This window comes from Saccharothrix sp. (assembly GCF_031180885.1).
GTDB lineage: Bacteria > Actinomycetota > Actinomycetes > Mycobacteriales > Pseudonocardiaceae > Actinosynnema.
Map to the genome: position 1 here is coordinate 1 of NZ_JAPSLK010000048.1, position 57,671 is coordinate 57,671.

The window sequence follows — 57,671 nt, forward strand, 5'->3', positions numbered from 1 at the left end:
GAGTTGCGGCGCGCGCCGGAGCTGCCGTCCTCGAAGGCCTCGTTCACCACGTCCCAGGCGTAGATCTTGCCCCGGTAGTAGCTCGCCACCTTCGTGACGTGGTTCAGCATCGCCTGGCGCAGCGCGGTGCCTTCCATGTTCTGCATCCAGCCCGGCTGCTGCGAGTGCCACGCCAGGGTGTGGCCGCGGACGCGCTTGCCCTGGGCGATGGCGTGGTTGACGATCCGGTCGGCGTTGCCGTAGGTGAACTGGTTCTGGTTCGGCTCGGTCGCGTCGATCTTCATCTCGTTCTCGGGCGTGACCATGTCGAACTCGCGGTTCAGGATGCCCACGTACGTCGAGTCGCTCAACTTGTGCGCGGCCACGGCCGTGCCGAAGTAGCGACCCGACTGGGCCGCCGACGCGCCGAGCGTGGTCGCGGCGTTCGCGGAGGTCGCCACGAGCATGCCGGCGCTCAACGTGACGGCGGCGAGCACCGCCGACATGAGCGCGGCGCGCGACACTGACCTCGATGTCAGCTTCATGTTTGGCACCTTCTGGGAGCACTGGGGACGTCGTCGTGTTCCAGGCCTGAAACTTTTAGCAGTATTGACCGAAACAGATAGTGCCGGCAAGCGCGTACTGAGACGTGCTTCGGGGTGCTGTGTTGCTTCAGAAGGTGGTCAGAACGGTTCAGTGGGCGCTTGAAGCAGTCGAAACGTTTCGAAACTGTTCGTCGATTGACGATGGTGAGAGGGCGGAGGTCGATGCTTGGAGGGCGGTGGCCACGGCGTTGCGGACCTCTGCGCCTGAAGGTGCCTCGCCGGCCCACTCGCGGAGGGAGGTGGTCGGGTCGTCCAGTCCGCAGGCCAAGAAGCGTTGGCCCATTCCTCCATGGCTTCGGCTGCTTCGGGGTAGGGGACTTCGCCGAGGTCGATTCTCTTGAGTGCCGGGAATCCGCGCATGGCTTCGACGCTACCCTTCGGGCGCTTCGGTGCGCTTCGTGCTCTTGAGCGGGCGCGCTTCGTGCTCTTGAGCGGGCGCGCTTCGCGCTCTTCAAGACGCGCTTCGCGCTCTCAAGATCAAAAGCGGGCCTGGAGAACCACCAATGGGGGAGGAAGGGCGTCGGTTCCCCCACCGCATGGCCTGGCAAAGCCAACCACAGATTTCCCGGGTGCAGCCAAAAGTTTTGCGAGGAACGAGCAAAACTTTTGGCTGCACCCGGGAAATCTGTGGTAGCCCTTCGGGCAGGCCATACGGTGGGGAACCGAGGCCCCGCTGTGGCTGATAGCCGGCCCGCCGCGCCGAGCGCGGCGAAAAGCCGCGATTGGTCGGGCGGGGAGTGGGGGCGGCGTGGCGCGCGGCGAAGGGTCGCTGTTGGTGGGGTGGGGAGTGGGGGCGGTGTGGCGCGCGGCGAAGGATCGCGGTTGGTGGGGCGCAGTGGTGTGGGGCTCGTGGTTGCCCTTGGCTTGGTTGGTGGGTGGGGTGGATCTTTGGGTGGGTGGGTGGTGGGAGAAGATCCTCCTGGGGTGGCGTGGGGCCGGATGGCGTAGGAACCCGCGGAGGGGTCGGGGGATCTCAGTAGGGTGGACCGATCGCGAGATGGGGGAGTGGCGGTGACCGACGAGGCCGACTTCGGGCCCTACCGGATTCTCGGCATGCTCGGCCAAGGTGGCATGGGCGTGGTGTACCGGGCGCACGACACGGTGCACGACCGGGTTGTGGCGTTGAAGAAACTCCCCGCCTCGGTGGTCGACCCCGAGTTCCGGGCCCGCTTCCAGCGCGAAGCTCGGCTGGCGGCCTCCCTGAGCCACCCGAACATCGTGCCGGTGCACGACTTCGGGGAGATCGACGGCCAGCTCTTCCTGGACATGATGCTGGTCGACGGGACCGACCTGCGCCGCATGATGGGGCAGGGCCAGGTCGACCAGGACCGGGCCTTGGCGGTGTTGCGGCAGGTTGCTCGGGCGCTTGATGCGGCGCATGGAGCGGGGCTGGTGCATCGGGATGTGAAGCCGTCGAACATCCTGGTGGACGGGGCCGGCCGGGCCTACCTCGCGGACTTCGGTATTGCGCGGGAGACCTCGGCGGATGCCACGGTGTTGACGCAGTCCGGCGATCTCATCGGGTCGTGGGACTACATGGCGCCCGAACGGCTGTCGCGCAGTGATGTCGACGGGCGGTCCGACCAGTACTCGCTGGCCTGTGTGTTGTTCGAGTGCCTGACCGGTCGGCTGCCGTATCCGGCTGTGGACATGGCGGCGAAGGTGGCGGGGCATCTGTTGCAGCCGCCGCCGGCGCCGTCGGTGTTCATCCCGACTATCACCCCGGCGTTGGACGGGGTGGTGCTGCGGGGGCTGGCGAAGGATCCTGCGCGGCGGTTCGAGTCGGCTACGGCGCTGATCACGGCGGCTGAGGCGGCCTCGTATTCCGGGGGCACGGTTCGGTCCGCCCAGCCCACGTTGCCGGGGCCGTCGAAGGAGCGTGACCAGGGGCGGTTGGTTCGGGCGATCATGCGGGCGCAGGAGCGGAAGCCGGGGACTCGGCGGATGCCCTACAGCAGCAAGCCCGTCTGCCCCTATCCCGGTCTGTCGGGGTTCGACAAGGCCGACGCGGCGCTGTTCCACGGGCGCGACCACGTGGTCACCGATTTGTTGGTGCGGTTGGCCGAGCAGCTCGACGGTGGCGAGCCCGTTGTGGTGGTCGGCGCGTCGGGGTCCGGTAAGTCGTCGGTGCTGCGAGCCGGGTTGCTGCCGGCGTTGGCGGGTGGGGACGGGCCGGATCTGGCGGACTGGCCCCAGATCGTGCTGACGCCTGGGCCGGACCCGATCCGGGGGCTGGCTACGGCGATGGCCGCGCATTCGGCACTCGACGCCGATGAGTGGGCGCGGGTGATTCGGCAGACGCCGGCGAAGTTCGGGGAGACGTGTGCGCGGTCGGTGGGTGAGACCGCCACGCGGCCGGTGATTCTCGTCGACCAGTTCGAGGAGCTTTTCACGTATGGCGCGCCGGAGGCTGATCGGATCGCTTATGCCACCGCGTTGACGTCGGCCAGTCCGGCGATCGTGGTGTTGGCGGTGCGGGCGGACCTGGTGGATCGGTGTATTGAGTTGGCGCCGTTGAGACCGGCCTTGCAGGCTCCCGTGGTGTTGGGGCCGATGGATGCGACCGAGTTGCGGCAGGCCATTGTCGTGCCGGCTCGGGATGCGGGGTTGGAGGTTGAGACCGGGCTGCCTGAGAGGCTGATCGCGGATCTGGGTGTGCGCGGGGAGATCGGGTATGACCCGGGTGCGTTGCCACGGCTTGCGCACGCGCTGCGGGAGACGTGGAACCACCGTGAGGGCAACATGCTTACCCTCGCCGCCTATCGGCGGGCTGGTGGCATCGACGGCGCGGTTGCGCGCACTGCCGACGAGATCCACGACCGGCTTGACCCGTTGGGGCGCCACTTGTTGCGGACAACGTTGCTGCGGATGGTGACGGTGTTCGACGACGGCACCGTGGTGCGCCGCCGGGTGGATCCGCGTGAACTGCCCGCCCCGGTCATCCTGGACCAGCTGATCAGCGCCCGCCTGGTCACCGTGGACGGCACCGGCGCCCGGCTCAGCCACGAAGCGCTGCTGTCCGCGTGGCCCCGGCTGCGCGGCTGGATCGACGAGGACCGCGCCGGCCTGATCCAGCACCACCGGTTCACCGACGCGGTCCGGGTGTGGCTGGAGTCCGGGCAGCACGCCGACGACCTGTACCGGGGCGTGCGGCTGGCGTCGCTGACCGCGTGGCTGGAGTCCGCCCGCGACCGGGTCCGCCTGCAACCGGCCGAGCAGGAGTTCCTGGCCCGCTCCACCGCCGCCGAACAGGCCGGGCAGCTCGCCGAGCGCAAGCGGACCCGGCGGCTGCGGACCCTGGTCGCCGCGCTGAGCGTGCTGCTGCTGGTCGCGTCCGGCGCGATCGTCGTGGCCACGAACCTCCAGCAGGACGCCAAGAACCAGCGCGACCGGGCAGAGTCCTCCGGTCAGCTCAACCTGTCCCGCCAACTGGCCGCCGAGTCCTCCCTGGCCCGGGGCGTCGATCCGCGGCGCAGCGCGCTGTCCGCGCTGGGCGCGTGGCAGGCCGGGCAGACCGTGGAGAGCCGCAGCGCCCTGCTGGCCAACGCCGTGGACGCCTACCGGGGCCGGATGACCGGCCACGAAGGTGTGGTGTCGTCGATCTCGGTGTCCGGGGACGGCAAGGTCGCGGCCAGCGGCGGCACGGACGGGTCGCTGCGGCTGTGGGACGTCGCCAACCGCAAGCAGATCACCGTCCTGGACGACGGCGACGGCTGGTACCGCACGGTCTCCATGAGCGAGGACGGCAAGCTGCTGGCCTCCGCCAACCCCGACACCAAGACCGTCGCGCTGTGGGACGTGGAGAAGCGGGAGAAGATCCGCGACCTGCCGGGCACCGGCATCGACACCGCGCTCTCCCGCGACGGCACCGAGATCGCGTCGTTCACCGAACGCGGCCTGGTCGTCTGGAACACCTCGACCTTCGCCGAGCGGGCGGTGCTCCCGATCGACCACGCGTCGATCTTCATGGCGATGAGCCCGGACAAGAACCACATCGCCACCACCGACGTCAACGACGTGCGGGTCCGCCGGATCTCCGACGGCGTGGAGGTCGCGAAGCTCACCGGCCACACCGACAAGGTCCAGGCTATCGCGTTCGACCCGGCCGGCCCCACCATGGCCAGCGCCGGCACCGACGGCACGATCCGGTTGTGGGACACCAACACCTGGACCACCCGCGACGTCCTGGACTCGCCCGAGGGCAGCCTGACGTCGGTGGGCTTCAGCGGCAAGGGCAACGCGATCGTCGCCAGCGGCAACGGCACCAGCGTGTACTCGTGGGACCCGACCAGCCTGGTGCTGGTGGCCCGGCTCGCGACCCGCTCCGTGACCACGTTCGGCATCACCGTCTCCGCCGACGGGCACACCATGATCGGCGCGGACTCGGCGGGCGAGATCACCGTGTGGCAGCTCGGCCAGACCGTCATGGGCGACCGGCACGGCTCGGCGATCTCGGTGTCCTTCCACCCCGACGACAAGCTGTTCGCGCTGGTGGACGGCGCCGGGTTCCTGGAGCTGTGGGACAGCACCACCGGCGACCTGGTCAAGCGGATCAAGGCGCACCAAGGCCCCGCCTACGACGTCGACTTCTCGCTGGACGGCGCGGAAGTCGCCACGTCCGGTGAAGACGGCGCGGTCGTGGTGTGGCGGACCTCGGACCTGGCGGAGCGGCGGCGGTTCAGCCGGCCCGGCACGGTGATGGCCACCATGCGCTACAGCCCCGACGGCAAGCAGATCGCCGTCGCCGGCCGCTCGCCGGCCACCTCCGAGGAGAACCGCGACGAGATCCTCCTGCTGCGCGCCGACGACCTGTCGGTGTCGCCGCAGCGCCGGACCACCCGCGGCGAGCCGCGCAACGACGACAAGGGCATCGAGCTGAACTACCCCACCGGCATCGCGTTCAGCCCGGACGGCAAGACGCTGGCCGTGCCGCTGTCCGCGGGCAAGGTGGGCCTGTGGAACCTGGTGGACCCCGGCGCGGAGCTGACCATCCTGCCCGGCCACGCGGGCATCGCGATCGACGCCGACTTCAGCCCGGACGGCGCGCTGCTGGCCACCGGCGGCTCGGACCGGGTCGTCAAGCTGTGGCGGGTGCGCGACGGGCAGCAGGTGGGCGAGCTGACCGGCAGCGACTCGACCATCCGGCGGGTGGCGTTCAGCCCGGACGGCAAGTCGCTGGCCTCGGCCGGCCAGGACACCGTGGTGCGGCTGTGGAACGTCGAGGACCGGCGGTTCGTGGCGCGGCTGGACCGGCACGAGGACCAGTTGAACGACCTGGAGTTCGACAGCAGGGGTGAGCGGATGGTGAGCGTCGGCGCGGACGGCGTGGCGCGGTTGTGGCACTTGGACCCCGGGCACGCCGGGAAGGTGTTGTGCGGGTTGTTGGACCGGGACTCGCTGGCCGACGAGTGGAACGCGCTGGGTCCGGACCGGGGGAGTGCGCCGACGTGCCCGGAGTGACCGGTGTGCCGGTGGGGGTGGAAGGGGTCGCCATGCCGACGGTGGTCGTGCGGGCGGCCGGGGTCGGCGCGGTCGTGCTGCGGCCCGGGGAGTCGCTGGTGTTCGGCCGCGCGCCGCACGTCGGCGAGCCGGTGCCCGGCCGGGTAGCGCTGACCCTGCCCGACTGCGCGCCGCACGTGTCGCGGCTGGTCGGGGAACTGGTCGTGGGGACCGACACGGTGGCGCTGCACTGGCTCGGCGCGGGCGAGGCCCAGCTGTCGAGCCTGTTCGACGCTCCCGGCGGCGCGCGGCGGGTGATCCTGGCGCGGTCGATGTCGGCGCTGCTGGACCGGGGCGAGAACCAGCTGGTCCTGCTGCTGGGCCGGCAGGGACCGCTCGGCTTCACCGACCTGGTGCTCAACATCGACGTGTCGGCGTCGGAGGGCGCGTCGGCGGTGGCCCTGCCGGAGGGCGAGGCGACCGGCAAGGGGCCGAGCCTGCCGCGCGGCAGCCGCGACTGGTACGTGGCGCTGGCGCTGTGCGAGCCGTGGCTGGCGGGCAAGGACGACTACCCGCGCCCGCCGTCGAACAAGGAGATCTACGAGCGGGTCCTGCACTGGCACGGCTACGCCTGGAACCTGCACCGCCCGCAGCGGGTCGACGACGCCATCCGGGCCATCTCGGCGGTCGCGTTCGGGGTGAACGACGACCCCTACTCGGCGCCGCACGTGGGCCGGTTGCAGAACATCCGCTTCGCGGTGGCGCGCCGCGCGGCGGAGACCCGCCTGGTGACCGCGGCCGACCTGGCGGAGGTCGAACGAGCGGCCCGGAACCGGAAACTTCCACCCCCGCCGGCGGGAACGGCTGATTCGTAGTCCTTGTCTGACAGGGAGAACGTGGTTCTCCACTGTCGAGAAAGGACTGTCATGTCGCAACCGGTCGAGCGGGCCAGGAAGTCCGGCGCCACCGTGGCGCTGCTGGTGCTGTTGACGCTGTCGAACGCGTTCGTGCTCGTGGTCGGCCTCGTCGGGTGGGTGGACGAGGCCGACCACGGCGCGGACTGGGACGACGGCGCGTTACGGGCCTTTGTGTTCGCCACCTTCATGAGCCTGGTCGCCGTCGTGGGGCTGGTCGGGGCGTGGCTGACCCGGAAGTGGGGTCCCCGGCTGTACCTCGGTGCGGCCGTCGTCGGGCTGCTCGTCGGGCTGGTCCTGGCGGAGGGGGTCGTGTCGCCGTTCGGTCTGCTCGGGATCGGGCTCGCCGTGGTGCTGTGGCTGACCGCCGAGAACAACTGGTAGGACGTCGTGGGCGGTGACCTTGTCGGTGATCGCCTCGGAGGCCGGGACGCCGGCGGGTGCGAACCCGCCGGCCGGCGTCGCCGGGTGCGGCGGGGTGGCCGGCGTGGCGGGGTGCGGCGGGGTGGCCGGTGCCGGCGGGGCGGACAGGCCGGGGCCGGACGCGAACCCGCTGGACGGGGTGGCCGGCTGCGGCGCGACGAACCCGCCGCCGGGGGTGGGGGTGGCGAATCCGCCGCCGGGGGTGGCCGGGCCGGGGGTGGCGAAGCCGCCGCCTGGGGTGGCTGGGCTCGGGGTCGCGAAGCCGCCGCCGGGGGTGGCCGGGTTCGGCGTGGCCGGGTTGGGCGTCGCGAATCCGCCGCCGGGGGTGGCGAGGCTGGGCGTGGCTGCTGCGGCGAGCCGCTTGCGGCGGGTGAGGAGGACCGCGGTGCCGGCCGTGGCGGTGGCGATCGCGATGCCCGCGCACAGCACGGCGAACACGATGAGCATCGTCGGCGGGCCGCTCGGCTTGCCGCCCCGGTCCGCCGCCAGCTTCCGGTACTCGCTCGCCTGCTGGTGCCCCGGCGACCCGGCGAGGACCGCGTCGAAGTATTCCACCGCCGAGTCGTAGTCGCCCTCGAAGTACCGGTCCAGACCGGTCCGGTAGTCCCGGTCGTGGTCGCCGATGTCGGCCGTGATCTCCTTGCCCTTCAACACGTCCGTCAACGTCTGGGACGACGCGGCGAAGTTGAACGACTGCGTCTCGCCCGGCGAGCCCTGGCTGACCAGGCCGACGATCCCGCCGTCCATGTCCACCACCGGCCCGCCGCTCATGCCGTGCGTCGCGGCGGCGCTGAACTCGTAGAACGGGCGGCCCTGCTGGGTGCGCCGCGCGGAGATCTGGCCGTTCTTGCTGCTGGGCTCCAGGCTCGGGTCCACGGCGGCGCTGGCCGAGCCGGGGTAGCCGATGGCCAGGATCGGCGTGCCGACCGGGGTCTGGTCGTCGCGGATCTCCATGCTGGGCAGGTGGTCCCGGGGGATCTTGAGCACGGCGACGTCACCGTCCTCGGGCGCGACGAGGTCCACGACGGTGGCCGGCGCGATGTCGCGCACCTGCTCGGAACCCTTGGCCTCCATGCGTTCCACCTGGATCGCGCGGTGGATCGGGCTGTCCGGCACCGCGCCCTCGGCCTGGCCGTGCTCGGCGAAGTCCCGGCGCGCCTTGGCCTCGTCGCGCACCCGGCCGACCTTGGCCAGTTCCGCGACCGCCGCCGCGAACAGCGCGCCGCCGCCGCCCAGTGGTCCGGTGTGGACGCAGTGGCTGGCGGTGGCGACGTGCCCGTCCGGCGTGACGACCGCGCCGCTGCAGGATGTCTTGACCTCGAAGCCCTCGGTGCCGCCGAAGACTTCGCCGGTGCGCTTGTCGCGCACCCAGCCGTGCCAGGTGACCGAGACGAAGACGATCGCGGGCCGTGCGAGCGCCGCCGCGCGTTCCTCGGGACTCGACGGCGCGGCCACGGCGGCTGCGGCGTTGGTGGGGGCGGCTGCGGCGGCGTCCGGTGGTGTGGCGGCGGTGGCTGGGGTGGCGGCAGTGGCGGTGGGGGCGAGGGCTAGAACAGCGGCGCCCAGGAGGGTTGCGGTTCGGCGGATCACCCGTACACCCCCGCGCCCTCGACGCGCACCCACACCGACCGGTAGCCGTTGGCGGCGTTCTGCTCGACGAACTGGTTGCCCTGGCACGTGTAGTCGTCGACCTCGTTCAGGTCCGCCTTGACCTCCTGCGGCGTGGTGCCGATGAGGCCGCGCTGGTCGTAGGAGTCGTACTTCACCGTGGTCTTGGTGCGGGCCTTGTAGGTGATCTGCTTGTCGTTCGCCGTCCACGTGAACTCGGTGTTGCCGTTGCCCACCAGCCGCAGTTCGTTGCCCTGGTAGTTCCCGGTCAGCGTCCAGTTCTCCTGGAACTCCGTCGCGGTCCCGTCGGGGCGGAACTCGTAGCGGCGGCCCCCGCCGGAGAACGGGATGGGGTCGGCGTCGGTGTAGAACTTGAGCGTCAGGCTGTCCTCGACCGTCCGCCACGTGCCGACGATGCACATCGGCAGTCCGGCGGCCCGGGAGGTCGGCGTGCGCGGTGTGGGGGACGGGCGGTCGCCGACCGCGACCGGATCACCCCCGGCGGGTCCGCCGTCGGCGATGGCCACGGCCGTCAACGCGGACGCGCCCAGCAGCGCGGCGGCGGCGACGGAGAACAGGACGACGACGGCGGGTCTTCCCGGCGGCCGGGGGGAGTCGCTCACGCGCTCATCGTATTGATCAGGCCGGCCCACGGGACGCCGAACCCACCGGAAGTTTCCGCCGGCCGCAGGCCCGCTGACCCGTACGGCGCAACGGTTTTGCGTCCGTCAGGTCAGGTTCTGGAACCGTTCCGACGCGACGGTCAGCGCGTCCACGCACGCCCGGATCGCGCCGCGCTCCTCGTCCTCGGACCGGGTCACCGCGTAGATCGTCCGGTTGAGCGCCGGACGGGTGGCCAGCACCCGGACGCCGTCGGGCACGGTGTCCCGCCCGAGCCGGGGCACGACGGCCGCGCCCACGTTGCCCGCGACCAGGGCGAGCTGGGTCGGGTAGTTGCCGATGGTGCAGCTGATCCGCGCGTTCACGCCGTGCCGGCGCAGCACGTGCGCGAGCCAGTCGTAGCAGCCTGACCCCGCGCTCCACCCGATCCACGGCACGTCGTCCACCTCGGCCAGGTCCACGGTCTTGCGGTGCGCCAACCGGTGTGACGCGGGCAGCACCAGGTCCGCCACGTCGTGCAGCAGGGTCGTGCGGGACACCGTCGCCGGCACCGCCACCGGCCGGTGCTCCCAGCTCTCCAGCACGGCCACGTCCAACGCGCCGTCGACCACGCGTGGCAGCGTCTCCTCGGCCTCGCCCTCCTCCAGGGTCACCTCCAGGCCGGGGTGCCGGTCGCGCAGCAACGCCAGCGCGGGCGGCAGGAGGGCGTGGACGGTCGTGGGGATCGCGCCGACCCGGACCGTGCCCGTGACGTCGTCGCGCAGCAGGTCGAGGTCGGTCCGCGCCTGCTCGACCTGCGCCAGGATGCGCTCGGCGTGCCGCGCCAGCACGTGCCCGGCGGTGGTGAGCCGGACGCTGCGCCCGTGCGGCTCCAGCAGCCGCTGCCCGGCCTCCCGCTCCAGCTTCGCCAGCTGCTGCGACACCCCCGACGGAGTCACGTGCAACGCCACGGCCGCCGCCGCGACCGTCCCGTGCGTGGCCACGGCGTGCAGAGCCCGCATCCGCTCCAGTCCGAACACGGAAGCAATGCTACCGAGTTCCGCTCAAGAACATTCGCTTGTCCTTGATGGTCGGGTCGACGAGCCTGGGACCTGTGACGACGACCGACGTTCGCCCCGCCGTGCGGGGGCTCGCGCCGACCAGGGTGAGCCCGGCCCTGCTGGCGGCGGCTGGAAGCGTGTGCATCGCCTTGTCGTCGGTGTTCATCAAGGTGTCCGGGACGACGGGGAGCACGAGCGCGTTCTGGCGGTGCCTGATCTCGTTGCCGGTGCTGGTGGTGCTGGTGTGGTTCGAACGGCGGCGCGGCGCGGGTCGTCGTCGGGTCGTCCTGCCGTTGCTCGCCGGGGTCGGGCTGGGCGTGGACTTCGTGCTGTGGGGCGACGCCATCGCGCTGGTGGGGGCGGGGGTGGCGACGGTCATCCTGTCCGTGCAGGTGGTGATCGTGCCCGCGGTGGCGTTCCTGGTGTACGGGGAGCGCCCGTCGGGGCGGTTCCTGGTGGCCGTGCCGGTGCTGTTGGGCGGGATCGTGCTGGCGGGCGGTCTGGCCGGGACCCCGGCGTTCGGGCCGGATCCGGTGTTGGGGGCGGTCCTGGCGTTGGGCGCCGGTGTCGGCTATGCCGCTTACCTCTTGTTGATCCGGCACAGCACCGGTCCGGGGGCTCGGGAGCACACGTTGATGTTGGCCACGGTGTCGGCCGGTGTGGTGGCCGCGGTGATCGGCCTGCCGACCGACCGGTTGGACTTCAGCCCGGGGTGGCCGGCGTTGGGGTGGCTGGTGGCGCTCGCGCTGGTGGGGCAGATCGTGGGGTGGATGCTGATCTCGACCGCGCTGCCCCGGATGTCCAGTTCGAAGGGAGCCACGTTGATGCTGGTCCAGCCGGTGGCGGCGATCTTGCTCGGCATCGTGCTGCTGTCGGAACGGCCCAGCGCGCTGCAGTTGGTGGGGTGCGCGGTGGTGCTCGGGTCGGTCGCCTTCGTCGGCAAGGCCCGGCGCGGGTAGAGGTGTGGCGGGGGTCACAACATGTGGGTGTCGATCCTTTGCGGGACAGTTCGTCGCACTGACGAGAGCAACCGGGACCGACCAGGAGGAGCAACCCCATGCGCACGCTCATCACCACCGCGTTCGTCTCCCTCGACGGCGTCGTCGAGGCGCCCGGCGGCGAGCCCGGTTACCGCAACTCGGGCTGGACGTTCAAAGACGTCGAGTTCGACCCCGCCGCCTACGAGCTGAAGAGCCGCGAGCAGGACGAGGCCGCCGCGATGATGATGGGGCGGGTGAGCTACCAGGCGTTTTCGCCCGTGTGGCCGACGATGACCGACGAGTTCCCGCGCTACAACGCCATGCCCAAGTACGTCGTCTCCACCACCCTCACCGAGGACGACCTCGTCGCCAACTGGGGTGAGACGACCATCCTGCGCTCCCTCGACGACGTCGCCGCGCTCAAGGAGGGCGACGGCGGGTCGATCATCGTGCACGGCAGCGCGACCCTCAACCGCGCGCTGTCCGACGCCGGCCTGATCGACCGCTACCACCTGCTGGTCTTCCCGGTCCTCCTCGGCGCGGGCAAGCGGCTGTTCAGCGCCGCTGACAAGGACAAGCAGAGCCTCAAGCTCCTCGAGTCGGAGTCCTACGGCAACGGCATCCAGAAGCTGGTCTACGACGTCGTCCGCTGAGGTCGCAGGGAAGAAATCCGCCTCAACGCGCCACTTACGGCGGCGGTCGGCCAATGATGGGTGTCCGGTAGTGGACTTTTGATTGACCGGGTTCAAAAGTGCGCCCTACCTTGCTGTGACCTGGGCAACACCCCTGCCGGCTCGCTCGAGGAGGCGCGACACCGCCATGCCCTACCGCACCGCGACCATCGGCGGCACCCTGCTGCTCGCCGCCGGACTGCTGTCAGCAGGGCCACCGGCCCGAGCGCACCACGACCCCGCCGACTTCCAGCAGGTCGAACTGGCCCGCGGGGTGGCCGAGATGGGCGAGCCGATGTCCCTGGCGGTCCTGCCCGACACGTCCGTCCTGCACACGGCGCGGGACGGCGTGCTCCGCCGCACGGACGCGGCCGGCACCACCAAGGTCATCGGCACCCTGTCCGTCTACAACCACGACGAGGAAGGCCTGCAAGGCGTCGGCGTCGACCCGGGTTTCGCCACCAACCGGGCGATCTACCTCTTCTACGCGCCCAAGCTGTCCACGCCGACCGGGGACGCGCCCGCGACCGGCCCCGCGAGCACGTGGGAGACCTGGCGCGGGGTCAACCGCCTGTCCCGGTTCACGCTCAACGCCGACTGGACCCTGAACACGGCGAGCGAACGCATCGTCCTGGACGTCCCCGCCGACCGCGGCATGTGCTGCCACATCGGCGGCGACATCGACTTCGACGCCGCCGGCAACCTCTACCTGTCCACCGGCGACGACACGAACCCGTTCCAGTCCAGCGGGTACAGCCCGATCGACGAGCGCACCGAGCGCAACCCCGCGTTCGACGCCCAGCGCACCTCGGCCGACACCAACGACCTGCGCGGCAAGGTGTTGCGCATCAAGGTGAACGCGGACGGCACCTACACCGTCCCGAGCGGCAACCTCTTCGCGCCCGGCACGCCGAACACCCGCCCCGAGATCTACGCGATGGGCTTCCGCAACCCGTTCCGGATGACCGTCGACAAGGCGACCGGCGCGGTCTACCTGGGCGACTACGGCCCCGACGCGGCGATCTCGGACGCCAACCGCGGCCCGTCCGGCCAGGTGGAGTTCAACCGGATCACCTCGCCCGGCAACTACGGCTGGCCCTACTGCACCGGCACGAACACCAGCACCGAGACCTACAACGAGTGGAACTTCGCCACCAACGCCACCGGCCCCAAGTACAACTGCGCGGGCGGTCCGACCAACAACTCCTTCCGCAACACCGGCCGGTCCACCCTCCCGGCCGCGCGCCCGAGCTGGATCCGCTACGGCGGCGACGCGGGCAGCCCGCCGGAGTTCGGCTCGGGCTCGGAGTCGCCCATGGGCGGCCCGGTCTACCGCTACGACCCGAACTCGACCTCGGCGGTCAAGTTCCCGCCGTCCTTCGACGGGCACTTCATGGCCGCCGAGTACGGGCGCCGCTGGATCAAGGACATCGCGGTCGACGCCGACGGGTCGGCGGGCACGATCGAGGCGATGCCGTGGTCGGGCACGCAGGTCATGGACCTGGCGTTCGGGCCGGACGGCGCGCTGTACGTGCTGGACTACGGCACCGGCTACTTCAACGGCGACCACAACTCCGCGCTGTACCGCATCGAGCACATCGGGGGCACCAACCGCGGCCCGACCGCCCGCGCCACGGCGAACGTCACCTCGGGGCACGCGCCGCTGGCGGTGGCGTTCTCCTCCGCCGGGTCCACCGACCCGGAGGGCTCGCCGCTGACCTACCGCTGGGACTTCGGTGACGGCACGTCCAGCACCGCGCCCAACCCGTCGCACACCTACTCCGCCAACGGTTCCTACACCGCGACCCTGACCGTCACCGACGCCGGCGGCGCGACCGGGTCGGCGAGCGTCTACATCACGGTCGGCAACACCGCGCCCAAGGTGACCATCGACCTGCCCGTCGACGGGACCCCGTTCTCCTACGGCGACACGATCCCCTTCCGGATCACCGTCACCGACCCCGAAGACGGCGCGATCGACTGCAACCGCGTGAAGATGACCTACGGCATCGGGCACGACAACCACGGCCACGTCATCACCACCCGGACCGGCTGCACCGGCTCCATCACGGTGGCCGCCGACGGCGAGCACGACGAGGCCGCGAACGTGTTCGGCGTGTGGGACGCCGAGTACACCGACCTGGGCGCCAACGGCCAGCCCGCGCTGACCACGCACGCCAAGAGCGTCACCCAGCCCCGCCACCGCCAGGCCGAGCACTTCACCACGTCCTCGGGCATCAGCAAGATCGCCAAGTCGCAGGCCGAAGGCGGGTACACGGTCGGCGACGTCCACAACGGCGACTGGGTTTCCTTCACCCCGTACGCGCTGAGTGACGTCCACGGGTTCGCGGCGCGGGTGTCCTCCGGCGGGATCGGTGGCACCCTCCAAGTCCGCGCCGGTTCGCCCACGGGCACGGTCCTCGGGTCCGCGGCGGTCCCGGTGACCGGCGGGTGGGAGTCGTTCACGACGGTCAGCGGCAGCCTGTCCGGCGCGCCGAGCGGCACCACCGCGCTGTACCTGACGTTCAGCGGCGGCGTGGGGGCGTTGTTCGACGTGGACTCCTTCACGCTCGACGGCCCCACCGGCCCGATCGTCGGCATCGGCGGCAAGTGCGTGGACGTGTCCGGCGCGGCCACGGCGGACGGGACGAAGATCCAGCTGTGGACGTGCAACGGCACCGGCGCGCAGCGCTGGCAGCGGGCCGGGCAGACGTGGCAGGCGCTGGGCAAGTGCCTGGACGTCTCCGGCGCGGGCACGGCCGACGGGACCAGGGTCCACCTGTGGACGTGCAACGGGACCGTGGCCCAGAACTGGGTGGCGGGCGCGAACGGGTCCCTGGTGAACCCGAACTCCGGCAAGTGCCTGGACGCGGCCGGCGGCGGCACCGCGGACGGAACCCAACTGATCATCTGGACCTGCCACGGCGGCACCAACCAGAAGTGGACGACCCCGTGAAAACACTCGCCCTCGCAGCTTCCGCGCTCCTGGCGCTGACCTTGCCCGTGCCCGCCTCCGCCGCGACCTACGACGTCCTGGTGTTCAGCAAGACGGCCGGGTTCCGGCACGACTCCATCCCCGCCGGCGTCCAGGCGATCAAGGACCTGGGCGCGGCCAACGGGTTCACCGTCACCGCGACCGAGGACGCCGCGGTGTTCACCAACGGGACGCTGGGCCAGTACGAGGCCGTGGTGTTCCTCAACACGACCGGGGACGTGCTCAACGCCTCCCAACAGACCGGTTTCGAGAACCACGTCAAGGCAGGCAAGGGTTTCGTCGGCGTGCACGCGGCGGCGGACACCGAGTACGAGTGGCCGTTCTACGGGGAGCTGGTCGGCGCGTACTTCCACTCGCACCCGGCGATCCAGCAGGCCCCGGTGAAGGTGGAGAGCCGCGCCACCGCCGCCACCGCCCACCTGCCGGCGACCTGGACGCGCACCGACGAGTGGTACAACTACCGCACCAACCCCAGGTCGAGCGCGCGCGTGCTGGCCACGCTCGACGAAAGCGGTTACACGGGCGGCAACATGGGCGCCGACCACCCGCACGTCTGGTGCAAGACCCACCAGGGCGGGCGCAGTTTCTACGTGGGCGGCGGGCACACGGCGTCGTCGTACTCGGAGGCCGGGTTCCGGGGCTTGCTGCTGGGCGGAATCCGTTACGCCGCAGGGCAGACGCGGATGGACTGCCGTCCGGAGAGCGGGTACGGCCGGCTGTTCGCGGGCTCGGTCGACGGGTGGTCGCAGGCCGGTCCGGGCGGGTTCACCAACTCGGACGCGACGCTGACCAGCTTCGGCGGGATGGGGCTGTTCTGGTACGGCGGCAGGCAGTTCACGTCGTACTCGCTGAAGCTGGACTGGCGGATGGCCGGCGACGACAACTCGGGCGTGTTCATCGGCTTCCCGCCGTCGAGCGACCCGTGGTCGGCGGTGGACAACGGCTACGAGATCCAGATCGACGCCACCGACGCCCCGGACCGCACCACGGGCGCGGTGTACGGGTTCAAGTCACCCGATGTGGCGGCTCGGGACGCGGCCCTGAACCCGCCGGGGGAGTGGAACGCCTTCGAGTTGCTGGTGGAGGGCGAACGGCTCCGCGTGTACCTGAACGGGGTGCTGGTCAACGACTTCACCAACACCGACGCGAAACGCTCACTGGCCGGTCACATCGGCCTGCAGAACCACGGTGACGGCGACGAGGTGTCGTTCCGGGACGTGCGGGTGCGGGAGTTGGACCGGACGGTGCAGGCCGAGTCGTTCGCGGCGGCGAGCGGCGTGCAGCCGTTCACCAAGGCCGGCGCGCACAACGGCCAGACGCTGGGCTTCATCGACCCCGGTGACTGGGCCGCTTACGACGACGTCGACCTGACCGGGGCGACCACGTTCCAGGCCCGTGTGGTGTCCGGTGGGCCTGGCGGGACGATCGAGGTGCGCACCGGCTCGACGACCGGGCCGGTGTTGGGTCGGGTGGCCGTGCCCAACACCGGGAGTTGGACGACCTTCGCGGACGTTCGCACCGCGTTGACCGGTGTGCCTTCCGGACGGCAACGGGTGTACCTCACCTTCACCGGGACGGGCACGGGCCTGTTCGACGTGGACGACTTCTCGGTGGTGCCGGGGACGGTGTCGGGGCCGATCGTGGGCGCCGGCGGCAAGTGCGTTGACGTCGCGGGCGGGGCCAGTGCGGACGGCACCAAGGTGCAGTTGTGGACGTGCAACGGCTCGCCGGCGCAGACGTGGACCCGGTCCGGCCAGACGTGGCAGGCGTTGGGCAAGTGCCTGGACGTGGCCGGAGCCGGGACGGCGGACGGGACGAAAGTGCAACTGTGGTCCTGCAACGCGACGGGAGCGCAGAACTGGACGGCCGGCGCGAACGGGTCGTTGGTCAACCCGAACTCGGGGAAGTGCCTGGACGCGGCCAGTGGCAGCACCGCGGACGGGACGCAGCTGATCATCTGGACCTGCCACGGCGGCACCAACCAGCGGTGGACCACCTAGTGCTGCCGTGGCGGGTCAGACCAGCCACCGACCGTCGACCATCAGGTCGCGACCGGCCATCTCGTTGACCTCGCGCCAGGCTTGGACGAGGTGCGGCCGGACCCGGAAGTAGGGGAAGTCGCGCTGCTCGCGGGGGTCGAAGCCGGTCTTCGCGGCGAACGCGTCGGCGACCTCGGTGTCCACCTCGACCACTTCGGCGGTGCCTTCGACCAGCACCACGTCCCGGGTGGGACCGATGGTGAGGCGGACCCGCCCGACGGCCCGGAGGTTCCGGGCCGTCGGGTTGCCGGCTGCCGTGGAGAGCAGCAGGGTCTCGCCGTCCCACAGGTACGACAGCGGGACCAGGTGCGGGGTGCCGGCCGGGTCGGCGGTGGCGACCCACGCGTCCACGTCGTTCTCCAGCCGGTGGAGCGTGTCCGCGCGGCGTTGCCGCGGGGACCTGGGCGGAGCGACGGCGGTCATGCCACGGCTCGGGTGAGCAGGGCGGCGATGCGGGACTCGTCGGCGCGGGTCAGCTTGGTCAGGGCGAAGGACGCGGGCCACATCGAGCCGTCGTCCAGGGTGGCGGCGTCGGTGAAGCCGAGGGTGGCGTAGCGGGACTTGAACTTGCCGGCGTTCTGGAAGAAGCAGACGACCTTGCCGTCCCGGGCGTAGGCGGGCATCCCGTAGTACAGCTTCGGGGTCAGGGCGGGGGCGTTGGCCTTGACCAGGGCGTGGACGCGTTCGGCCAGCACCCGGTCCGCCTCGGGCATCGCGGCGATCTTGGCCAGCACGTCGGCCTCGGCGTCGGCGGCGGTGGCGCGGGAGCCGCGGCGGGCGGTCTTCTTCATGTCGCGGGCGTGCTCCTGCATCGCGGCGCGCTCTTCGGCGGTGAAGGTGGTGTTCGACATGGCGGTTTCTCCTGTGTGAAGTAGAAGGGGGTCAGCGGTCCTGGAGGATGCCGAGCACGTTGCCGTCGGGGTCGGTGAACGTGGCGACCAGGCGACCGCCGCCGACGTCGCTCACCGGGTCCTTCACGGTCGCCCCGGCGGCGGTGACCTCGGCGAGCTTCGCCTCGATGTCGGCGACGTGCCAGTAGGCCACCGGCGAGGTCATGCCCTGCGGGCCGCCGCCCGGGACCAGCCCGATGTGCTGGCCGTCCACGTCGAACCCGACGTAGTAGGCCTCGTCGACCTGCGGCGCGGCGCCCAGCAGGGCGGTGTAGACGGCCTTGGCGGCGGCCAGGTCGGAGACGGGGTGCAGGACGGTGCGGACGCTCACGATCACTCCTCGTAGGTGGTGTCTGTCTGGCCGGTGATGGCCACACGAGAACCTTCTCCCGGATCGCCGCCGCGGACATCCGTGGTGACCACGGAGACCACCACGGAGATGGGGCAGGATGTCCTCCGTGGTGGCTCAAGCAGGGATTTCGACCCGGGAGGCGGAGGTGCTGGCCCTGCTCGGGGAGCACCTGAGCAACGCGGAGATCGGCGCGCGCCTGTTCATCTCGGTCCGCACGGTGGAGACCCACGTGTCCTCCCTGTTGCGCAAGCTCGGCGCGCCGGACCGGCGCGGGCTGGCCCGGGTGGCCGTCGAGTGGGGCCGGGTCGCGCGGGGCGGTCGGGTCGCGCCGGCGTTGCCGTCGCCGGTGACCTCGTTCGTCGGCCGGGCGCGGGAGCGTGCGTTGCTGGCCGAGGCGGTCATCTCGCAGCGGCAGGTCAGCGCGGTCGGTCCGGGCGGGGTGGGCAAGACGCGGCTCGCGCTGGCGGTCGCTGCGGACACGGCCGGGGAGTTCGCGGACGGGGTGTGGTTCGCCGATCTGGTCCCGGTGACCGACCCGAGGATGGTCGGGGCGGCGGTCGCGGCGGCGGTCGGCGTCGGCGAGCAGCCGGGGCGCAGCCTGGACGACTCGGTGATCGCCACCCTGGCCGACCGGCGGGCGCTGCTCGTGCTGGACAACTGCGAGCACGTGCGTGACGGGGTGGCCCCGTTCCTGGAGCGGATGCTCGGGTCGTGCCCGAAGGTGACCGTGCTGGCGACCAGCCGTGCGCGGCTGATGGTGCCGTTCGAACGGGTCCAGCCGATCCCACCGCTGTCGCTGAGCGGTGACGACGAGTCCGACGCGGTCGCGCTGTTCCTGGAGCGCGCGGCGGCGGTGGGGTGGCCGGTGCCGCCGGAGCAGCGCGGCCGTGCGGCGGAGATCTGTCGGGGCTTGGACGGGGTGGCCCTGGCCATCGAACTGGCCGCTGCCCGGTTGCCCACGCTGGGTCTGGACGGGCTGACTGACACGTTGTCCGACCAGTTGCGGCTGCTCAGCGGTGGTGCGCGGGCTGATGACCGGCACCAGTCGGTGCGGGCGATGCTGGAGTGGAGCCACGCCCTGCTGGACCCTGACGACCGGACGTTGCTGCGGCGGATCTCGGTGTTCGTGGCGCCGTTCACGGCGGGTGCGGCCGGGCTGGTGGCCGGGTTCGCGCCGCTGGAGGTTGCGGCGGTGACCGATGGGCTGGCTCGGCTGACCGAGCACAGCTTGCTGTCCGTGGTCCCGTCGGCGAGCGGGACGAGGTATCGCACGCTGGAGACGATTCGCCAGTTCGGCGCGGAGCAGTTGGCGGTGACGGGCGAAGTCGACGAGGTCCGGTCGCGGCACTTGGCGTGGTGCTCGACGACCGCGGCCGACCTGGCAGCCGACACCACCGCGGACAGTTCGGCGGGCTCTGCGGCGGGTGTCGGGGCGTGGCGGGCGCGGTTCGATGCTGTGGCTGACGACCTGCGTGCTGCGCTGGGTTGGGCCGCCGGCGAACCCGCGCATCGTGCTGAGGCACACGAGCTGGCGTTGTCGCTGGCCGCCTCGGCGTTCCGCCGGACCCTGCTCGGTGAGGCCCAGCAGCGCTACGAGCAGGCGGCGGGATTGGCCGACGACCCGGCCCCGGCACTGCGTCAAGCGGCCTCCGTGGCCGGGTGCCGGGTGCGGGGCGAGGACATGTACCGGTTGCTGCGCGCCGCCGCGACCGCCGCCCGAAGCTCCGGCGACACCGCCGGCGCGGCCCACGACCTGGCCACCGCCGCCGTCACCACCTACCGGTTCGCCCGCGCGTTCACCCACCCGCCGCAGGACGAGGCGCCCGTGCTGCTCGCCGAGGCCCGTGAACTGGCCGGTTCCGACCCCGCCGCATCAGCCGCCATCGCCCTCGCGGAGTGCGGTGTCCTGGGCGCGGGATCGGCCCTGCCGGAGGCGATGACCCGAGCCGAACGTGCGGTAGAACTCGCCCGCGAGACCGGAGACCCCTTGGCCGAGAGTGCCGCGCTGGACGCGCTCACGGCAACGCTGTGCTGGGCCGGCGACACCGTCACCACCGCCGCCACGACTCGTCGGCGCGTCGAACTCCTCGCCACCGTCCCGACCACCCCCGCCGGCGCCCTGGAACGGGTCAACGCGCTGGCCGAGGCCGCCGAGACCTGCGTGGGCGTGGGCGACCTGGCCGGGGCGCGGCGCTGGGGCCGGCAACTCCGCGACCTGCCGCTGCTGGCCGAACGGGGTGACTTCGCCACCTCCCGCCTGCTGGTGGCCGACGCCCTGGTGGGTGACGCCGAGGCCGTGCTCGACGGCAGCACCCGCTTCCTCGACGCGTGGGAACGCGCCGGACGTCCGCACGCGCCGGACCTGGCCACGGCGGCGGCCGCGGTGGCGATGGTCCACGGACTGCGCGGGGACGACGAGTCGCGGGCGAGGTGGCAGGCCGTCGGCGCGGAACTCGGGGTCAGCGCGCAGGACAGCGCCGGCTACCGGGCGGTGTTCGACACCGTCGTGCTGCTGCACCAAGGCCGCGCGGCCGAGGCGGCGGAGCGGACGGCGGCCGACCCGGGCGAGTTCGACGAGCAGGTCTTGTGGGTGTGGCGCGACTGGTACCTGGCCTTGCGTGCCGAAGCGGCGGCACTGACCGGTGGCGGCGATGCTCGCGCCCTGGTCGCTGCCGCGCGCCCGATCGTGGCCGGGAACCCGGTCGCCACGGCCTTCCTGGACCGCGCGGAGGCCCTGATGGACGGCGACGAACCCCGGCTGCTCGCCACCGCCGAGGCCTTCCGCGCCGCCGGTAGCCCTTACCAGGCGGCGCGAACCCTCGTCCTGCTCGGCGGCGACCACACGGCGGCGGGCGTCCGGGCCATGACCGCACTGGCCTTCGCGCCGCCCGCGAACGGGCGGTGACCGGCGCCGCTTTTCGCCGCGCTCCGCGCGGCGGGCCGGCTATCAGCCACGGCGGGGCTTCGGTTCCCCACCGTATGGCCTGCCCGAAGGGCGACCAAAGCGCGGTTGGCTTTGCCAGGCCATGCGGTGGGGGAACCGACGCCCTTCCTCCCCCATCGGTGGACTGCCCGCACGGCAAGGCGGACGGGCTGGTCGGCGAGGCGGGCGCCGGTTGGTTCCGCTGGTCAGCGGAGGCCGGTGAGTTTGTCCGGGTTGACCTGGGCGGACGTTCTGGGTGAGGCCGTCGACCAGGTCGAAGGTCAGCGCGCCGATGGGCGTCGACCCGACCGAGCACAGCATGCCGGCTCCCCGTTGATCGTCGTCGGCTCCAGCACCACGCCCGCCGACTGCGGCTTCCGGTACGCGCGGGCCTTGTCGCCCATCATCGCGCCGGGCTCGGTCCCGCTGATCAGCGTGACGTGCAGGTCATGCCGGGCTTCCGCGACCTCGGTGGCCGCTTCGATCCCGGTGAGGCCCCGCCGCGGATGGTGACCGTGTCGCCGGAGGTGAGTTCAGTCAGCCGGGTGTGGAAGCGGCGGACACCGGTGCGCTTGGTGCGGCCAGGCGGATGGCGGCGAACATGCGGGTGTAGCCGGCACCCAGGACGACGACGTGGTGGTTCTGCATGGCTCGTCACCTCTCGTTGCTCACGTCACCGGACCTCGATGACGCCGATGTGACAAGCGGCCGGGCCCGGACGTGACACCTTCTGATGTGACCCGAGACACAGTCCGTAGGGCGGCCAGTCGGGTGGCGGCGACGGCGAGACCGCCGAGGGTCGTCGTCGCGAGCAACACCATGAAGGTCGGGTACAGGTAGGGAACCTGGAGCCACGCGACGTCCCGGCCCCGGTAGAGGAAGCCGACGACGCGGTGGATGGTGAGCAGGAGCAGGAGTGGGGTTAGGAGGGGGAGTAGGCGGGCGATCGGGTGGGAGCGGGTGGTGGCCCAGCGGCGGGCGCGGGTGATGCCGCGGATCGCTGCGGCGAGGACGAGCAGTGTGAGGGCGAGGAGTACGGCGTCCACGGCGAACAGGTCGGTGATCGGGGACGGTTGCCGGCCTTCGAGGAGGGCGATGATGCGGGCGCCCAAGGCTTGGGCGTCGCCGTGGAGCATGCCCGTGTTCGCCATGACCGCGATTCCGTAGCGGGACGCGGGCAGGAGGGCTTGGTAGGCGGTGGAGGTGAACAGGTCGCCGCCGTGGTCGAGGAGGGGTGCGCCGTTCGGGGTGGTTCCGGTGAACCAGCCGAGGGCGTAGTCCTTGGACGCGGGCGACGGGGTGTGGGTGGTGGCGATGGTTTCGGGGGTGGCGATCGTCCCTTGTGGACCCTTGCCCTGGTTGTTCTGGGCGATGAGCCACGCCGCCATGTCGTGGGCGGAGCTGAGGACGCCGCCGGAGCCGTTGCCGAAGGCCGGTGGTTCGGGTAGGGCGAGGGGGATGCCGAGGACCTTCAGGTGGCCTCGGCCGGTCGGCGGGAGGTCGCGCTCGGTGTCGGCGGTGCGGCTGTCGGCCATGCCGAGCGGGCGAAAGACGTTGGCCTGCAAGTACTCCTGGAACGAGCGGCCGTCGACGACCTCGACCAGGCGGGCGGCGACCTGGAAGTTCGGGTTGTGGTACTCCCACTTCGTGCCGGGGTCGGCCGCGAGGGTGGCGTCCCGCATGGACTCGACCGCCTCCCGCAGCGTGTGCACGGTCGGGCCGCTGAACGAGCGGAACGTGGTGTCCGACATGCCCGAGGTCTGGTCGAGCAGGCTGCGCACGGTGATCCGGTCGGCGCGCGGGTCGGCCATGGCGAACTCGGGCAGGTGCGTCCGGACCGGGTCGTCGAGGCGGATCTTCCCGCGCTCCACCAGTTGCATGACGGCCAGCGCGGTGAACGACTTGCTCACCGACGCGACCGGCATGACGGTGTGCTCGGAAATGGCTTCACCGCCGGGGGTGTGGCCATAGCCGGCCGCGTGCACGACCTGGTCGCCACGGGTGACGGCCACCGCCGCGCCGGGCAGGTCGGCTTCCTCCTGGTACTGCCTGACGACCGCGTCGATGGCGGTGTCTACCGGGGTGGTGGGGGCGGTGAGGGTGGCGGTCGACACGGCTAGTGCGGTGATGATCGTCGAGAACACGTGTCGATTTTTGGGCGGGATGGCCGGGTTCGGCATCAGACTGTGGTCTGAGGTTCGGTCGCGATGTTCCGCATACGGTGTCGGGCATGAGGTTGGGGCACAAGGGCTGGGTGGCGGTCGACGCGGTGGCGGAGGAGCGGCTGCTCATCGCCCGGGACGTCCACGGCGTGGTCGGGGACAACCTCAGCCTGATCGCGATGCGCGCCGCCGTCGCCAACCACCTCCGCTACGAGGCTGGGCTAGCTGACGTCTGAGGCGATGTTTCGTGCTGCGTCCGAGACCCCTTGACGTCCGTGCCGACCGCGGCTGCGGAGAGGAGGGTTGCGGTGGCGAGGGTGCCCCACAACGCGGTCGGGGCGTGGGGGGCCAGGGCGGTGATCGCGGCCGGGGAGACGGCTAGGCCGAAGCCGGTGGAGAGTTCGAAGCGGGGCAGGGTGCGGCCCAGGGCACCCGGGGGGGCGAGGTGGGTGACCAGGGCGGTGGCGCTGCCGGCGTAGACGATTTCGCCGAGCGTGCACACCACGGACACCACGGCGACGGCCGGGGCGGCCCAGCCGGCGGCCAGTGCGGTGGCAGCCAGGAAGCCCAGGTAGGACGCGGTGAGGACGACGCCGGCCAGGACCAGGGCGGTGCGGCGGGAGAAGCGGGACATCAGGACGGTGATCGGGACCTGGAGGCTGACCACCAGGACCGTGGCAGCCGGTAATCCAGTACCCGGTGGCGGAGCGGGCGGAACCGGTGTCGCTGGACACCGTCACCCGCCGACTGGAAGCACTCGCCCACCCCCTGCGCCTGCGCTTGCCGCGCACCCTGGCCCGCGGCCCCCACACCACCGGCGAACTCGCCCACACGTGGGAACTCTCGCCTCCCGAGGTCTCCCGCCACCTGGCCGTCCTGCGCCGCGCCGGCCTCCTCACGTCCCGCCGCGAGGGCCGCCACGTCCGCTACACCCTCAACCTCCCGGACCTCACGACCCTGGGCACCGACCTCCTGGCCGCCGTCCTCCGCTGAAGCCGTCAGGCGCCGTACAGGCTGAACGCCGCCCAGTGGTAGGTCTGGGCGTGGGGGCGGGCCGTGCGGGGTTGTAGGAGGAGTTCGGGGGCGTCGCCGAGCACGGCGAGCTTTTCCTCCACGGTGTTGTCGCGGACCTTGCGTTGGGCGTCGCGCAGGGCGTCGGCGAAGGGTTGGCCGGCGTGGATTCCCCGGTACAGGTGGACGACCAGTTCGGCGGTCGCCGCCTGCGGGACTGACCACAGTGTGCCGATCACCGCGGGAACGCCGGTTTGGAGCAGGGCGGCCGGGAAGGCCAGGGTTTCGTCCGGTAGCTGCTCGCCGATCCGCGCCGTTTCGCACGCGGACAGGACTGCCAGGCGGGCCTTGGTGGTGCGGTGTGTCAGCAGGTCGCCGATGGTGAGTTCGGTGTCGGCGGCCAGCAGTAGGGCGCTGCGCAACGGGTCTTGGGCGTCGGCGTAGGCGTGGCACGACCAGTGGGTGAAAGCGTGGTGCAGCAACGCGTTCATCCCCGCTTCCCGGGTCGCCTCGGTGCCGCGCAACGTGATCGCGCCCGGTGTTGCGGCCAGTGCGGCCTGGCATTCCAGGCTTGAGTACGGCAGGGGAGAGGCGCTGACGGGCAGCGGTTCGTCTACGGCGCAGGCGGTTCGGTCGGTGCGGGTGGTTGCGGTTCGGGTTGCGGTGTGGAGGGTTTCCGCGTTGGGGGTGTAGGTCAGCAGGAGGTGGTCCAGGGCGTAGCGCCGGCCTGTTGGGGTGTCAGGGTCGGGGGTCCACGCCGCGTGGAGGGGGAGCAGGCCGAGCAAACCCGTGGGGACCAAGACGGCGTGGGAGACGTCGGTGAGGTGGTCGAGGATCGGGGACATCACGGCGTGCCACAGCCAGCGGGTGCACTCGTCCAAGGCCGACCGGGGATCGGTGGCCAAGCGGCGGACGTACGGGGTCAGGGCGGCGTCGGTCAGGTCGCGCAGGGGGACCGGCACGATGTCCTCGGGCGAGCGCACGACCAGTGCCAGACCACCGGACGGGGTGTGGGCCAGGTACACCAAAGGCTGGGTCAGGGCACCGAACAGGGTGTCCAGGGCCGGTGTGGTGAGGAAGTCGGCCAGGCCGGGCAGGGCGCGGATCCGGGCGATCACGTCGGCCAGTTCGTCCTGCTTGCGCCGCGCGGTGGCCAGGCTCCGGAACGCCGGGGTGACCGCGGTGCGGCGGCCGATCTCCAGCTTTTCGTTGTCCCGCAACCACTGGCGCAACTCGGTGAACTCACGGACCAAGTCTTCGTCGGTCGCCGCGCGGGTCAGGTCGGCGGTGTCCAGTCGGAGCGCGGCGGAGATCTGCACCGCCCGACCCCGTTCCAGCACCTCCGCGGCCTCCGCCGGACTGCCCGCCGCCACGAACGCGAGTGCCGCGCGGGCCGCGACACCCGTGGTGCGCCGCAGTTCCGCCTCGGTGTGGGCGCGCAGCAACTGGCCGCCGCTGGTCGCCCAACTGCCCGCCAACAGCCGCCGGTACATCGCCGCGGCCTCGGGCCAGTCCCGCTCCCGCTCCGCCACCTCGGCCAGCAGCGCGGCGGACCGGCGACCCAATTCCGTCGACCACGTCAGGCCCGCCGTCCGGTCGTCGAGGCACTGCCGCAGCAGGGACCGGGCCTCGTCGACCTCGTCCAGCGCCAGCAGGGTGACGGCGAGGTTGAACCGCGCCGGCTCCGCCTCGACACCCCGCAGGAACTCCACCGACCGGCGCAGGTCGTCGCGGTCACCCTCGGCGACACCCCGGGTCGACAACGCCAAGCCCATGCCGATGCGCACCGCCGGGTCGTCGGGGCGCAACGCGAGCGCTTCGTCCAGCACCTCCACGCACCGGTCGAGGTCCGCCGGGCTGTCGCGCACGACGGCCAGGTCGAACAGCGCGTGCGCGAACGACACGCGGTGGTGCACGTGGTCGGGATGGTCGTCGTGGCGCACGGTCTCGCCCAGCAACAGCGCCGCCCGCCCGAGGTCGGCCACCGCGCCACCGGCCTCGTAGCGCTGGACCAGCGTGTCGCCGAGGTTCGCGGTGAGCCCCACGTCGTCGGGCAGGCAGGCGAGCGCGTCCTCCAGGTCGGCGACCGCCGCGTCGAGGTCCGCGATCGCCCCGGTGCGGCCGAACCGCATCCGCCACACGTACGCGCGGTCGTTGAGCAGACCGGCCCGCACCTCGCCGCCGGGACGCGTGCGCGCCACCGCGAACGCCAGCGACTCCAGCACGCCGTCCAGGTCCCCAGCGCCCCGTTCGGAAAGCTCCCTGACCGCGCGCCGGGCCGGTTCGGCGACCATCACGTCGTGCGACGCCATGGCTTCCTCGCCGGCGAACGCCTCGAACGCGCCCGGCGGGACGACGAGAGCGTCCCCGGTCCCGAAGTGCTCGCGCGCCCGGCGCTCGGCGTAGGCCACGCTCAGGTTGAGGGTCGCGGCCTCCACCCCGATCTCGCGGCACTCCCGCAGCAGCCGGATCCGGCTCTGGACCAGGAACTCGTACTCCCCGGCCGGCTCCAACTGCTCGGCCTGCTCGGCCAGCAGCCGCGTCGCGAGCGGGGACAGCAGGGCGGGGTGGTCGAGGACGAGGGTGCGGGCGTCCGGGGCGGTCTGGGCGTCCAGCAGCGCGTCGAGGACGTCGGCCAGGTATTCGAGGCGGCGACCGCGGGTGTCCTCGACGAGGTCGACGGCGGCGGCCAGCCGGTCCTCGTCCGCGTGCGCCACGACCCGGACCGGGCCGGGGTCGTCGAGCCCGAACACGTCCACGTACTCGACCGCGCGGTGCCGGGCCTGCGCCTCGGTAGGGGCGGTGACGACGAAGCCCGCCGCCACCGAGCGCACGACGTCCTCCGCCGCCTCCGCCGGGTCCTGGCCGTCCTCGACCGCCTCGGCGTAGTCGGCCAGCACCCACAGGCCCAGTTCGAGCGCGTCCCGGACCTCCGGCGGCTGGTCGAAACCGAGCATGGCTTCCAGGAACTGCCGCGCGTCCGAGCCGCCCAGTTCGGGACGGGTGGTCAGCAGGTCGAGGCGTTCGGCCAGCGGGGTCTCCGGGGAGCAGAAGTCGCCGACCACGTCGAGCAGCGCTTCCAGGCCCTCCCGGTCGGTGACGCTCTCCAGCTCCTGCCAGGCGGCGGGGGTGGCGAGCATGCGTTGGGCGAACTCGGCCTGGGCCAGTCCCAGCGGCACACCGGAGCGGATCACGGTGTGGACGAGGTGGCGGCGGCTGTCCATCAGACGGGCGTCGTGCGGGTTGTCGGCGGCGCGCGCCCACTCGGCGTACTGCTCTTCGACGGTCGTCGTGGCCAGGCCGGGGTGGGCTTCCAGCACTTCGCGGAGTCGTTCGGTGCTGTTGGCGGTGATCAGCGCGTCGTGGGCCAGGTCGGCGCCTTCTTCGTGGAGGTAGCTCTCGAACGCGGTCCCGATCCCGTGGCGCCGTGCGGCGATCAGGACCAGTCGGCGGTAGCGCTCCAGCGGTGTCGCCGGTTCCGGGCCGGTGGGGGCGGTGAGCAGCGCCGGGTAGGCCTCCAGCAGTTGCCGGGCGCGGCGGGGTGAGCGCAGGGTGCGGAACCGCGCCATCGCCTCGGTGACGTCGAGGCTGTCGACCTGCGTGTAGGTCACTCCAGTATCTCGACCTCACCGTCCACGTTGTTACCGTTCGCCCGGCAGCGGACCACTGTGGTGCCCTTGGGGTTGTCCTTCGTGTCGTCCACGGCCTTGCGCGCGAACTCGTGCGCCTGCGCCAGCAGCCGGCCCAGGTCGCCTTCGTCCAACGCCCCGACCGGCGCTTCCAGCTCCACGACGACCTGGTCGACCCCGTACACCGTGCGCAACACGACCCGGGCGTCCGGCGCGGCCGCCTTGTGCCTGCGCAGCCGGGAGAACAACCGACCCAGGGCCGGGGAAACCTTGTCCCACACCGTGTTCGCCGACCGTGCCACTGCCCAGCTGCCCAGTTCGGTGCCGATGAACACCGACACCACCAGCGCGACGGTCAGCACCCCACCGCTCTTGTCCGCTTCCCGCTGGTCCACGGCGTACCGGCCGGCGGCCCCGAACGGCGCCAGGTCCGCGTCGAACGGGTCCGACTGGGTCGACACCCCCAACTCGGCGACCGCCGCGTAGAAGCCTTCGGCGAACTCCCGGGCCGCATCCGGGTCGAGGCCGGAACCACCCGACAACCGCACGGCCACCTGCGCACCCAAGTCCGCCATCGGCGGGCCACCTCCCGATCGTCGCCGCGATCACCTTAAAGCGCCGAAGGCCCCACATGCCGACTCCACGCCGAACCTCGTGCTCAGAGGTCGACCGGGTCGGGGGAGAAGTCGTCCCGCAGCCGGGCGATCCTGCCGTCCCGCACGCGGAAGATCTGCACCAGCGACATGGTCACCGCGACCCCGTCCACCAGCAGGACCGGGTCGATCTCGGCGATGAACACCTCCGGATCAGTGGTGTCGTGCAGCACGAAACCCGACTTCTCCGCGTCGACCACCGCCGGATCTCGCCCCACAGACGTAGTTCCCAAACAGCCACTAACTTAAGTATTAACCTGTTCGGCGGGATCGCCTCGACTTTGGTTGCCCTGCCGCTGCGTGATTTCCGCGTGTCGGGCTTGCGGTCTCTCCCAATGAATGCGCAGGTCAGCGGTGGGATCGCGGGCAAGGTGGAGTGGGTGGGCGGCCAGGATCAGCCAGTTCACCGGTCGCCCTGCTCGAGTCCGCGCAGCTTCGGGCCATTTATCGGAGAATGCGCTACTCGGCACTGTCCGTGACCACTTGCGGTGCCACTTGGTAATGTGCCGGTAACGGCAAATGCCAATGGGTGGGGGCTACCAATGGGTATTCTGCAGTTCTACCAGCGCGTGCAGGACGATTTCGAGCGCGTGCTCACGGCCGTACCGGACGATGCGTGGTCACGGCCGTCGATGTGTCCGGGGTGGACGGCGCGGGACATCGCCGGCCACATCGTCTGGGGCCTGAGGCAGACGCGGCACATCGCGCTCGGCACGGAGTTCGAGTACGAGACCGGTGCGCCGGGGTCCACCGGTCCGCGGCGCAGGTTGGTGACGACCCGGTCGGCAGTTGGCGGCGCGCCAGGGCCGAGGTGCTCGACGCGCTGACCCCGGACGCGATGCCGCGCACGATCGACTGGGGGCCGTTCGGCGTGATCGCGCTGCCGGAATTCCTGGAGATCCAGGTGAACGACCTGTTGGTGCACGCATGGGACCTCGGCCAACCACTCGGGCTGGACCGCGAGCTCATGCGCTGGTCGTGGGACTGGGTGCGGGAGCGGCCGGAACTGCCGCCCGGCCCGATCGGCCTCGGGCCGGCGCTGGAGCCACCCGCCGGCGCCGACGAGCAGGACCGCTACCTCGCGTACCTGGGCCGCGCGGCGTAGCACGGACGCGCGACGGCGTCTCCCATCGGTCGGTGGGAGGCGCTTGGCGCTCGTCGGAAGCGGATCACCGCGCGGAAGCGGACGTGTTGTCGCGCAACGCTTCGACATCGGACTCCATGCAACGAGATGCCCTGCACGGGGGACGGGGATCTCCACGATGCCGGCTCGCGCAGTTCGCGCTGCCGGTCGTCGACCACCGCCGGCCGCACGGGTTACAAGCCGTCCTCGACCACCTTGTAGTAGCGCAGGGGTGCGTAGCCGGCGGCGGTGCCGGCCGTCCACTTCCGCTCCACCGGGGGATGGCCGTCGGGGCCGGTCTGCTCGCGCACGACCGGTTCGGTCCTGGCCTCGTCCGCCCAGCGCACGAAGATCGCCGCGTGGTTGCTGTTGACTAGGGCGTCGCCCGGGCGCAGGTCGGCGTGGGCGACCTCGGTGGCGACCTCGCGGAGGGTGACCGTGGTGCGGGAGTGGGTCAGGCCCCAGGCCATCGAGACGTAGCCGGAGCAGTCGGTGCGGTAGTCGCCGAAAGCGTTGCTGTGGCAGGCGTTCTGGTTGTACGGGACCTGTTCGTCCAACCAGGACTGCGACCTGGTCTGCGTCTCGCCGCGCGTGGTCGACCGGTCTTCCGGCGTGGTGCCGCAGCTGATCGTGCCGCTGGGTCCGCCGGCCGCCAGTGCGACGGGTGCGTGGAACGCCGCCGTGCAGGCCAGCGCGGTGACCAGGGTGCGCGTGTTCATCACAAAACCCCTCGGTGTGGTGTGCCACGGGCGTGGCCCGTGGACCGGACTGGGGAGGGGTTCCCGCGAACTGTCGGGTCGGTGTCTAAACCACCCACCTGAGCGGACCACGGTGCGTAGTGCGCCGTGGGGAGTCCGCGTCAGCGCACCGGGGTGGACCAGCGGGGGTCCTCGTGGCGGGCCCAGTAGCGGTTGCGGAGGTGCTGGGTTTGCGGGCCGGGGTGGCCGGAGTTCACCGGGGTGCCGTTGACGGTCGTCACCGGCATGATGCCGCCGGCGGTGGACGTCACCATGACCTCGGAGGCGCGCAGCAGTGCCTCCTCGGCGAGGTGGCCTTCCTCCAGCGGGATGCCGTCCTCGGCCAGGATTTCGATGACCGTCTGACGGGTGACCCCCTTGAGGACACCGTGCGCGGGAGTGATCCAGCGGTCGTCCACGTACGCGAAGACGTTGTAGCCCGCGCCTTCGGTGATGCCGCCGGACATGTCCCGCAGCACGACCAGTTGCGCGTCGTGGTCGTAGGCCTCGAACTGGGCCATCTGGATGTCGAGCCAGTGGTAGTTCTTGACGGCCGGGTCGACGCTCTCCGGAGCGATCCGGGGCCGTCCGCTGATCCACAGGGACGCACCCAGTTCTTGCTGCTCAAGCGTGTTGATCCACACGAACGGGACCGCGTACGCGTAGAAGCCGTTGCGGGCGGTGCGGATGTCTCGGCTGCCCGGGATCGCGGTGCGGCCACGGGTGCAGGTCATCGACACGTACGCGTCCTGGAGGCCGGCGCGGCGCACGCACCCGTGGAGGACGTCCTCGATCTGCGCGCGGTCCAGTCCGGGGTCGAGGCGCAGCGCTTTCATGCTCGCCTCGAACCGGTCGAGGTGGTCGTCCAGGCGGAAGAACCTGCCGCGCCAGACGTGCACGACGTCGTACGTGCTGTCGCCCTTGGTGACAGCCATGTCCAGCACGGGGATGCGGGCTTCCTCGACCGGGCAGTACCGCCCGTCGACGAAGGCGACGCCCGAGGGGTTCATCGCCCTTCCTTCACGGGTAGGAGGCGGAATCGAGGAGCCGGGACAGGAAGAACATCGTCCACAGGGCGCCGATGACGATCGCGGTGATGGAGATGGCGCGGTCGTTGGGGCGCTTGGGGTTGGCCAGGCCGGCCAGACCGAGCACCAGGCCGACCGGGCCGCACCAGCACAGGATGGAGAACACCAGCGCCACGATCGGCAGGGCGGAGACGGATTTCTGGGGTGGCGGCGGTGGTTGCCACGGTGGCGGCTGCCAGGGCGGCGGCTGCTGCCAGTGCGTGGCCGGCGGGTCCTCCCAGCGCGGCTGGGTGGTGTCCCAGCGCGGTGGGGCGTCGTCCCAGCGGTGCGGCTCGTCGTCCCATGTCGGCGGGTCGTCCTGCCGGCGGGGCGGGGCGACGCCGGTGGTGACTTCCTCGCTCTCCCACAGGGACGAGGGCGGGTCGTCCGGCGCGTCGAGGTCGGGCTCTTCGCGGTCCCACTCGCTGACCGGGTCGTCGGCGCGGCGCGCCTTCGCGCGGTCGTACTCCGCGCGGCGCTGCGGGTCCAGCAGCACGGCCTTGGCGATGTGCAGCAGTTTCGTCTCGTACTCGCTGCCGCCGGGGCGGTCCGGGTGCACGAGTTGGACCTGCTGCCGATGCGCGGCGACGATCTCGGCGCGGGTCGCGGTCGGGGGGATGCCGAGCAGTTCGTACGGGTCGTGGCCGTCGAGGTCGCGCAGGGAGGGACCGGTCATCGGGTGTTCCCCAGCACCTCGGCCCGCCAGCAGGTGAGTTCCCACGAGCGGGGGCCGGTGTCCTCGCGGTAGCCGTGGCCGGTGCCGTGGGCGAACGTGACGAAGCGCCGGTCGGCCAGGTAGCACCAGACCTGCAGCGTCGCCCCGCCCATGGAGCGGCTGGAGCCGGTGCGGAAGTAGTAGAAGTCGTGCCACAGCTCGCCGCGGTCCTCCAGGAACGGTTCCTGGAGCAGTTGCTGGGCGCGGGCCGGGAGGTTGCCCAGGAAGCCGGTCATGCCGGTGTCGAGGCGCCTGGCCAGCGGGCCGGTCGGCGTGCCGGGGCCGCTGCCGGGGCCGACCCGCTCGGGTGCCCGGGCGGCGGGCCTGGCGGGCGCCGCGGCGGCGTTCACCGTGGCCCGGCGGAACGTCGACTCGTCCAGCTTGAGGGCCCGGATCTCGTGCGCGGGGTTGCCGGACGCGTTGACCGTGGGTTCGACCGTGACGAACGCCTGCGTGCCCAGGACGACGGCGGCGTTGCGGCCGCTGTAGTCGGTCGCCCACCACTCGACGACCTGGCCGATGCGCGCGTTCACCCGCTCCTGGATCTTGGGGCCGAGCCGCTCCCAGACCTCTTCGCGGGTGCCGACGGACTCGGTGAAGTTCAGGTTCCCCGCCGCGTGCACCGTGCCGCCGGACTCGGCGGACCGGGCCGGCAGCCGCCGACCGGGCCGGTCCGGCGTCGCGGGGCGTTCGGGGCGCATGGGTAAGCGGTCGTCCACCACCGGGGTCCTCCAACGGTATTTCATGATCAGCGGCTCATCGTAGTGCGATGGTCATGGGCCCACACCCGCCCTTGACGGACCACGCGCCGTGCAGCTTCCCACAGGGTTTCCACATGGTCGGCCCGTCACGGTGAACGCGTTGTTCCGCAACCAGCAAGGGGGATGTGGTGAAGACGTTCTTCCGGAAACTGGCCCTGACCGCCACGGCGGTCGTCGGGGCGGGGGCCATGCTCGCGGCGCCGGCGTGGGCGGGTGAACCGGCGGCGCCCGCCGGGGAGCCCTCGATCGAGGAGACCATGCTCGAGGAGCACACCCTGACCGAGGCCGAGATCGCGGCGGCGCCCAAGTTCCAGGCCCCGTTCAAGTGCGGCCAGAAGTGGAAGGGCACGACCTACAACGGCCACTGGCCGAACACGCACAGCCGCGACTTCTGGCGCGTCGGCGGCAAGACCGAGGGCCAGCCGGTGCTGGCCGCGGCCGCCGGCAAGGTGATCGAGGCCAAGTACGGCAGCCGGCAGGGCTGGGGCGTCTCCATGGACATGGGCGGCGGCTACAAGACCTACTACTTCCACCTGACGAGCAAGCCCAAGGTCAAGAACGGCCAGAAGGTCAAGCAGGGCCAGCTGCTGGGCTACGTCGGGGACACCGGCCAGGCCAAGGGCAACCCGCACCTGCACTACACCGTCACCAAGGGCGGCAAGGGCGTCAAGCCGTACTTCAACGGCAAGGCCCACAACCCCGGTGACGTGATCGTCAGCAAGAACGCCTGCTGACCGGGGGAGGAACCGGCGGGGGTCGCGCCCCCGCCGGTTTCTGCACATGCAAGTACATTCTTTGCCCGGCACGGTGGACGCCATGGCACTGGACCAGTACTTCCTGCTTGGCCGCTCGGGCCTGCGCGTCAGCCGCCTCGCGCGGGGCACCATGAACTTCGGCACCGGCGGCTTCCACGCCGCGTACGGGCGCACCGAGGACGAGGCCCGGCCGATCTTGCGGCGCTACCTCGACGCCGGCGGCAACTTCGTCGACACCGCGGACTTCTACACCGCGGGCGAGAGCGAGACCGTGCTCGGCGAGCTGATCGCCGAGGCCGGTGTGCGCGACCGGGTGGTGCTCACCACCAAGTTCACCAACAGCGTCGACCCCGGCGACCCGAACGCCGGCGGCAACGGCCGCAAGCACATGGTCCGGGCCTTGGAGGCGTCCCTGCGCCGCCTGGTGCGCAACTGGTCGTAGGTGCGCAGGTGGTCGAGGCAGAGGTCCAGGGCGGCCTCCAGGTGGCCCGCGGAACCCGTGGACAGCAGGATGGTCACCCCGCCCTGGATCGCCGCGATCAGCGCGCCGGACGCCCGGTGCGGGTCGATGCCGCGGCTGACCTCGCCGGACTCCTGCATCCGCTCGATCCCGACCCGGACGTGGTGCTGCCACTGGCCCAGCAGTTCCCGGGTGTTGCTGGTCCTCGATCACCCGGTCGGCCTTGATCGCATGGACAGGCGCGCGGAGTTGGGGGAGTTCCTGCGGTCCCGGAGGGCGCGGCTGCGGCCGGAGGAACTGGGGCTGGTCGACCACGGCGGTCGGCGGCGCGTGCCCGGCCCGCGCCGGGAGGAACCGGCCAGGTTGGCCGGGGTGAGCGTGGACCACTACGTCCGGCTGGAACAGGGCCGCACGCTGCACTTCTCCGCGACCGTGCTGGACGCGGTGGCCCGCGCCCTGCGCCTGGACCAGGCCCGCCACCCCGGCGACCCGCGCACCGCGGCGCTGGTGGCGGAGTTGTCGGCGGAGAGCCCGGAGTTCCGCGAGGTGTGGGCCGAGCACGGGCTCAAGGACAAGACCCACGGGCGCTACCGGTACCTGCACCCGGTGGTCGGCGAACTGGACCTGGGCCTCGAGAGCCTGCGCCTGCCCGACGAGCCCGACCAGGCCCTGATCGCGCACACCGTGGAGGACGGGTCTCCGTCCGAGACGAACCTGCGGCTGCCGGCCGCGTGGGCCCGGGAGGCGCTGCCGGTGACCTAGGGTCGGCCGCATGGACATGGTCGTCCCCCGGTACGGGGTGGGCACGCTGGCCGAGGTCGTTCCGTCGTTGCTGGCGGGGCTCGGTGTTCCGGGGATGACGGACGCGCTGGGGTTGGCGGGTCCGTCACGGGTGTGCTTGTTGCTGGTCGACGGGCTGGGCTGGGAGTTGCTGCGCGACCACGCCGACGATGCGCCGTTCCTGGCGTCGCTCGGTGACCGGAACCCCATCGAGGCCGGGTTCCCCGCGACGACCGCGACCAGCATCGCGTCCCTGGCGACGGCGATGGCCGGCGGGGACCACGGGGTCGTCGGGTACACGTTCGCGGTTCCGGGGCCGGACGGCGAGGAGTTGCTGAACGCCCTGCGCCGGCAGCGGCACGGGTCGGTCGACCCGGTGGACCTGCGGCCGGTGCTGGTGCCCGAGGAGGTGCAGCCGAGTCCGACGGCGCTGGAGCGGGCGGCGGCGGCCGGGGTGGACGTGCGGTTCGTGGTGCCGAGGGAGCAGGCGGGGAGCGGGTTGTCCCGCGCGGTGCTGCGCGGTGGGGCGTTCCAGCCGGTGCTCGGGTTGGGGGACCTGGTCAGCCAGGCGGTGCGGGCGTTGGCCGAGCGAGACCGGGCGTTCTGCTACGCCTACCACGCCGATCTGGACACGTTGGGGCACGTGTACGGGCCGGGCAGCGATCCGTGGCGGCGGTGGTGCGGACGGCGGTCGAGCCGTGGTTGAGCGGGTTGCCCGGGCACCACGGGTCGCTGACCCGGGCCGAACAACTCGTGCCGCTGCTGGTGTACCCTCGCTTTTGAACACGTTCAAAAGCTGGAGGAACCGTGAAGATCGTCATTCCGGGCGGTTCGGGGCACGTCGGGCGGTTCCTCGGGCGGGCGCTGGTCGAGGCCGGGCACGAGGTGGTGGTGCTCGGGCGGAGCAGTGGCGTGCGGTGGGACGGGCGGACGCTGGGGGCGTGGGCGGCGGAGGTGGACGGCGCGGATGCCGTGATCAACCTCGCCGGGCGGAGCGTGAGCTGTCGGTACACGCCGGAGAACCTGCGGGAGATGATGGCGTCCCGGGTCGACTCGGCGAGGGTCGTGGGCGAGGCCATCGCCGCTGCTGCCCGGCCGCCGAAGGTGTGGCTCCAGATGAGCACCGCGACCATCTACGCGCACCGGTTCGACGCGCCGAACGACGAGGCGACGGGCCTGATCGGCGGTGACGAGCCGGGAGTGCCCGATTACTGGGGCTACAGCGTGCAGATCGCGCGCAACTGGGAGGCCGAGCAGGAGCGGGCGGAGACGCCGGCGACGCGGAAGGTCGCTTTGCGGACGGCGATCGTGATGAGCACGGAACCGGGTGGTGCGTTCACCGTGTTGCGCGGGATGGCGCGGCTGGGGCTGGGTGGTCCGGTGGCTGGTGGGGCGCAGTACGTGTCGTGGATGCACGAGGAGGACTTCGTGCGGGCGGTGGAGTTCCTGCTGGAGAGCGACCTGGCGGGGGCGGTGAACCTGGCCGCGCCGGAGCCGTTGCCGCAGCGGGAGTTCATGCGGGAGTTGCGTGCGGCTTGCGGGGTGCCGTTCGGGCTGCCGGCGACCCGGTGGATGGCCGAGGTGGGGGCGTGGGCGATCCGGTCGGACACGGAGCTGCTGTTGAAGAGTCGTCGGGTCGTGCCCGGTCGGCTGCTGGAGGCGGGCTTCGAGTTCCGGTTCCGGACGTGGGCGGAGGCGGCGCGGGATCTCGTCAAGCGAGCAGGCCGTTGACGAAGGCGCGGAGGCCTTCGGTGTAGGTGTCCCGGGACGCCCGTAGCGGCCAACGGTCGCCGATCGCGGCCATGTGGGGGAGTTTCCGGGCGTCGAAGGTGAAGTCGATGTCCTGGTCCGGTGGGCGTACGCCGTGCGCGTGGCGGCGTGCCCGCGCCGGGGAGAACGGCGGGGCGGATCTCCAGGCAGACAAGAAAAAGCAGTGTCCGAGACGACATACACCGCGATCGCCACGTCCACCGCCGAAGGCCGCAACGGCGGGCGCGCCGTGTCCGACGACGCCCCGCTCGCCGATCCCGTCGAGCAGTTCGGCGAGCCGCTTGCGTTCACCCTCCCGACCGACCGACGCCACGCGGTCCATCCTCTCAGGACGGCCGCGCGGCGTCGGGTGAACGCGGTGCAGGTCACCGTGGCACGCGCGACCAGTCGGTGTCCGAAGCGAGGTGGAAACCGGGGTAGGAGGGTTGGTTGTAGCCGGTCTGCTGGCGGGCCACCTCGGCCCGGTACTGGCGGTCGTGCATCAACGTGTACAGCTTGTGGTGGGTGACCTCCGTGCTCGTGTAGAACCGCAGCGCGGAGCTGTCCGCCGTGCGCACGACCAGTTCTTCCCGCCAGTCGCCGAACACGTCCGCGATCAGTGACGCGTTGCCCTTGGTCCCGTTGTTCGCCCGGGTGCCCTCGGCGGTCAGGAGCCGACCCCGGCGCCAGTCGTCGATGGTCGGCGTCGCGTTCTGGGCGCCGTTGAGCACCTGGGTCGTCAGGTCCGCCGACCAGCGGATGCTCTGGTTGGTCCCCGGGATCTCCGTGGAGAGCTTCACCCCGGCCGCCGACCACAGACCCACCGCGCCCGCACCGCCCGGGACCGACGCCCACGTCTCCAGGCCCGGCACGTCCGGCCGGACATCGCCCACCATGCCCCGACCGGTGTCCACGCCCGTGTAAGCCCCGTAGCGCACGTCACCGGTCGCGGCGTCGCGCAGCGCGTAGCCGTAGGGCGCGAACCGGGCACCCTCGTGGACCATGTAGATCTCCAGCCCCGGACGTGCCGGGTCGATGTCGGTCACGTGGAGCGCGTCGCCGTGGCCCAGGCGTTCGCGCACGCCGGGGTTCCCGCTGCCGGGTGGCAAGATGGCGGACGAGCTGTAGCGGAGACTGCCGTCGTCGTCGATGGTGGCCGAGCCGTAGACGATCTCCTGCTTGCCGTCACCGTCCACATCGGACGCGCTGAGCGAGTGCGCGCCCTGGGTCGCCAGCGACCCGTAGACCGGGTCGGTGCCGTCGCGGTTGTGGACGTTGTCGTTGAACGGGTTGCTCATCGGCACCCACCCGCTGTCCACGAACCACTCCTCGCGCAGCCGGCGACCGTCCCACCGGTAGGCCACCAGGGTGGAACGCGTGTAGTAGCCCCGGGCGAACACGGCGGCCGGGTTGCGGCCGTCCAGGTAGGCGACGCCGGCGAGGAAGCGGTCGACGCGGTTGCCGGGCTCGATCCGGGGCAGCGCGTAGTCACCCCACATCAGCCCGTCGTCGTGCCGACCAGGCTTGTAGCGCACCGTTTCCAGCTCACGGCCGGTGAGTCCGTCGAACACGGTCAGGTACTCCGGGCCGTCCAGGACGAACCCGGCGAACGCGCGGAGGTTGTTGCGGGCGCTGCGACTCGGCGCGTACACGTCGAGGAAGTGGTCCGCCAGCGCCTCGGCGTCCGATGTGGACAGAGGGTAGGCGTACCTTGGCGGGATGCCGAAGGTCTGCTCCAAGGTCGCGGGCCACCGGCCGGACACCACTTCGGGATGCTCGTGCCAGCCGAGGAACATCTCCACGACGTGCCGGCGGTAGTCCGCCGCGCTCATCCGGTAGTCGTCCTGGTGGGAGTAACCGGCTTCGACGTCCTCGCGCGGCATCGTGACGTACCGCTCGGAGCCGTCCGGTGCCACGACCTTGCTGCCGGGTGCGGTCTTGAGCATCAGTTCGGCCCGGCCGTCGCGGTCGAAGTCGTAGACCAGGAACTGGGTGTAGTGCGCGCCGGCGCGGATGTTCACGCCCAAGTCGATGCGGTGCAACAACGTTCCGTCGAACCGGTAGGTGTCGAGGTGGACCGGGCCGGTGTAGCCGACCTGGCTGACGTCCTTGGAGTTGGACGGGTCCCACTTCACCACGTACTCGTAGCGCCCGTCGCCGTCCATGTCGCCGACGCTCACGTCGTTGGCGGAGTACGTGTAGGCCTCACCGGTCGGGGTCACGCCGTCCGGTGGCTTGCGCAGCGGCAGGTCATGAAAAGTGTTGTCCCACGGCGACACCCACCGGCTCGGCGCGCCCCGGCCCAGCGGCACGACCCGGTACCGGTCGCCGGGATCGGGATCGAGGTGGTTGGTGCTGCCGGTGACGGTCGCGATCCGCGTCCCGTCGCGGAAAACGGCGAACGCGGGGCCGGTCAAGCCGGTGGAGGTGTGCCCGGTGACCTCCTCGCGGAGCAGCCGCCAACTGAGGAAGACGCCGCCGGCCGTGCGTACCGCGACCAGGCCCCGGTCGAGCCGTTCGAGGTCCCGGGGGTGGGCGGTCGCCGGCGGGGTGCCGGCCAGGAGCAGTGCGATCACGAGGGTGAACACGCGGGTGGAGGACATGGCCGAAGAGAATGAACCGTTTCAAAGCGCAAGGCAAGACCAAGACCCATGCAAGTCAGCCAAACGGAACACGCACCTTGACGGCGTGACCTGGCCCACATACGGTGCTTGAACCGATTCAAAACGGAGGTGAGGTCATGGGGCGAGTGGCTCGCCGCGCGACGAGCGGTGTGCTGGTCGCGGTGTCCATGGGCGTCGCGGCGCTGGCCGGGTGTGGCGGCGACTCGGCCGACGGGCCGGTGACCCTGCGCTTCGTGTGGTGGGGCAACGAGGAACGCGCCAAGGTCACCCGGGCGGCGGTGGACGAGTTCCAGCGGCGCAACCCCGACGTGAAGGTGGAGACCGAGTACAGCGGCTACGACCCGTACTTCCAGAAGCTGTCCACCCAGGTCGCCGGCGGCGCGAGCCCCGACCTGCTCCAGCTCGACCGGCCCACGCTCGGCGAGTACGCCCGCCGCAACGTGCTGGCCGACCTCGACCAGTACGCGGGCAAGTCGTTGCGGCTGGACCGGATCAGCCCGAACCTGCTGGCGGGCGGCAAGGTCGACGGCAAGCAGTACGCCGTCGCGGCCGGCCAGACCACTCAGGCGCTGGTGCTGGACCCGGCGCTGTTCCAGGCCGCGGGCGTGAACGCGCCGACCGAGCCCGGCCAGAGCTGGACGTGGACCGAGTTCGCCGACGCCATGAACAAGATCGGCGCCGCGGGCGCGGTCGCGGGCACCACCGACTTCGGCTGGGCCATCGACTGGTTCGAGGTGTGGCTGCGCCAGCACGGCAAGCAGCTCTACACCGCCGACGGCAAGCTCGGCTTCGACGCCGCCGACCTCGAACGCTACTGGACCATGGTCGGCAAGCTGCGGCCCACCAAGGGCGTCACCGCGCCCGAGGTCACCACCAAGCAGGACGGCGGCCTGCAGAACTCGGGCCTGATCACCAAGCAGGCCGCCTCCGACGTCGGCTACGACTCCGCGCTCACCGGCTACTTCGCCACCTACGGCCAGAGCCTGAAGACCGCGCCCCTGCCCAGCGACAACGCCGCCGAGCCCGGCATGGCCGCCCTGCCGCCGGTGTCCTTCGCGGTCGGGCAGCGCTCCAAGCACAAGGACGCCGCGGTGAAGTTGCTGGACTTCCTGCTCAACGACCCCGAGGCGGGCAAGATCCTGGGCGCGGCCCGGGGCGTGCCGCCGAACGAGGACATCCGCGCCCAGGTCTGCGGCGCCGCGACCGGCGGCAACAAGCTGGTGTGCGACCACCAGGCCGCGCAGAAGGACAAGATGGGACCCGCGTTCGGCGCGTGGCCCACCGGTTCGTCGGCGATCAAGCGGGACTTCCAGCGCACCTACGACGACGTGATCTTCGACCGGGTCTCCGTGGGTGACGCGGCGCGGCGCGTGGTCCAGGACGCCCAGCAGTCCCTGGGGTCCTGACGCATGACCCAGTCAGTGCTCACCCGTCCACCACGCGCCGAAACCGTGCCCGCGCCACCGACCCCACGGCGGCGGCGCGGGCAAGGGGTGGCCTACCTGTTCCTGTCGCCGTGGATCCTCGGCGCGACGCTGCTGACCATCGGCCCGATGGTGGCCTCGCTGTACCTGTCGTTCACCGACTACGACCTGTTCAGCGCGCCCACCTGGGTCGGCTTCGACAACTACGCCACCCTGTTCACCGGGGACGAGCGGTTCTGGCACGCCGCCGGCGTCACGGCCCGGTACGTGCTGATCTCGGTGCCGCTCAAGCTCGGTGTCGCGCTGGCCGTGGCGATGCTGCTCAACCGGCCCCGCAAGGGCGTCGGGCTGTACCGGTCGGCGTTCTACGCGCCGTCGCTGCTGGGCGCGAGCGTGAGCGTCGCCCTGGTGTGGCGGGCGATGTTCTCCACCGACGGCACGGTGGACCGGGTTCTCGCCGCGGTCGGGCTGGACGTCGGCGGCTGGGTCGACCGGCCGGAACTGGCCCTGCTGACCCTGGTCGCGCTGGCGGTGTGGCAGTTCGGCGCGCCGATGGTGATCTTCCTGGCCGGGCTCAAGCAGGTGCCCCGCGAGCTGCACGAGGCGGCGGCGATCGACGGGGCGGGGCCGGTCCGGCGGTTCGCCGGCGTGACGCTGCCGCTGCTGACGCCGGTGATCCTGTTCAACCTGGTGCTGGAGACCATCCACGCGTTCCAGGCGTTCACCGGGGCGTTCGTGGTCAGCAGCGGGCGCGGCGGGCCGAGCGACTCGACCTTGCTCTACACGCTCTACCTGTACCAGCGCGGGTTCACCGACTTCCGCATGGGCTACGCGTCGGCGATGGCGTGGGTGCTGCTGGTGGTCGTGGCGGTGCTGACGGCTTTGGTGTTCCGCAGCGCGCGGCGGTGGGTCTTCTACGCGGGGGAGGACCGATGAGGCGCGTGGTGTGGCACGGCGGGGTCCTGGTCGTGCTGCTGGTGCTGCTGTACCCGTTGGTGTGGCTGGTGTCGACGTCGTTCAAGCCGGCGGCCGAGGTGGTCTCCACGCTGGCCCTGCTGCCGTCGAAACCCACGGTGGGCAACTACGCCGAGGTGGTCGACGGGGTCGGCGGGTACGGCGTGCTGCACTACTTCGGCAACTCGCTGCTCATCGCGGTCGGCGCGGTGGTGGGCAACGTCGTGTCGTGCTCGCTGGCCGCGTACGCGTTCGGGCGCCTGCACTTCCGGGGCCGGGGGCCGCTGTTCGGGTTCATGATGATCACGATCATGCTGCCGCACCACGTGGTGCTGATCCCGCAGTACGTGATCTTCCAGCAGCTCGGGATGGTGAACACGTTCTGGCCGTTGGTGCTGCCGAAGTTCCTGGCCACGGACGCGTTCTTCGTGTTCCTGATGGTGCAGTTCATCCGCACGCTACCCCGCGAACTCGACGAGGCCGCGACGCTGGACGGGTGCGGCCCGGTGGGGACGTTCCGGCACGTGATCCTGCCGTTGCTGCGTCCGGCGCTGATCACCACCGCGATCTTCACGTTCATCTGGACCTGGAACGACTTCTTCAGCCAGTTGATCTACTTGAACGACCCGGAGAAGTTCACCTTGCCGCTGGCGTTGCAGCTGTTCGTGGACCAGGCGACCGAGTCGGCGTTCGGGCCGATGTTCGCCATGTCGGTGCTCGCGCTGCTGCCGATCGGGCTGTTCTTCCTGGCGTTCCAGCGGTTCCTGGTGGACGGCGTGGCGACCTCGGGGTTGAAGGGATGACCGCGCGGACGCTGAGCCTGGCGGCCGAGGTGCTGCTGGTGGGAGTGCTGGTGTGTCTCGCCGCGCTGCCGGTGGTGACGTCGTTGGCGGCGGCGGGTGCGGGTTCCGTGCTGTTGCGGGAGCTGGTTCGGGAGGGGCGGACGCCGACGGTTCGACGGTTCCTGTCTTTGGTGGGCAAGGCTTTGCGTGATCCGGTGGCCGTGGTGGTGCCGGTGGTGGTGCTCGCGGTGGGCGTGCTGGACGTCTTGGCGGTGGTCGGTGGACTGCCCGGCGGGCGGGTGATCGGGCCGGTCATCGGGCTGGCGCTCGCCGCCGTCGTGATCGTGCTGCTGCGGGCGGCGGCGCGGTGGCGGCCCGGGGACCGGTGGGCGGCGCGGCTCGCCGAGCCCGTGCTGGACCCGGTGGGCAACCTGGCGTTGCTGGCCGCGCTCGTGGTGGCGGTGCTGGTGTGCGCGCAGGCGCCCGCGTTCGTGGTCGTGCTGCCGGGCCTGCTGGTGTTCGCGGCGGTGGCGGTGGAGGGCCGGTGAGGGTCGTGCTGGCGGGCGCGTCCGGGTACGGGCGCGGGTACCTGCGGGAGTTGGCCGGGCTGGAGGCGGCGGGGCGGGTCCGGCTCGTCGGGGTGTGCGAGGTGAACCCGGTCGACGCGGAGGGGCGGGAGCTGATCGGTGACCGGCCGATTCGCAGCGATCTCGGGGACCTGGTGGACGACGCGGACCTGGTGATCGTGTCCGTGCCGATGCACGCTCACCTCCCGATGGCGTTGCAGGCCCTGGATGCCGGCGCGTGTCTGCTCTTGGAGAAGCCGCCCACGACGACGTTGGACGACTGGCACCGGCTGGTCGCCCACGCGCGCGGGAAGGTGTGCCAGGTCGGGTTCCAGAGCCTGGGGTCCGGGGCGGTTCGCCGGGCGGCCGAGCTGGTCCGGTCCGGGGCGCTGGGGGAGGTGCGCGGGATCGGCGTGCGCGGGACCTGGTTGCGTGACGACGCCTACTACACGCGGGCGTCCTGGGCGGGTCGGCGGACGCTCGACGGGGTCCCGGTGGTCGACGGGGCGTTGACCAACCCGTTCGCGCACGCCATCGCCACCGCGTTGGCGCTGGACGGCAGCCAGGGCGTGGACGACGTCACCGACATCGAGCTGGAACTCTTGCGGGCCAGGGAGATCGAGGCAGATGACACGTCCTGCGTGCGGCTGGTGACGGCGCGCGGCACGCCCGTGGTGGTGGCGGCGACGCTGTGCGCGGAGGAGCCGGCGGAGCCCGTGCTGGTGGTGCACGGGAGTCGGGCGCGGGCGGAGGTGCACTACACCGAGCACCGGCTGGTGGTGGACGGGGTCGAGGAGCGGCACGGGTTCGTGACACCGCTGGAGAACCTGCTGGACCACGTGGAGCACGGGGTTCCGCTGTTCGCGCCGCTGGAGGCCAGTGGCGGGTTCACGCGCGTGCTGGAGGAGGTGCGGGTCGGCCCCGATCCGTTGCCGATCGACCCGGAGTGGTTGTGCCGCAAGGACGACGTGGTCCACGTCGTCGGGGTGGACGCGGCGGTGCGGCGGGCGGCGGAGGAACTGCGGACGTTCGCGGAGTTGGAGGTGCCCTGGTCGAGGTTGGGGCAGGTGGTGCGGCACAGCGTGGACGACGTGGAGCTGCCGTTGGTGGTTCGGCGGCCCGCGCTGCACCCCGTGCGGACCCTGGGCGGTGTGCTGGTCACGGGTGAGCACCCGGCGGACCACCCGTGGCACCGGGGGATCGGGTTGGCGTTGCCCGACGTGAACGGGGTCAACCTGTGGGGCGGGCGCAACTACGTGGCCGGCCAGGGGTATGTGCCCGGTGAGTTGGGGCTGGTCAGGGAGGTCGGGCCGGGCTCGCTGGAGTGGTGTGACGCCGGCGGCGGGGTGCTGCTGCGGGAACGGCGGTCGATCCGGGTCAAGGCGGTCGAAGGGGGCGTGGAGCTGGAGTGGTCCAGCGTGCTGACGGCCGTCGTCGATGTGGAGATCAACAGTCCGGGGAGCAAAGGGCGTGCGGGGGCGGGGTACGGGGGGTGGTTCTGGCGGCTGCCGGAGCTGGACCCGGGGCAGGTCGAGGTGTTCACCCGGTACGGCAGCGGGGAGGAAGAGGTCAACGGGACCCGGGCCGAGTGGCTGGCGGTGGTGGTCGACGGAGCCAGGCCGTGGACGGCGGTGGTGTCCGGCCCGGACGAGCCGTGGTTCGTGCGGGTGGGGCAGTACCAGGGGGTCGGGTCGGCGCTGGCCTGGGAGCGAGCCCGGGTCGTGGGCGCGGGACAGGACTTGCGGGTCGAGGTGCGGTTGGCGCTCTACGACGGGGTTCGGGCGCCCTGAGCTTTGGGGAGGTGGCGGGTGCGGAGGGTGTGCTTCGTGCTCCGGGTGCGGCCGGAGCGGGTCGAGGAGTACCGGGAGCGGCACCGGGAGGTGTGGCCGGAGATGCGGGAGGCGCTGCGGGAGTGCGGGTGGGGCAACTACAGCCTGTTCCTCGCCGATGACGGGCTCCTCGTCGGCTACCTGGAGACGCCCGATTGGGCGGCGGCGGTGGCGGGGATGGCCGAGCGCGAGGTCAATGGGCGGTGGCAGGCCGTGATGGCCGAGTTCTTCACCGACCTCGACGGCCGGGCGCCGGACGAGGCGATGCGGCCGCTGGCCGAAGTCTTCCACCTCGACTGAAGGAGACCAGAGTGGATGTCAAGACCGCGTTGGCGGGGCAGCGGATCGAGTTGCCGTCGTGGGCGTTCGGCAACTCCGGGACCCGGTTCAAGGTGTTCGCGCAACGGGGGGTGCCGCGCACCCCGCACGAGAAGATCGCGGACGCGGCCACCGTGCACCGGTTCACCGGGGTGGCCCCGACGGTGGCGTTGCACATCCCGTGGGACCGGGTGGCCGACTACGCGGAACTGACCAAGCACGCCGCCGACCTCGGCGTCGGCATCGGCGCGATCAACGCCAACGTCTTCCAGGACGACGACTACGTGTTGGGCAGCGTGTGCGCGCCCGACCCGCGCGTGCGCCGCAAGGCCGTCGACCACCTGCTGGAGTGCGTCGACATCATGGACGCCACCGGGTCGCGCGACCTGAAGCTGTGGTTCGCCGACGGCACCAACTACCCCGGCCAGGACTCCATCCGCGAACGTCAGGACCGGCTGGCGGAGGCGTTGGCCGAGGTGTACCGGCGGCTCGGCGACCACCAGCGGATCTTGTTGGAGTACAAGCTCTTCGAGCCGGCGTTCTACACCATGGACGTGCCGGACTGGGGCACGGCGTTCGCGCACTGCCTGGAGCTGGGGCCGCGGGCGCAGGTGGTCGTGGACACCGGGCACCACGCGCCGGGCACCAACATCGAGTTCATCGTGGCGGTGCTGCTGCGGGCGGGCCGGCTCGGCGGGTTCGACCTCAACTCGCGCTTCTACGCCGACGACGACCTGATGGCGGGCGCGGCGGACCCGTTCCAGCTGTTCCGGATCGTGCACGAGGTCGTCTCGGCGGGCGCGTTGGCCTCGGACGTGGCGCTGATGCTCGACCAGTGCCACAACGTCGAGCCGAAGATCCCCGGCCAGATCCGGTCGGTGATGAACGTCCAGGAGGCCACCGCGAAGGCGTTGCTGGTGGACTCGGAGGCCTTGGCCGCCGCCCAGCGGGCGGGTGACGTGTTGGGGGCGAACGCGGTGCTGATGGACGCCTACAACACCGATGTGCGGCCGTTGCTGGCCGAGGTGCGGGAGGAGATGGGGTTGCACCCCGATCCGATGCGGGCCTACGCGGCCTCGGGGTACGGCGAGCGGATCGCGGCCGAGCGGGTCGGCGGTCGGCAGGCGGGGTGGGGCGCGTGAACGACGTGGTCCGCGCCCTGCTGGCGCGCTCGCACTCCCACGGCGCCGATCCGTCGACCACGAACTACGCGGGCGGCAACACCTCGGCGAAGGGCGTCGACACCGACCCGGTGACCGGGCGGCCGGTGGAGTTGTTGTGGGTCAAGGGTTCCGGTGGCGACCTGGGGACGTTGACCGAGGACGGGCTGGCGGTGCTGCGGCTGGACCGGCTGCGCGACCTGGTGTCGACCTACCCCGGTGTGGACCGCGAGGACGAGATGGTCGCCGCGTTCGACTTCTGCCTGCACGGCCGGGGCGGGGCGGCACCGTCCATCGACACCGCGATGCACGGCCTGGTGGACGCCCCGCACGTCGACCACCTCCACCCGGACGCCGGCATCGCATTGGCCACCGCCGCCAACGGGGAAGCGCTGACCAAGGAGGTGTTCGGCGACCGGGTGTTGTGGGTGCCGTGGCGGCGTCCCGGGTTCCAGTTGGGGCTGGACATCGCTGCGTTGGCGCGGGAGAACCCGCAGGCGATCGGTGTGGTGCTGGGTGGGCACGGCATCACGGCGTGGGGCTCTACGTCGGACGAGTGCCGTGAGCGGTCGTTGGAGATCATCCGGCGGGCCGCGGAGTTCCTGGCGGCACGGGGGCGGCCGGAGCCGTTCGGCCCGGTGGTCCACCCTCCGTTGCCGGAGGCCTTGCGCAGGGAGCGGGCGGCGGCGCTGGCACCGGTGCTGCGGGGGCTGGTGTCGACGGATCAGCCGCAGGTCGGGCACTTCAACGACAGTGAGGTGGTGCTGGACTTCGTGTCCCGGGCCGAGCATCCCCGGCTGGCCGCGTTGGGGACGTCGTGCCCGGACCACTTCCTGCGCACCAAGGTTCGGCCGATGGTGGTCGACCTGCCTCCGGACGCGCCGCTTGAGGCGGTCGTGGGCCGCTTGAGGGAGTTGCACGCGGCTTACCGGGAGGAGTACCGGGCTTACTACGAGCGGCACACCGTTGTCGATTCGCCGCCGATGCGCGGGGCGGACCCGGCGGTGGTGTTGGTGCCGGGGGTCGGGATGTTCAGCTATGGCAAGGACAAGCAGACCGCGCGGGTGGCGGGGGAGTTCTACGTCAACGCGATCAACGTGATGCGCGGGGCGGAGTCGGTGTCGCGGTACGCACCCATCTCGGAGGCCGAGAAGTTCCGCATCGAGTACTGGGCGCTGGAAGAGGCCAAGCTGCGGCGGATGCCGAAGCCGGGCGCGTTGGCGACGCGGGTGGCGCTGGTGACCGGGGCCGGGTCGGGGATCGGGCGGGCGATCGCTGTGCGGTTGGCCGCCGAGGGTGCGTGTGTGGTGGTCGCGGACGTCAACGGGGAGGCGGCGGAGTCGGTCGCGGCGTCGTTGGGGCGGGACAAGGCGGCGGCGGTGGTGGTCGACGTGACCGACGAGGACGCGGTGGCGCGGGCGGTGGGGGAGGCGTGCCTGGCGTTCGGGGGTGTCGACCTGGTGGTGAACAACGCCGGTCTGTCGATCTCCAAGCCGTTGCTGGAGACGACCGCGCGTGACTGGGACCTCCAGCACGACGTGATGGCGCGGGGGTCGTTCCTGGTGGCCAAGCACGCCGCTCGCGCGATGGTGGCGCAGGGGATGGGCGGGGACATCGTGTACGTCGCATCCAAGAACTCGGTGTTCGCGGGGCCGAACAACGTGGCTTACGGGGCGGCGAAGGCTGATCAGGCGCACCAGGTGCGGTTGCTGGCGGCGGAGTTGGGTGAGCACGGGATCCGGGTCAACGGGATCAATCCGGACGGGGTGGTGCGCGGGTCCAAGATCTTCGCGGGTGGTTGGGGCGCGCAACGGGCCGCCGTGTACGGGGTGGCTGAGGAGGACTTGGGGACGTTCTACGCGCAGCGGACCTTGTTGAAGCAGGAGGTGTTGCCGGAGCACGTGGCCGGTGCGGTGGTGGCGTTGATGTCGTTGCGGCACACCACGGGCGCGCACGTTCCGGTGGACGGGGGCGTGCCAGGGGCGTTCTTGCGCTAGGAGGGTTCGTAGCGGTGGAGGGGTTGGGTGGCTCGGAGGAGCGCGCGCAGGTCGGCGAGGTCGCCTTCGATCGCGCCGATCGCGCGTGCCTGCACGAGGACGTTGCCCAGGGCTGCCGCCTCGACCGGGCCGGCCACGACCGGGAGGCCGCACACGTCGGCGGTGAGCTGGCACAGCAACGCGTTGCGCGCGCCGCCGCCGACCAGGTGGATGGTGGTGATTTCCTTGCCGGACAGGCGTTGCGCGTCGTGGAGGGCGTCGCGGTAGGCCAGTGCGAGGCTGTCCAGGACGCACCTGGTCACCTGGGCCGGGGTCGTGGGGACGCGCGTGCCCCGGCGGCGGCACTGCTCGGCGATGCGGTCGGGCATCGGGCCGCGGCGGCCGTCGTCGGGGGCCAGGAGTTCCGGGGCGTCCGGGTCGATGACCGAGGCGAACGGGGGTTGTTTCTCCGCTTCGGCCAGGAGGTCGGGCAGGGACGCGCCGCGCCACGCGCGCATGGACTCCTGCAACAGCCACAGGCCCATCACGTTGCGCAGGTAGCGGACCTTGCCGTCCACCCCGCCCTCGTTGGTGAACCCGGCCTCCCGGCTGCCTTCGGTGAGGACGGGTGCCGGTAGTTCCACGCCCACCAGGGACCAGGTGCCGCAGGAGATGTAGCCGAAGTTCTCGTCTGCCGCGGGCACACCGACGACGGCGGAGGCGGTGTCGTGCGAGCCCACGGCGGTGACCTGGACGGCGTTGAGGCCGGTTTCGGCTTGGACGGAAGGGAGGAGGGTGCCCCGGGGATCGCCCGGCTCGCACAGGGGTGGGAACAGGGTCGGGTCGATGTTCACAGCGGTCATGAGGTCGGTTGCCCAGTGGCCGGTGACGTGGAGGAGTTGGGTGGTGGTGGCGTTGGTGCGTTCGGCGGCGACGTGGCCGGTGAGCCACGCGGTGAGGAGGTCGGGGATGAGCAGGAGGCGGTGGGCGGCGGCCAGTTGCGGGGTGTCGCGGGCGGCGACGAGTTGGAAGAGGGTGTTGAACGGGAGCGGCTGGATGCCGGTGGCGGCGTAGAGGTCGGCGTGGTCGAACCGGTCGGAGATGCCGTTGGTGCGGGCGTCGCGGTAGTGGACGGGGTTGCCCAGGAGGGCGCCGGTGCGGTCGAGGAGTCCGAAGTCGACGGCCCACGAGTCGATCCCCACGCTGCGCAACGGTTCTCCGGCCTTGGCCAAGCCGTCGAGGACGCCCCGGTGGAGCGCGAGCACGTCCCAGTGGAGGGTCGGACCGAGCCGGACCGGCGTGTTGGGGAAGCGGTGCACCTCGGTGAGGTGCAGGTGGTCGGGGTCGACGTCGCCCACGACGACTCGTCCGCTCGATGCTCCCAGGTCGACTGCGGCGATTCTGGCCACGGGCACGCTCCGGGTCGTGAAACGTTTTAAGGCCTTCAGGGTGACAGGTGGCGCGGTGGTGGTCAATCACGCTGTGGGAGCGGTACCGGCAGGTAGAGTGGGTGGCCTTGGCACGATTCAGGTTGGAGGCGCGGTGGCATCGCCGGTCAGCATCAAGGACGTGGCGACGCGGGCGAAGGTCTCGGTGGGGACGGTCTCCAACGTGCTCAACCGCCCCGAGGTCGTCACTCCGGCCACCCGGGACCGCGTGCTCAGCGCCATCCGGGAACTCGGCTTCGTCCGCAACGACGCCGCCCGACAACTGCGCTCGGGCACGCCGCGCGCCATCGGCCTGGTGGTGCTGGACGTGGCGAACCCGTTCTTCACCGACGTGGCCCGGGGTGTGGAGGACACCGCCAGCGAGGCCGGGCACGCGGTGATCCTGTGCAACACCGACGAGTCGGCCCAACGCGAGGCCCGGCACGTGGAGCTGCTGGCCGAACAACGCGTCCACGGCGTGCTCATCACTCCCGTGGACCCCGGGGTGGTGGGGCGGCTGCGCGAACGCGGCCTTTCCGTGGTGCTGCTGGACCACCCGACCGACGAGCCCGACCTGTGCTCGGTCGCGGTCGACGACCGCGCGGGTGGGGAGTTGGCGGTGACCCACCTGTTGGCCGAGGGGTACGAGCGGATCGTGATGGTCAACGGGCCGTCGCACATCCACCAGCCCCGGCAACGGCACCGGGGGGCGTTGGACGCGGTGCGCAAGGCCGGTCGTCCGGCGGGGGTGCTGGAGGAGTTGAAGGTGCCCGGGCTCAACGTGGCTTGCGGGCAGCGGGCGGCGGAGCAGCTGCTGGCCCGGGCGGAGCGGCCGGACGCCGTCTTCTGCGCCAACGACCTGCTGGCGCTGGGGGTGTTGCAGGTGTTCGTGCGCGGGGGTGTGCGGGTGCCGGAGGACATCGCGATCGTGGGGTACGACGACATCGATTTCGCGGCGGCTGCGGCGGTTCCGTTGACGTCGGTGCGGCAGCCGCGCCAGCAGATCGGGCGGACGGCGGCGGAACTGGTGATCGCGGAGACCATGGAACCGGAGTCCCACGAACACCGCCACGTCCTCTTCACGCCGGAGTTGGTCGTCCGCGACTCCAGCCGCCGTCCCCGCCGCCGCCGCTCCCGCTGACCCCGCCGCTGCCGCCGCCGCTGCCCCCGCCGCCGCCCCCGCCGCCACCGCCGCCGCTGCCGCCGCTGCTGCCCCCGCCGCTGCCGCTGCCGCTGCCGCCGCCGCTGCCGCTGCCGCCGCCGCTGCCGCCGCTGCCGCCCCGCCGCCGCTCGCGCTGACCCCGCCGCCCCACCCTGCTCGCGCCGAACCCGCCGGCCCCCGTCGAGATCAGTGTGCGGCGGGTCGCGGAAAGCGCTTGCCTGGCTGACCTCGATGAATCGATTCAACCCTTGACCGCTCCTGGTGGGCGGTGCTGTCATGGTCGGCACCCGGGCATGTCCCGGTGCAGTTCTGGGAGCGCTCCCAGAAGTCGGACGGCTAAGGAGCAACGGTGCTCTCGATGATCCGAATGCGGGCGATCGCCGCCGCTACGGCGATCAGCGCGGCGACGGGTGGTCTGGTCGTGGTCGGGGTGGCCGCGGCCGCGCCCGGCTGCTCGGTCGACTACGTCGTGCAGAACAAGTGGCAGGGCGGGTTCTCCGCCAACGTCACGATCACCAACCTCGGCGACCCGGTGGACGGGTGGCGGTTGGCCTGGGCCTTCCCCGGCCCCGAGCGGTTCAGCCAGGGGTGGAACGCGACCTTCGTCGCGTCGGGTGCGGGGGTGACCGCGTCCAATGTGGACTGGAACCGGGCGATCCCGACCGGCGGGACGGCGTCCTTCGGCTTCAACGGCACGACCACCGGGACGGAAGTCGGTACTCCGGAGTCGTTCACGCTGAACGGCACGGTGTGCACGGGCGGGGTAACACCTACGACCACCACGACCACGACCACCACGGGTGGTCCTACCCCGGGCGATCCGACAGGGCGCAAGCAGGTGGAACGGCTCGACCGCGGCGTGGTGAGCGTCCGGTCCGGCACCGGAAACCTGGTCGGCTGGCGATTGCTGGCCGGCGACTCGCCAGGGGTGGGCTTCAACGTCTATCGGAGCGGGACGAAGGTCAACTCCTCCCCGATCACGGCCGCCACCAACTACCTGGACGCGAGCGGCCCGGCGGGCGCCACCTACACGGTGCGGGCGGTGGTCAACGGGGTTGAGCAGCCGGACTCGCGGGGGTCGCTGTCGTTCGGCGCGGGGTACCTCGACGTGCCGATCCAGCCGCCGGCCAGTGCCTACAGCGCGAACGACGCCAGTGTCGGGGACGCGGACGGCGACGGGCAGTACGAGATCTTCCTGAAGTGGTACCCCGACAACGCCAAGGACAACTCGCAGGCAGGCGTCACCGGCAACACCTACATGGACGCCTACCGCCTCGACGGCACCCGCCTGTGGCGCATCGACCTGGGCCGCAACATCCGGTCCGGGGCGCACTACACCCAGTTCCAGGTCTACGACTACGACGGCGACGGCCGGGCCGAGATCGCGATGAAGACCGCCGACGGCACGCGTGACGGCCGCGGCACCGTCATCGGCAACGCCAATGCGGACTACCGCAACGCCGACGGCTACATCCTGTCCGGCCCGGAGTTCCTGACCATGTTCGACGGCCTGACGGGCGCGGCTATGTCCACAGTGGACTACGACCCGCCACGGGGCAACGTCGCCTCGTGGGGTGACAGCTACGGCAACCGGGTCGACCGGTTCCTCGCCGGCACCGCCTACCTCGACGGGGCCCGCCCCAGCCTGATCATGGCGCGCGGCTACTACACGCGGGCGGTCATCGCGGCCTGGGACTTCCGGGACGGGCGGCTGGTCAAGCGGTGGACGTTCGACTCCAACGCCGCCGGCAACGGCACGTACGCGGGGCAGGGCAACCACTCGCTGACCATCGGCGACGTGGACGCGGACGGCCGTGACGAGATCGTCTACGGCGCGGCGACCATCGACGACACCGGGCGCGGGCTGTGGAACACCCGGTTCGGGCACGGGGACGCCGCCCACCTGGGCGACCTCGACCCGTCGCGGCCGGGCCTGGAGTACTACAAGGTCTCGGAGAGCTCCAACCAGCCGGGGTCGTGGTTCGCCGACGCCCGCACCGGCCAGGTCCTGTGGCAGACCGCTCCCGCGGGCGACAACGGTCGAGGGGTGTCCGCGGACGTGCACGCGGGCAGTCCGGGCGCGGAGTCGTGGTCCAGCGCGGACACCCAGTTGCGCAACACCCGCGGGCAGGCCGTGGGCCGCAAGCCGTCGTCGGCGAACTTCCTGCTCTGGTGGGACGGCGACCCGACCCGCGAGCTGCTCGACGGGACGCACGTCGACAAGTACGGGACCAGCGGGGACACCCGGTTGCTCACCGGCTCGGGCGTGCACTCGAACAACGGCACCAAGTCCAACCCGTCGCTGTCCGGTGACATCCTCGGTGACTGGCGCGAAGAGGTCATCTGGCCCACCACCGACAACCGCGCCCTGCGCATCTACTCGACCCCGAACCAGACCGACCGGCGCATCCCGACGTTGATGCACGACCCGATGTACCGGGTCGCGATCGCCTGGCAGAACACCGCGTACAACCAGCCGCCGCACCCGAGCTTCCACATCGGGAGCGGCATGGCGACCCCGCCCTGGCCGGACGTCCACTACGCCCGGTGACGACCGACCCGCGTGCGTCCCAGGGCGCACGCGGGTGTGGGCGTGATGGGTCACTCGATGGGCGGCGGCGGTTCGCTGGAGGCGGCGAAGGACCGGCCGACCCTCTAGGCCGACATCCCCTGACCCCGTGGAACACCACCGAGACGTGGTCGACGATCCAGGTGCCGACCCTGGTAGTGGGCGTCGAGAACGACAGCGTCGCCTCGGTCACCCGCCACTCCGAGCCGTTCTGCGCGAGCCTGCCCGCCACCCTGGACAAGGCGGCGCCCAGCGCGAACCGCTCGTCACGCCAGCTCTCCGCCGGGTACGGCCACACCGGCTTGCCCACGGCGTCGGCCGGCTCCCACGCGAACCGCGGCCACACGTGGGCGTGCAGCGGTGTTCCCGAGGATCTCCAGGTTCACCTGCCGGAACGCCGGATCCCGCCGTGCGCACACCCGCTCGACCGCCGCGCAGAGCACTGCCGATCCGGTCTTCCAGCCAGTGGCCGCTCGCACCTGTCCTTTGTGGATGGTCAGGTGCGCAGGTAGGACGCGCCGTTGAGGTCGAGGATGGTGCCCGAGGCCCATTCGGCTTCGGGGGAGGCGAGGTAGACGACCGCGGCGGCGATCTCTTCGGGTTTGGCGACCCGGTTGAACGGGCTCTGCTCGCGGACCGCGTCGTCGACCATGTGGGCCACGCGGTCGGTGCCGACGAAGCCGGGCGCCACGGCAGTCACCGCGATGCCGTGCGGGGCCAGGGCTACGGCCAGGGACTGGCTCATGGAGTGCAGGGCGGCCTTGCTCGCGCCGTAGGCGGGCATCTCGGGTTCGCCGCGGAACGCGCCGCGCGAGCCGACGTTGACGATGCGGCCGTGGATGCCGCGGTCGATCATGTGCTTGGCGACGCAGTAGGACATGTTGGCCGCGCCGAAGACGTTGACCTCGAACGTCCGCCGCCACAGCGACTGCCACTCCGCGTAGGACAGGTTCGCCAGGGTGCCCCACTCGACCAGGCCGGCGTTGTTGACCAGGACGTCGATCGAGCCGAGCGTGCCGACCGCGGTGTCCACGGCCCGTTCGACCGACGGCGGATCGGCCAGGTCGACGTCCGCCGAGGACAGCCCGACGACGTTGTCCCCGAGGTCCTTGAACGCCGAGGCGATGGCCGCTCCGATGCCCCGACTGCCTCCGGTGACCAGCACACCCCTGCTCATCCACGACCCCCTGCGGCTTTCACGGGAACTTCCCGGTACCGCAACCTAGATCGGCTTCGGCGCAAACTCAACCCGGGTCAGGTGCGAGGGGTGTAGGTCACGACCAACTGGGGGCGGGTGGTGTGTTCACGGCTGGTGAAGCGTTGTTCCGCGCCGTACGCGTTCTCACGATCGAGGGCCACCTGTACCGGGCGAGCGCGAAACTCGGCACCACGACCCGGGCGGAGTTGGCGGCCGTGCTCGGGCGACCACTCCGCGCGCCGCCGCCCGGTCGACAGGTCCCAGGCGACGACCCGGTTCTCCGAGTCCGCCACCTCGGCCAGGGTGAACGCCGGGCGGCCGGGCAGGACCGCAACGACGACTTGCCCACCCCCGACGGCCCCACCACGCACACCACGGGCGCGGTCCGGACGCGCTTGGCCAGCCGCTCGGCCGGCTCGTCGCGCCCGAAGAACAGGTCGGCGTCCCGCTCGTCGAACGGCCGCAGCGCGCGGAACGGCGGTTCCCGCTCGATCACGTCGGCCAGGGCCGGCCACGCGGACAGCAGGGTGTCCACGGTGATCATGTACCCGAGCTTGGGCGGCGCGCCGGAGACCCGGCGGACCACCATGCCGACCGCGGCGGCCAGGTCGGGCCCCCACACGGCGGTGCCGGAGAACCCGGCTTCCAGCTTCGCCTCCCGGCCGGGTTCGCGGTGGATCTCCACCCAGCCGGTCGCCACCGGCCCGGCGCGCCGGCCGTAGACCCAGCTCCCGATCTCCAGCCGGCGCGGGAACCCGACCATGACCAGATGGTCCGGGGTGAGCCCGCCGGACCGGGTGAGCTCGAGCGGCGCCGCGCCCTCGGGCGGCGGGTCGGGCAGCTCCAGACCGGCGATGTCCCCGCCCATGTCGTCGCCGACGGGCACCCAGGCGGCGATCCGGGCGGGCTGCCGCCGTCCGGGGGTCAGCAGCGGGAAGTCGACCTGGACCGGACCGTCCGGCCGGGGGCCGGTGTCGGGCACGTCCAGGGCGGTGGCGACGACGTGGGCGGCGGTCAGGACGTGGCGGGGTCCGGCGAGGAAACCGGCGCCGACCGGCGTGTCGTCCCGCCAGACGCGCACCAGCGCGCTTTCGAGCGGAATCCGGTCCGACCCCGTCCATCGCCCCCGGGCGGTCGCGGTCGGGTCAGGGTAGCCCGTCTCACCAGTACTGGTGCCGGGTCCCGTCGGTGTCGGCGACGAAGACGACCGCGTCGGCGCCGGCCAGGTCGGCCGGGTCGAGCGGGAGGTGGCCGGGCACGATCGGCTCGCCCTTGCGGGTCTCGGCGGGCAGCGCTTCGCGCAGTTCCGCGGTGGGGAACAGGGTCCGGCGGGTGGTCGCTTCGGCCAGGGCGTGCTGGAGGGTGCCCGGTTCGCTGCGCGGGTTGGCGTCGGTGACCACGACCGCGTAGCGCTCGCCGAGGGTGAGCGCGACCAGCGCGCCGGCGCTGGACCAGGTCGCGGCGTGCGGGCCGAACTCCATGGTGGACGTGGTGCGGAGCAGGTGGACGTTGTGGGCGAACACCAGGGTCGGTCCGCGGTGCTGCTCGCGGTCGACGATGGTGAGCAGGTTGTCGGCCATCATCTCGGCGCGCACGGACAACAGGGTGGCGATCCGGTCGGGCGACGGACTGGCCATGGCGGCGTGGTAGCGCAGCAGACCCTGGGCGGTGCGGGCGTGGGCGACGGCGAGGTCGTGGCTCTCGGCGTCGGCGGGGCGAAGGGTGGGGGCCGCGCGGCGCAGGGCACTGGCGAGGTCGTCGGCGACGATCCGCAGGGCGGCTACGCGGTCTTCGGCGCCGATGGACTTGGTCGGGTCGTACATGGCCTCCGGGTTCGTCCAGTCGGCGTCGTCGCCGAGCAGTGCGTCGAGGTCCTGGGCGGGGTGCAGGGCCGGTGGCAGGTGGTCGAGGACCGCGGACAGGGCGTGGCGGGGGCTGGGTGCGGCGGCGGTCTCCAGGGGTGCGTCGAAGCCGTAGAAGTGGACGCGGTCGTGCGGCGGGCGGTCGGCGTTGTGGGCGCGGAGCCATTCGACGAGTTGCCGGTTGCCGGGGACGTGGCCGAAGCGGTGGCTGAACCCGGTGTCGAGGACGGTGTCGATGTCGGTCGTGCCGCCGTTGACGTGGTCGTCGACGAGGGAGGCGGCGAAGAAGTCGATCTCCAGGGCGATGGAGCGAAAGCCGCGGTCGACCAGGTGGGCGAGGAGTTCGTTGCGCAGCAACGGGAACGCCTCGATGCCGTGGGTCGGCTCGCCGAGCGCCAGCACCGCGGGCGGCACCGTTCGCGCGGCCAGCAGGTCGTCGAGTTGGCGGCTGATCGAGCGCAGTGGTGCGGCAGTGGACACGGGGACCCCTTTCGAAAGGTGTTGGGGTCCACGCTATCGTTGAAGGATCGAGTGAAACTTCTGCTCGTTTTAGCTGGTAGTTCGGCTGAAAACCTTCAAACGGAGGTGCACGCTGCGGCCCGTCGACCTGGCCCGGGAGCACGGCCTGTCCGCCCAGGCCGTCCGCAACTACGAGGACGCGGGTGCGCTGCCGCCGGCCGAGCGTTCCGAGACCGGTTACCGCCGCTACACGGCCGTGCAAGCCCAGGCTTTGCGGGCT

49 protein-coding genes (1 of these 49 running past the window's edge) are annotated in these 57,671 nt (G+C 71.6%); 27 read left to right on the top strand and 22 right to left on the bottom strand.

Annotation, left to right across the window (positions count from 1 at the left end; translation table 11 throughout):
* The coding region (locus tag RIN75_RS34010) for an endo-1,4-beta-xylanase (protein WP_309116185.1) at nucleotides 1–524 on the bottom strand (524 nt) is incomplete at its 3' end.
* Nucleotides 525–1,595: 1,071 nt separating this feature from the next.
* On the opposite strand from RIN75_RS34010, the gene RIN75_RS34015 reads away from it, so the two are divergent.
* Both RIN75_RS34015 and RIN75_RS34020 read left to right on the top strand, forming a co-directional pair.
* Nucleotides 1,596–6,044 carry a protein kinase gene (locus tag RIN75_RS34015; RefSeq protein ID WP_309116186.1) on the top strand — a complete coding sequence of 1,483 codons (4,449 nt, stop codon included), beginning with the start codon at nucleotides 1,596–1,598 and terminating at the stop codon, nucleotides 6,042–6,044.
* Nucleotides 6,032–6,898 (top strand): hypothetical protein, encoded by an 867-nt coding sequence (locus RIN75_RS34020; protein ID WP_309116187.1) that lies wholly within the window; start codon nucleotides 6,032–6,034, stop codon nucleotides 6,896–6,898. The genes RIN75_RS34015 and RIN75_RS34020 overlap by 13 nt, the downstream gene beginning before the upstream one ends.
* Before the next feature lie 201 nt (nucleotides 6,899–7,099).
* Here the strand turns inward: RIN75_RS34020 and RIN75_RS34025 are convergent, their stop codons facing one another.
* The 3 genes from RIN75_RS34025 to RIN75_RS34035 form a co-directional block, all read right to left on the bottom strand.
* The gene (locus RIN75_RS34025) at nucleotides 7,100–8,950 is read right to left on the bottom strand and encodes a trypsin-like peptidase domain-containing protein (protein ID WP_309116188.1); all 1,851 of its coding nucleotides are present in this window, start codon (nucleotides 8,948–8,950) and stop codon (nucleotides 7,100–7,102) included.
* Nucleotides 8,947–9,591 (bottom strand): lipocalin family protein, encoded by a 645-nt coding sequence (locus RIN75_RS34030; protein ID WP_309116189.1) that lies wholly within the window; start codon nucleotides 9,589–9,591, stop codon nucleotides 8,947–8,949. Before RIN75_RS34030 ends, RIN75_RS34025 begins: the two co-directional genes overlap by 4 nt.
* Nucleotides 9,592–9,696: 105 nt before the next feature.
* Nucleotides 9,697–10,608, bottom strand: coding sequence for a LysR family transcriptional regulator (locus RIN75_RS34035; protein ID WP_309116190.1), 912 nt, complete (start codon nucleotides 10,606–10,608; stop codon nucleotides 9,697–9,699).
* A 74-nt stretch (nucleotides 10,609–10,682) separates the two neighbouring features.
* On the opposite strand from RIN75_RS34035, the gene RIN75_RS34040 reads away from it, so the two are divergent.
* From RIN75_RS34040 to RIN75_RS34055, 4 genes are all read left to right on the top strand, one after another.
* Nucleotides 10,683–11,588 carry a DMT family transporter gene (locus RIN75_RS34040; protein WP_309116191.1) on the top strand — a complete coding sequence of 302 codons (906 nt, stop codon included), beginning with the start codon at nucleotides 10,683–10,685 and terminating at the stop codon, nucleotides 11,586–11,588.
* A gap of 98 nt (nucleotides 11,589–11,686) precedes the next feature.
* Nucleotides 11,687–12,262, top strand: a complete 576-nt coding sequence (locus RIN75_RS34045) for a dihydrofolate reductase family protein (RefSeq protein WP_309116192.1) — start codon at nucleotides 11,687–11,689, stop codon at nucleotides 12,260–12,262.
* A gap of 166 nt (nucleotides 12,263–12,428) precedes the next feature.
* On the top strand, nucleotides 12,429–15,236 hold the full coding sequence (locus RIN75_RS34050) for a PQQ-dependent sugar dehydrogenase (RefSeq protein WP_309116193.1): 2,808 nt from the start codon (nucleotides 12,429–12,431) through the stop codon (nucleotides 15,234–15,236).
* Nucleotides 15,233–17,275: a ThuA domain-containing protein gene (locus RIN75_RS34055; RefSeq protein ID WP_309116194.1), complete on the top strand. Its 2,043-nt coding sequence runs from the start codon at nucleotides 15,233–15,235 to the stop codon at nucleotides 17,273–17,275. The genes RIN75_RS34050 and RIN75_RS34055 overlap by 4 nt, the downstream gene beginning before the upstream one ends.
* Nucleotides 17,276–17,290: 15 nt before the next feature.
* On the opposite strand, the gene RIN75_RS34060 is transcribed toward RIN75_RS34055, so the two are convergent.
* From RIN75_RS34060 to RIN75_RS34070, 3 genes are read right to left on the bottom strand one after another with little or no spacing between them, the layout of a single operon-like run.
* A complete protein-coding gene (locus tag RIN75_RS34060; protein ID WP_309116195.1) occupies nucleotides 17,291–17,737 on the bottom strand; it encodes a pyridoxamine 5'-phosphate oxidase family protein in 447 nt (148 codons plus the stop codon).
* Nucleotides 17,734–18,165 (bottom strand): DUF1801 domain-containing protein, encoded by a 432-nt coding sequence (locus RIN75_RS34065; RefSeq protein ID WP_309116196.1) that lies wholly within the window; start codon nucleotides 18,163–18,165, stop codon nucleotides 17,734–17,736. Before RIN75_RS34065 ends, RIN75_RS34060 begins: the two co-directional genes overlap by 4 nt.
* 31 nt (nucleotides 18,166–18,196) lie before the next feature.
* Nucleotides 18,197–18,535 (bottom strand): VOC family protein, encoded by a 339-nt coding sequence (locus RIN75_RS34070; RefSeq protein WP_309116197.1) that lies wholly within the window; start codon nucleotides 18,533–18,535, stop codon nucleotides 18,197–18,199.
* A 118-nt stretch (nucleotides 18,536–18,653) separates the two neighbouring features.
* Here RIN75_RS34070 and RIN75_RS34075 point away from each other — a divergent pair, with 118 nt between their 5' ends.
* On the top strand, nucleotides 18,654–21,461 hold the full coding sequence (locus RIN75_RS34075; RefSeq protein ID WP_309116198.1) for a LuxR C-terminal-related transcriptional regulator: 2,808 nt from the start codon (nucleotides 18,654–18,656) through the stop codon (nucleotides 21,459–21,461).
* Nucleotides 21,462–22,147: 686 nt separating this feature from the next.
* Here the strand turns inward: RIN75_RS34075 and RIN75_RS34080 are convergent.
* Complete coding sequence (locus tag RIN75_RS34080) at nucleotides 22,148–23,623, bottom strand: serine hydrolase domain-containing protein (RefSeq protein WP_309116199.1); 1,476 nt, start codon at nucleotides 23,621–23,623, stop codon at nucleotides 22,148–22,150.
* 86 nt (nucleotides 23,624–23,709) lie between these two features.
* Between RIN75_RS34080 and RIN75_RS34085 the strand changes: the two genes are divergently transcribed.
* Complete coding sequence (locus tag RIN75_RS34085; protein WP_309116200.1) at nucleotides 23,710–23,877, top strand: hypothetical protein; 168 nt, start codon at nucleotides 23,710–23,712, stop codon at nucleotides 23,875–23,877.
* On the opposite strand, the gene RIN75_RS34090 is transcribed toward RIN75_RS34085, so the two are convergent.
* A complete protein-coding gene (locus RIN75_RS34090; protein WP_309116201.1) occupies nucleotides 23,850–24,308 on the bottom strand; it encodes a hypothetical protein in 459 nt (152 codons plus the stop codon). The two genes, RIN75_RS34085 and RIN75_RS34090, sit on opposite strands and share 28 nt — an antisense overlap.
* A 32-nt stretch (nucleotides 24,309–24,340) precedes the next feature.
* Between RIN75_RS34090 and RIN75_RS34095 the strand changes: the two genes are divergently transcribed.
* Complete coding sequence (locus RIN75_RS34095) at nucleotides 24,341–24,634, top strand: metalloregulator ArsR/SmtB family transcription factor (protein WP_309116202.1); 294 nt, start codon at nucleotides 24,341–24,343, stop codon at nucleotides 24,632–24,634.
* Between the two features lie 5 nt (nucleotides 24,635–24,639).
* On the opposite strand, the gene RIN75_RS34100 is transcribed toward RIN75_RS34095, so the two are convergent.
* From RIN75_RS34100 to RIN75_RS34110, 3 genes are all read right to left on the bottom strand, one after another.
* Nucleotides 24,640–28,263, bottom strand: a complete 3,624-nt coding sequence (locus tag RIN75_RS34100; protein ID WP_309116203.1) for a CHAT domain-containing protein — start codon at nucleotides 28,261–28,263, stop codon at nucleotides 24,640–24,642.
* Complete coding sequence (locus RIN75_RS34105; protein ID WP_309116204.1) at nucleotides 28,260–28,856, bottom strand: hypothetical protein; 597 nt, start codon at nucleotides 28,854–28,856, stop codon at nucleotides 28,260–28,262. The genes RIN75_RS34100 and RIN75_RS34105 overlap by 4 nt, the downstream gene beginning before the upstream one ends.
* Nucleotides 28,857–28,939: 83 nt before the next feature.
* Entirely contained in the window at nucleotides 28,940–29,152 is a 213-nt protein-coding gene (locus RIN75_RS34110; protein WP_309116205.1) for a hypothetical protein, read from the bottom strand.
* Nucleotides 29,153–29,476: 324 nt separating this feature from the next.
* Between RIN75_RS34110 and RIN75_RS44270 the strand changes: the two genes are divergently transcribed.
* A complete protein-coding gene (locus RIN75_RS44270) occupies nucleotides 29,477–29,761 on the top strand; it encodes a maleylpyruvate isomerase N-terminal domain-containing protein (RefSeq protein WP_375296057.1) in 285 nt (94 codons plus the stop codon).
* Nucleotides 29,746–30,039, top strand: coding sequence for a hypothetical protein (locus tag RIN75_RS34115; RefSeq protein ID WP_309116206.1), 294 nt, complete (start codon nucleotides 29,746–29,748; stop codon nucleotides 30,037–30,039). Before RIN75_RS44270 ends, RIN75_RS34115 begins: the two co-directional genes overlap by 16 nt.
* A gap of 212 nt (nucleotides 30,040–30,251) precedes the next feature.
* Here RIN75_RS34115 and RIN75_RS34120 read toward each other — a convergent pair whose 3' ends face one another.
* The 4 genes from RIN75_RS34120 to RIN75_RS34135 all read right to left on the bottom strand — a co-directional run bounded on the left by RIN75_RS34120 (nucleotide 30,252) and on the right by RIN75_RS34135 (nucleotide 33,295).
* On the bottom strand, nucleotides 30,252–30,776 hold the full coding sequence (locus tag RIN75_RS34120) for a hypothetical protein (protein WP_309116207.1): 525 nt from the start codon (nucleotides 30,774–30,776) through the stop codon (nucleotides 30,252–30,254).
* A gap of 140 nt (nucleotides 30,777–30,916) precedes the next feature.
* Complete coding sequence (locus tag RIN75_RS34125) at nucleotides 30,917–31,804, bottom strand: aminotransferase class IV (protein WP_309116208.1); 888 nt, start codon at nucleotides 31,802–31,804, stop codon at nucleotides 30,917–30,919.
* Between the two features lie 10 nt (nucleotides 31,805–31,814).
* Entirely contained in the window at nucleotides 31,815–32,537 is a 723-nt protein-coding gene (locus tag RIN75_RS34130; protein WP_309116209.1) for a J domain-containing protein, read from the bottom strand.
* Nucleotides 32,534–33,295 carry a hypothetical protein gene (locus RIN75_RS34135; RefSeq protein ID WP_309116210.1) on the bottom strand — a complete coding sequence of 254 codons (762 nt, stop codon included), beginning with the start codon at nucleotides 33,293–33,295 and terminating at the stop codon, nucleotides 32,534–32,536. The genes RIN75_RS34130 and RIN75_RS34135 overlap by 4 nt, the downstream gene beginning before the upstream one ends.
* Before the next feature lie 170 nt (nucleotides 33,296–33,465).
* Between RIN75_RS34135 and RIN75_RS34140 the strand changes: the two genes are divergently transcribed.
* The 5 genes from RIN75_RS34140 (at nucleotide 33,466) to RIN75_RS34160 (ending at nucleotide 37,063) form a co-directional block, all read left to right on the top strand.
* Nucleotides 33,466–34,071, top strand: coding sequence for a M23 family metallopeptidase (locus RIN75_RS34140; protein ID WP_309116211.1), 606 nt, complete (start codon nucleotides 33,466–33,468; stop codon nucleotides 34,069–34,071).
* Between the two features lie 82 nt (nucleotides 34,072–34,153).
* Nucleotides 34,154–34,534, top strand: a complete 381-nt coding sequence (locus RIN75_RS34145) for an aldo/keto reductase (protein WP_309116212.1) — start codon at nucleotides 34,154–34,156, stop codon at nucleotides 34,532–34,534.
* 69 nt (nucleotides 34,535–34,603) lie between these two features.
* Entirely contained in the window at nucleotides 34,604–35,314 is a 711-nt protein-coding gene (locus RIN75_RS34150) for a helix-turn-helix transcriptional regulator (protein ID WP_309116213.1), read from the top strand.
* Between the two features lie 10 nt (nucleotides 35,315–35,324).
* Entirely contained in the window at nucleotides 35,325–36,038 is a 714-nt protein-coding gene (locus RIN75_RS34155; RefSeq protein ID WP_309116214.1) for an alkaline phosphatase family protein, read from the top strand.
* Nucleotides 36,039–36,139: 101 nt separating this feature from the next.
* Complete coding sequence (locus RIN75_RS34160) at nucleotides 36,140–37,063, top strand: TIGR01777 family oxidoreductase (protein WP_309116215.1); 924 nt, start codon at nucleotides 36,140–36,142, stop codon at nucleotides 37,061–37,063.
* On the opposite strand, the gene RIN75_RS34165 is transcribed toward RIN75_RS34160, so the two are convergent.
* Both RIN75_RS34165 and RIN75_RS34170 read right to left on the bottom strand, forming a co-directional pair.
* Entirely contained in the window at nucleotides 37,044–37,424 is a 381-nt protein-coding gene (locus RIN75_RS34165) for a hypothetical protein (protein ID WP_309116216.1), read from the bottom strand. The genes RIN75_RS34160 and RIN75_RS34165 overlap by 20 nt on opposite strands.
* Nucleotides 37,425–37,467: 43 nt before the next feature.
* A complete protein-coding gene (locus RIN75_RS34170; protein ID WP_309116217.1) occupies nucleotides 37,468–39,684 on the bottom strand; it encodes a rhamnogalacturonan lyase in 2,217 nt (738 codons plus the stop codon).
* A gap of 137 nt (nucleotides 39,685–39,821) precedes the next feature.
* Here RIN75_RS34170 and RIN75_RS34175 point away from each other — a divergent pair, with 137 nt between their 5' ends.
* Genes RIN75_RS34175 through RIN75_RS34210 form a run of 8 tightly spaced genes read left to right on the top strand, consistent with a single transcriptional unit; the run spans nucleotide 39,822 to nucleotide 48,735 of the window.
* Nucleotides 39,822–41,111: an extracellular solute-binding protein gene (locus RIN75_RS34175; RefSeq protein WP_309116218.1), complete on the top strand. Its 1,290-nt coding sequence runs from the start codon at nucleotides 39,822–39,824 to the stop codon at nucleotides 41,109–41,111.
* 3 nt (nucleotides 41,112–41,114) lie between these two features.
* Entirely contained in the window at nucleotides 41,115–42,065 is a 951-nt protein-coding gene (locus RIN75_RS34180) for a sugar ABC transporter permease (RefSeq protein ID WP_309116219.1), read from the top strand.
* On the top strand, nucleotides 42,062–42,886 hold the full coding sequence (locus RIN75_RS34185; protein ID WP_309116220.1) for a carbohydrate ABC transporter permease: 825 nt from the start codon (nucleotides 42,062–42,064) through the stop codon (nucleotides 42,884–42,886). Before RIN75_RS34180 ends, RIN75_RS34185 begins: the two co-directional genes overlap by 4 nt.
* Entirely contained in the window at nucleotides 42,883–43,413 is a 531-nt protein-coding gene (locus RIN75_RS34190; protein ID WP_309116221.1) for a hypothetical protein, read from the top strand. The genes RIN75_RS34185 and RIN75_RS34190 overlap by 4 nt, the downstream gene beginning before the upstream one ends.
* Entirely contained in the window at nucleotides 43,410–45,221 is a 1,812-nt protein-coding gene (locus tag RIN75_RS34195) for a DUF6807 family protein (RefSeq protein WP_309116222.1), read from the top strand. The genes RIN75_RS34190 and RIN75_RS34195 overlap by 4 nt, the downstream gene beginning before the upstream one ends.
* An 18-nt stretch (nucleotides 45,222–45,239) precedes the next feature.
* Nucleotides 45,240–45,560 carry an L-rhamnose mutarotase gene (locus RIN75_RS34200; RefSeq protein WP_309116223.1) on the top strand — a complete coding sequence of 107 codons (321 nt, stop codon included), beginning with the start codon at nucleotides 45,240–45,242 and terminating at the stop codon, nucleotides 45,558–45,560.
* 11 nt (nucleotides 45,561–45,571) lie between these two features.
* Nucleotides 45,572–46,720 carry an L-rhamnose isomerase gene (gene rhaI / locus RIN75_RS34205; protein WP_309116224.1) on the top strand — a complete coding sequence of 383 codons (1,149 nt, stop codon included), beginning with the start codon at nucleotides 45,572–45,574 and terminating at the stop codon, nucleotides 46,718–46,720.
* Nucleotides 46,717–48,735 (top strand): bifunctional aldolase/short-chain dehydrogenase, encoded by a 2,019-nt coding sequence (locus RIN75_RS34210; RefSeq protein WP_309116225.1) that lies wholly within the window; start codon nucleotides 46,717–46,719, stop codon nucleotides 48,733–48,735. The genes rhaI and RIN75_RS34210 overlap by 4 nt, the downstream gene beginning before the upstream one ends.
* Here RIN75_RS34210 and RIN75_RS34215 read toward each other — a convergent pair.
* Nucleotides 48,732–50,114 carry a rhamnulokinase family protein gene (locus RIN75_RS34215; RefSeq protein WP_309116231.1) on the bottom strand — a complete coding sequence of 461 codons (1,383 nt, stop codon included), beginning with the start codon at nucleotides 50,112–50,114 and terminating at the stop codon, nucleotides 48,732–48,734. The genes RIN75_RS34210 and RIN75_RS34215 overlap by 4 nt on opposite strands.
* A 142-nt stretch (nucleotides 50,115–50,256) precedes the next feature.
* Between RIN75_RS34215 and RIN75_RS34220 the strand changes: the two genes are divergently transcribed.
* Both RIN75_RS34220 and RIN75_RS34225 read left to right on the top strand, forming a co-directional pair.
* Nucleotides 50,257–51,282 (top strand): substrate-binding domain-containing protein, encoded by a 1,026-nt coding sequence (locus RIN75_RS34220; protein ID WP_309116226.1) that lies wholly within the window; start codon nucleotides 50,257–50,259, stop codon nucleotides 51,280–51,282.
* Nucleotides 51,283–51,661: 379 nt separating this feature from the next.
* The gene (locus tag RIN75_RS34225; protein ID WP_309116227.1) at nucleotides 51,662–53,854 is read left to right on the top strand and encodes a cellulose binding domain-containing protein; all 2,193 of its coding nucleotides are present in this window, start codon (nucleotides 51,662–51,664) and stop codon (nucleotides 53,852–53,854) included.
* A gap of 514 nt (nucleotides 53,855–54,368) precedes the next feature.
* On the opposite strand, the gene RIN75_RS34235 is transcribed toward RIN75_RS34225, so the two are convergent.
* The 3 genes from RIN75_RS34235 to RIN75_RS34245 all read right to left on the bottom strand — a co-directional run bounded on the left by RIN75_RS34235 (nucleotide 54,369) and on the right by RIN75_RS34245 (nucleotide 57,412).
* On the bottom strand, nucleotides 54,369–55,049 hold the full coding sequence (locus RIN75_RS34235) for an SDR family oxidoreductase (protein WP_309116228.1): 681 nt from the start codon (nucleotides 55,047–55,049) through the stop codon (nucleotides 54,369–54,371).
* Between the two features lie 97 nt (nucleotides 55,050–55,146).
* Entirely contained in the window at nucleotides 55,147–56,151 is a 1,005-nt protein-coding gene (locus RIN75_RS34240) for a trypsin-like peptidase domain-containing protein (protein ID WP_309116229.1), read from the bottom strand.
* 79 nt (nucleotides 56,152–56,230) lie between these two features.
* A complete protein-coding gene (locus RIN75_RS34245) occupies nucleotides 56,231–57,412 on the bottom strand; it encodes an erythromycin esterase family protein (RefSeq protein ID WP_309116230.1) in 1,182 nt (393 codons plus the stop codon).
* 112 nt (nucleotides 57,413–57,524) lie between these two features.
* Here RIN75_RS34245 and RIN75_RS34250 point away from each other — a divergent pair, with 112 nt between their 5' ends.
* Nucleotides 57,525–57,671, top strand: the start of a protein-coding gene (locus RIN75_RS34250; RefSeq protein ID WP_309116232.1) for a MerR family transcriptional regulator. Its footprint extends 546 nt past the window's final position; only the first 147 of its 693 coding nucleotides appear in the window; its start codon is at nucleotides 57,525–57,527; its stop codon lies beyond the right edge, outside the window.

Excerpts from the sequence above, each read along its gene's own strand:
- RIN75_RS34235 (WP_309116228.1), bottom strand. The coding sequence starts at position 55,049 with ATGAGCAGGGGTGTGCTGGTCACCGGAGGCAGTCGGGGCATCGGAGCG.
- RIN75_RS34085 (WP_309116200.1), top strand. The coding sequence starts at position 23,710 with ATGAGGTTGGGGCACAAGGGCTGGGTGGCGGTCGACGCGGTGGCGGAG.
- RIN75_RS34170 (WP_309116217.1), bottom strand. The coding sequence starts at position 39,684 with ATGTCCTCCACCCGCGTGTTCACCCTCGTGATCGCACTGCTCCTGGCC.
- RIN75_RS34225 (WP_309116227.1), top strand. The coding sequence starts at position 51,662 with ATGATCCGAATGCGGGCGATCGCCGCCGCTACGGCGATCAGCGCGGCG.
- RIN75_RS34065 (WP_309116196.1), bottom strand. The coding sequence starts at position 18,165 with ATGTCGAACACCACCTTCACCGCCGAAGAGCGCGCCGCGATGCAGGAG.
- RIN75_RS34075 (WP_309116198.1), top strand. The coding sequence starts at position 18,654 with ATGTCCTCCGTGGTGGCTCAAGCAGGGATTTCGACCCGGGAGGCGGAG.
- RIN75_RS34165 (WP_309116216.1), bottom strand. The coding sequence starts at position 37,424 with ATGGACCGCGTGGCGTCGGTCGGTCGGGAGGGTGAACGCAAGCGGCTC.
- RIN75_RS34175 (WP_309116218.1), top strand. The coding sequence starts at position 39,822 with ATGGGGCGAGTGGCTCGCCGCGCGACGAGCGGTGTGCTGGTCGCGGTG.
- RIN75_RS34145 (WP_309116212.1), top strand. The coding sequence starts at position 34,154 with ATGGCACTGGACCAGTACTTCCTGCTTGGCCGCTCGGGCCTGCGCGTC.
- RIN75_RS34125 (WP_309116208.1), bottom strand. The coding sequence starts at position 31,804 with ATGAACCCCTCGGGCGTCGCCTTCGTCGACGGGCGGTACTGCCCGGTC.
- RIN75_RS34180 (WP_309116219.1), top strand. The coding sequence starts at position 41,115 with ATGACCCAGTCAGTGCTCACCCGTCCACCACGCGCCGAAACCGTGCCC.
- RIN75_RS34060 (WP_309116195.1), bottom strand. The coding sequence starts at position 17,737 with ATGACCGCCGTCGCTCCGCCCAGGTCCCCGCGGCAACGCCGCGCGGAC.
- RIN75_RS34155 (WP_309116214.1), top strand. The coding sequence starts at position 35,325 with ATGGACATGGTCGTCCCCCGGTACGGGGTGGGCACGCTGGCCGAGGTC.
- RIN75_RS34050 (WP_309116193.1), top strand. The coding sequence starts at position 12,429 with ATGCCCTACCGCACCGCGACCATCGGCGGCACCCTGCTGCTCGCCGCC.
- RIN75_RS34130 (WP_309116209.1), bottom strand. The coding sequence starts at position 32,537 with ATGACCGGTCCCTCCCTGCGCGACCTCGACGGCCACGACCCGTACGAA.
- RIN75_RS34045 (WP_309116192.1), top strand. The coding sequence starts at position 11,687 with ATGCGCACGCTCATCACCACCGCGTTCGTCTCCCTCGACGGCGTCGTC.
- RIN75_RS44270 (WP_375296057.1), top strand. The coding sequence starts at position 29,477 with ATGGGTATTCTGCAGTTCTACCAGCGCGTGCAGGACGATTTCGAGCGC.
- RIN75_RS34105 (WP_309116204.1), bottom strand. The coding sequence starts at position 28,856 with ATGGCGGACTTGGGTGCGCAGGTGGCCGTGCGGTTGTCGGGTGGTTCC.
- RIN75_RS34150 (WP_309116213.1), top strand. The coding sequence starts at position 34,604 with ATGGTCACCCCGCCCTGGATCGCCGCGATCAGCGCGCCGGACGCCCGG.
- RIN75_RS34185 (WP_309116220.1), top strand. The coding sequence starts at position 42,062 with ATGAGGCGCGTGGTGTGGCACGGCGGGGTCCTGGTCGTGCTGCTGGTG.
- RIN75_RS34120 (WP_309116207.1), bottom strand. The coding sequence starts at position 30,776 with ATGAACACGCGCACCCTGGTCACCGCGCTGGCCTGCACGGCGGCGTTC.
- RIN75_RS34190 (WP_309116221.1), top strand. The coding sequence starts at position 42,883 with ATGACCGCGCGGACGCTGAGCCTGGCGGCCGAGGTGCTGCTGGTGGGA.